Below are 57,671 nucleotides of genomic sequence, written 5' to 3'. Positions count from 1 at the left end.
CTCCATTTCTTTAACTAGCATTTCTACACTAAAATCGGTATTCATCATATGCTTTTCAACAATTTCAATAGCCTGTTGTAAAAAACGTTCATCAGACGATGTCACAGTTACCTCTTTTGGTTGTAGAGTAATTTCACGATTAAATCGGAGTCTTAATTTTTCTCTATGCTGTAAGATATTATTCAATTTAAGATGTAGTAATTCGACATCAAAAGGTTTTCTAATATAATCATCTGCCCCGTGTTTAAGTCCTTCTAATTCACTTTCTTGAGATAATTTAGCCGTTAAGATTAAAACAGGTATATGGCTTGTTGTCTTCGTTGTTTTTATTTTTTCACATAGTTGTAATCCATCCATTATAGGCATTAATAAGTCGGTAACTATAACGTTTGGTGTTATTTTAGAAGCTATTTCAAATCCTTCTTGTCCATTTTCTGCTTCGTAAATAGTATAATCATCTTTTAAAACATGTTTAATAAAAGTTCTTATATCTTTATTATCATCTACGACTAATAGAACAGGAGATTGAGATCTACTTTTAGAAATACTATTATCTGTAGTTTCATCATCTATATCTATGGCAAAAGATTCATTTTCGGAAGAGCGCCTTATAAAATCGGTATCTGTACTATCTTTACAGCTTATTTCGGGAATATTAATATATGCTTCTTTATTTGTGGGCAATTTAACAATAAAGTTTGTTCCTTGTCCAGGTTTACTTGAAACATGTATGGTTCCTTGATGTAGTTCTATAAGACTTTTTGTAAAAGATAACCCGATGCCAACACCTTTTGGATTATTTTTATCTGAACCCTTTTTTGTGTAGAATCTTTCAAAAATAGTTTCTGTTTTACTGCTGGAAATTCCGATTCCTGAATCTTCTACTTCAATGATTACATGATTTTCATCGGTAGGATTTTTGGTATTAGAAATATTAATGGTAATAGAACCGTTTTTAGGAGTAAATTTAAAGGCATTTGATAGTAGGTTGTTTATGATCTTTTCTAATGCATCATGGTCAAACCAAACAACCAAAGACGGAACGGTAGCATTAATTGTAAATTTAACATGCTGTTTATGAGATAAGAATTGAAAGGGCTCTGCAATTTCTTTAATAAAGGCAATGATGTCACTATGACGCATTACTAGGTGCATTTTTCCTTGATTTATCTTTCTAAAATCTAATAATTGATTGACCAATCGAAGCAAATAGTTCGTGTTTTTTTTCATTAAACCATATTGTTCTTGAGCAATTTCCGGTTTAACGTCATTTCCCTTTTTTTGCAAGTATTCTAAAGGTCCCTTTATTAGCGTTAAAGGGGTTCTCAATTCATGGGAAATATTTGTAAAAAACTCTAATTTTAAACGTTGCAATTCTTCTTCTTTTTGCTTTTCTAAAGAAGCCAGTTCTAACAAATGTTTCTTTTTAGTCTTGGTTACGGTATTTCTCCAAAAACCAAATAATATAGATAGTGTTAAAATACCATATAAGACATATGCTATGGTAGTTTTCCAAAAAGGAGGGACAATGTTTATACTAATTTGTTTGGCCGTATCTTCCCAGATACCATCATTATTAGAAGCTTTTACTTTTAAGGTATATGAACCATATTCTAGGTTGGTATAAGTGGCAAAACGTTTGCTGGAATTGGTATAAACCCATTCATTGTCAAACCCTTCTAATTTATATGCAAATTTATTTTTGTTAGGAGCAGAGTAATGCAATGCCGCAAATTCAAAAGAAAAGCTATTTTCATGGTGCTTTAGTTTCAAGTTGTCGGTTTCATTTATCGACTTGCTTAAGATAACACGACCATTTATTTCTTCACCTCGCTTGATAGACTTGTTCGAAATGAAAAAATTTGTGATAACAGATTTAGCTTTATGCGGGTTATCCTTAATGTTTTCGGGATAAAAAGAATTAAAACCATTAACACCTCCAAAAAGCATCTCCCCATTTTGTCTTTTTAAACAGGCTAATTCCTGAAATTCGTTGCTTTGAAGACCATCGTTTACATCGTAGTTTTTAAATGATTCACTTTTTGGGTTAAACCTAGAAAGCCCTTTATTTGTTGATAACCACAAGTTGTTCTCAGCATCCTCTAGAATTCCTTTGATCACATTATTGGGCAAACCATCAATTTCGGTATAAGGTTTGAATTTGATTTCTGAGGGATTTTCCGAAAATTCTATTTTATTTAAACCGCCGCCAAACGTACCAACCCAAAATTCTCCTTTTTTGCTTTCATATAGAGCTAAAATATAATTATGGGTAATACTATTTTTATCTTTTGGATTATTTTTATAAACATCAAATTTTGGATTTTCTTTTAAAATTTCTTCGGGTTTTAATCGGCATAGGCCATTGCCAGTAGCAAACCAAATGTTTTGCTTACTATCTTCATAGATGTTTCTTATTATATTGCTAGAAAGGCTGTTAGGCTTGGATGGATTATAAACGATGGCATCTTTTTTATAACCATCGGTTCCTTTATTTTTTAACCACCTCCGTATGCCGCCACTATAGGTTCCAATCCATACATTTTCGTGACTATCTTCTAGTATCGAAAATACGCTATAGCTAATACCCCTTATAGGTTTTAAATCAATATCTCTAATAGTGTCAATATTAGAAATGTCTATTTCATATAAACTAGGGACATTTTCTGCTCCAATTAAAATCTTTTTTTTATTTACTAATTCTGTAATAGCAAATGGCTTTAATACAGTTTTTAGGTTGATAAATTTTGAATAATTACCATCGTCATTCTCTTTGGTAAGGATATTTATACCTCCACCTTCAGTTCCAATCCATAGATTTTTATTGCTATCCTCAAACATTGATCTGATTTTATCATAACTAAGGCTTTTTGCATCTATTGTTTTTTTTATGTGATTGAATTGTTTTCTTTCTGGATCTATTTTATTAACTCCCCCACCATTTGTTCCTACCCAAATAATACCATTTTTATCAATGAAAAGTGATTTTATTATATTCTTACTTATACTTTTACCGTTTCTTGGGTCGTAGACAAATTTGTTTTTTAATATTGGGATGTTGCTAATGTTTTGATTTTTAAAAAATAAGAGCCCGTTGTTTGTGCCTGCCCATATATTATTTTCATTATCAATTTGAATATCATTAATAAAATCATAATTTATTTTTAAGGGCTTATCATTATTAAAATTTGCTTTAATAATGTATAACCCATTTCCAGTACCTACAACTAGCCTTCCTAAATTATCCTCTTTAATGGCTAATACAGGTATATTAGAATATAAATTAAGGAGTTTATTTACTGGTTTAAAGTAAATATCTCCATTCTCATCTCTAGATAGCTTAAATAAGCCTTTAGAGCCCCCAACCCATATTTGACCTTGGCTGTCTTCGAAAATACAATCCACTCCACTTCTAAAAAGACCATTTGAGATTTTGTCGTCTATGAGATTAAAATGCTTAAAAGATATTGAATCAATAGGTTTTTTTAAGTCAATTAAGTCAAGTCCGTCTGAAGTTCCAATCCAAAGTTTATCTTTTCGGTCTTTATAAAGGAAAGTAATATGATTACTAATCAGGCTATTAATATCATTTTTGTCATGGGTGAAATGAGTGAATTTACCGTTAGATTTATTATAATGATTCAAACCTTGCCCTGTGGTCCCTATCCATAAATTATCATCGTTATCTCCAGCTATAGAGTAAATTAAATTACTGTTAATGCTACTTTTAACTTTAGGATCTGGTTTGTATACAGTAAACTCATAGCCGTTATACTTGTTTAGGCCGTCGTGTGTTCCAAACCACATAAAACCTTTGTTATCCTGATAAATACAATTAACATCGCCTTGAGATAGTCCGTTGTTTATCGAAATTCTATCGAAATAAATATTGTTTTGACTAAACAAATTGGTACAACCTCCTAAGAATAAAAGAATAAGTGGTATTTTAAATAAATAAGATTTACTTAATTTCATGACCAAGATTTCGTTAAAATGTATGAATATATAAGATATTGTGAATTTAATTAATACACATAGTATTACCTAGTAAAAAAACATATATGTTCAATTTCAAATCATTTGTTTTGTTAATTTGATTTTGTCAAGTTGTGTCTAAGTTATATAGCCCTATAGAGTTAGCAAATAATGACACTTCTTTGGTTGTAAGTATATTTATAATTAGATTTCAGGAGTAAGCATGTAATGTAAAAAAGCTCTCGATTTCTCGAAAGCTTTTTTAGTAGCGAGAGGGGGGCACGATCCCCCGACCTCCGGGTTATGAATCCGACGCTCTAACCAACTGAGCTACCTCGCCGTAATTTAAGGCTGCAAATATAAAAACAATATTATTGTAAGCAAACAGATATAAGATAAAATATTATTAAAAATAGTTGTTTTACTTCTTAATTAATGTATATATTGGTAACATAAAATTTTTAAGGCATTTATGGACGATAAAATTAAATTTGATATTGAATTTCCAATACACGCATCCCCTCAACTGTTGTATCAATATATATCAACACCATCGGGGCTATCGGAATGGTTTTCCGATAACGTGAACTCTCGTGGTGAATTGTTCACTTTTATATGGGACGATAGTGAAGAGCAAGCTAAATTGCTAAGTAAAAAAAGTGGCGAACGTGTTAAATTTAGATGGCTAAATGATGAAGACGATCAGACAACATATTTCGAAATAAGAATTCAGGTTGATGAAATTACTAAGGATGTATCATTAATGGTTACCGATTTTGCAGAAGAAGATGAACTGGAAGAAGCTAAAATGCTTTGGGAAAACCAAATATCTGATTTGAAGCAAGTACTTGGGTCTGTTTAATTCTATATTTTAAATTATATTTGCCCCGCTCTTATTAACTAGAGGAGCGGGATTTTTTATGACAAATTTTAATGGAAATATTCTAGAGGAAAGTACAATGCTTTCAATTGAAAATAGGGGGTATAACTATGGGGATGCTTTATTTGAGACTATAAAAACCAGTTTTGGTAAAATATTATTTTGGGAAGATCACTATTTTAGACTCATGGCTTCTATGCGTATTATGCGTATGGAAATTCCAATGAATTTTACCATGGAATATTTGGAAGAACAAATCCTTGCTACATTGAAATATAATGAATTACTAAAATCTTCTGCAAGAGTCAAACTCATGGTCTATAGAAATGAAGGCGGGTTGTATACACCTAATTCTAATGATGTGAGTTTTGTAGTTTCTGTAAAACCTATTCAGGATGATTTTTATTTACTCCAAGATAGTTTTTATGAAGTCGATTTATTTAAGGACTATTATGTTTCACCAAGCTTGCTCTCTACATTAAAAACGAACAATAAAGTATTAAATGTGGTCGGGAGTATTTATGCTAAAGAAAACAACTTACATAATTGTTTGGTTTTAAATACGAATAAGCATGTTATAGAAGCCCTTAATGGTAATATTTTTGTTGTAAAAGATGCTATTATAAAAACAGCTCCAATAAGTGATGGTTGTCTAAAGGGAGTTATGCGTAAGCAGCTTATAGACATTATTAAGAGCATGCCCGATTATGAGGTTTTTGAGGATTCTATATCTCCATTTGAACTTCAGAAAGCTGATGAAATTTTTATAACAAACGTTATTGTTGGAATTCAACCTATAACAAAATATAGGAAAAAAGTATATGCTAATGAAGTTTCTAAAAGCTTATTGCAGAAGTTAAACGTGAAAATTAGATTGAATTAATTATAATTTGGATTTTCTGGAGCATTGGACCAAATGCTATATTCACCTCCAAACTCCAACATTTTTTCTTTCCAAAAGGATTTGTAATCTTTTTCTATAATATTGTTTTTGTAAATATTCTCGGTAACAACCCAAGAATTGGCTTTGAGTTCTTCTTCTAATTGATTGGCTTCCCAACCCGAATACCCAAGAAAAAAGCGGATGTCATTTTCATTTATTTCACCATTTGTAATAAGTTCGGCAACTTTACTAAAATCGCCACCCCAAAAAATTCCCAAAGAAATTTCAATACTCTGGGGGATTAATTTTGGTATTTTATGGATAAAATATAAATTATCTTGTTCTACGGGCCCTCCGTTATATACTTTATAGGTAGCTTCAACTTCGGGAACCAGTTCATTAATAGTATAATCTAGAGGTTTGTTAAGTATAAAACCTATTGAGCCATCTTTTGAATGATCTGCTATTAATACTATCGAGCGATTAAAAGAAACATCACCTATTATCGCAGGTTCAGCGATTAACAAATCACCTTTCTTTGGTTTAATTGTTATCATGCTTTTGAGGTATTAGCAATTAAATCTAATGTTTATTTATTAAAAAAGCAACTGTTTTATTGATATAAAAAAAGATGCCTTCAAATTTTGAAGGCATCTTAATAATATAAAAAGAAGTAAATTATTAGTTTACTGCATTTGATAAATCTGATCCAGCTTTAAACTTAACAACGTTTTTAGCCTTGATTTTTATAGTTTGTCCAGTTTGAGGATTTCTTCCTTCTCTAGCAGCTCTTTTAGAAACTGACCAAGAACCGAATCCTACTAAAGAAACTCTATTACCTTTTTGTAAAGCTCCTTCAATTTCAATGATCGCACACTCTAAAGCTTTCTTTGCAGCTGCTTTAGTAATTCCTGCGTGTTCTGCCATTGCGTCGATTAAATCTGTTTTGTTCATAATATAAAATTTAATTATTAATAAATTGGTTAAACATTATTGTTAAATCCTACTACAAATTTATACGGATTATGAAACCATGCAAGTAATAGCAAGGGAAAAACACGGTATTGTTAATAACTTGATACTTTTGTTAATAAAGGAAGTGTATTTTGTCGGTAATTTGTAATATCAATGATAATAAGGGTTTAGAGCGCTTTAGCATTTTCTTTAAAAGCATAACCGTTTAATAACGATTTTATATCCATGGTTCGTTTACCAGGAAGTTTAATTTCGTTTATAATAATGTAACCATTTGTAACTGCAACTTTTAACACTTTCTTATTAGAAATTATGGTACCAATATGTTCTGCATGAGGTGTTATTTCTTTTTCGGCTTGATATATTTTTACATCTAAACGATCTTCACCATTGATAAAAGTACACCAGGCTGCTGGATATGGACTTAAGCCGCGAATCTTATTGTATATATTATCTATAGACTCATTCCAGTCAATTTTGCAATTATCCTTATTTAATTTATAGGCTGTTCTAATATTTGCTGTAGTTTTTTGTGGTGTCGTTTTAACCTCTCCTTTTTTTATTTCGTTTACAGTTTTTAAAACCAAGGTACTTCCTATGTGCATTAATTTATCGTGTAAGCTTCCCACATTTTCGTCAGGCTCTATGTCTATGTCTTCTTGAAGAATCATATCGCCAGTATCAATTTTTTCGTCAATAAAGAAGGTAGAGACTCCCGTTTTGGTCTCACCATTAATAATAGCCCAATTAATAGGAGCTGCACCACGATAATTTGGTAGCAATGACGCATGCAAATTAAAAGTGCCATATTTGGGCATTTGCCAAACTACTTTTGGTAGCATTCTAAATGCCACTACTATTTGCAGGTTTGCGTTAAGAGCCTTTAATTCGTTTAAAAAATCATCATGCTTTAAATTGGTTGGCTGTAAAACTTTTAAGTTAGCTTCTTTAGCATAAATTTTTACGGCACTTTCGTTTAGTTTACGTCCACGGCCAGCGGGTTTATCTGGTGCGGTAATAACACCTACAATGTTATATCGATCTTCTACTAATGCTTTTAAAGTGGCAACAGCAAAATCTGGTGTGCCCATAAATACGATTCTTAAATCTTTCATGTATGACTTAGTTTATATGTGTTTGTTGGTGTAATGCATATAATATTATGTTCTAATAGTAATTTTAAAACTATTTTTAAATCTGTTTCTTTACAATTTAAAGTTGATATCATATCTCTGGATGATAAATCGCCGTTCTCTAATAGTTCTATAACACGTATTTTTGTGTTATTTATGTCTTGAGATGAGGTGTCTTTTTTAGAATTTATACAAACCGAGCAAATACCGCATGGTTTTATGTCTTTTTCTCCAAAATAGGCTAGGAGCTGCATACTTTTACAGACAGAGTCATTTTCAGTATAATCAAGTATTGCATGAACCTGATTTTGTTTTAATGTATTTTGTTGTTGTATAATTGATGCTATTCTGTTAATAGTTTTTTCATCTTCCCGAGGTTCTATAAAAGTAATTTGAGCGTCTGTTTTTGCTAAGTTTAGGGTAATGATTTCATCACTTTCTAATTGTTGGAGTGTCTGTATTAATTTATTTTCAGTTACTGAGGCTTTTTGAGAAATTTTCATCAAATCAATTTTAGTCACATGGTCGAAAATACCACCATACATTCTTAATATTGATTTTACGATAATATTAAAATCCTGATGTGTTTCTAAATATCTAAAAAGAGCGGCACTTGATATAACAAATTGAACAGTTACTTTGTTTTTAAATTGCTTAGATAAAGTGACAATACTGTTTCTATCTAACAATAACAAGGCGTTATAACATAAAATGGGACTGAAATTGTAAACTTTGCAAAAGGTATTAAACTCAAAATCAAGAGTTAAGTATTCACCTTCACCATAGGATATTTGAAAATAGTTGCACAATTTTTTGTAAACCTGTTTCACAAAATTTATGGTTGGCAATACGTTTAAAAATTGATTTTTTACTAAAACAGAATCACTATTGTTTTTTAAGATAACGGCAAAAGCTTTTTCGCCATTGCGACCTGCACGACCAGCCTCTTGAAAATAACTTTCAATACTTTCGGGTAAGTTAAAATGGATCACCGTTTTAACATCTGGTTTGTCAATACCCATACCAAAAGCATTAGTTGCTATCATAACCTGTTTTTGGTTTTGTGACCAAGCTGTCATGTTGGTATCTTTTTCAACATTTGAAAGTCCGCCATGATAATAAGTTGAAGTGATATTTTTAGACTTTAAAAAGGCACAGATTTCTACGGTTAATTTCCTATTTCTAACATAAATAATTGATGAAGCAGTATACTTTTTTAGAATAGTTTGAAGTCGGTAATATTTATCATCTTCGTGAAATACCATGTATGCTAAATTAGGCCTGGCAAAAGATTGTTTAAATATTTTGGGCTGAATAAAATCGAGTTCCTTTACAATATCGTCTACAACTTCTGGTTTAGCTGAAGCTGTTAAAGCAACAACATTGGCACTGGGTTGTATTTGCCGTAATATAGATATGTTTTTATAAGCAGGTCTAAAATCACTTCCCCATTGAGAGATACAGTGAGCCTCATCGACAGCTATTAAATTAACATGCATTTGTCTAATACGATCTTGAACCAATTCTTGTTGCAAACGTTCTGGCGACAAATAAAGAAACTTATAATTTCCATAGATGCAGTTATCTAAAAGCGTGTCTAATTGTTTGTAGCTAATACCACTTGTAATGGCCATTGCTTTAATACCTTTGTTGTTTAAAGTTAGTACCTGGTCTTTCATAAGTGAAATTAAAGGGGAAACAACAATGCAAATACCATCTTTGGCTAATGCGGGAATTTGGAAGCATAACGATTTTCCACCACCAGTAGGCAGCAATACAAAAGTATCTTCCCCATTAATGACGGCATTAATAATGGCCTCTTGGTTTAGTCTGAAAGCTGTAAATTTCCAATAACGCTCTAATATGTTTATGGGGTGCTCCATAATTACATATTCAATGTGTTTAAAATAAAATCAGTTCGTTTTTCTATTGTATCAAAAGGGACATCGATTAGATTGTAATTAAAATCTTGATAGGTCTTTAATAAGTGTTTGTGAATACTTAAAGCTTGTTCGAAATTTTCATAGCGTTCATTGTCACTTTTATAAATGGCCTCCCATGGTTTTAAAATGAAAACAATATCATAGGTTGAATCTTTGCATGTATTTATAAAATTTTGAGGGTAAGCGTCTCCAATATAATCCATGTAGGCTAGTACATCTGGAAGTCCTCTGTCAAAAAAAACAATTTCTGAAGAAAGCTTTTGGGCATCTAAGAATTGTTGTCGCCTGCCTTTTAAGAGTAATTCGCTAAATAATAACGGGTTGGTTAAAAATAATTGATCAATACCATCCTTTTTTGCTTCTAAAGTAACCTGACGTGAAATTTCTTCAAGACAGGTATAGCCCCTGTTAATCAATTCATTTATTAAAGTAGATTTCCCTGTTCCTGGTCCCCCCGTAATAACTATCCTTTTAGTCTTCAAATCGGCATTATTTTTCCGTAAAAATCGGAATTAAACTGCGATAAAAAAAATAGAAGTAAAAACAGTTGAAATCAAAACTTTTAACTATTAGCGTTACGAATATAATAACAGTATTCTGTGGCATGAAGAAGTACTTAAGTAAGCTGTTAAAAATAATGATATAAACAGATGAAACTGTATATTTGCACGATATAAAAAGAGCTATGAATACACCTTTAAATTCTGAAGAATTTTACGAAAAGCTAAAAGGGCAATTGTATGAAACTACAAGCTGGCCGGCGGAATATTTATATAAATTCATTATAAAATCTGATGTTAAAAAAATAGCTAAGCTTGAAGCTATTTTTAACAACCTTGGAGCTGTTATTAATAAAATTGAATCTAAAAATGGCAAATATACCAGCGTTTCTGTTAATTTACTGATGAGGAGTCCAAATGCTGTTATTGAAAAGTATAAAGAAGTTGCAGAAAAAGTTGAAGGGGTGATAAGTCTTTAGTTTTTTTTTGTATTTTGCGCATGCATACCAACTTACATGCAAAAACAATTAATTCTACACATTTAATTTTGAATATAGATAATTTAGAATACAATACAGAGCGTGAGCATTTAATTATTCCAGAATATGGACGCCATATGCAGAAAATGATTAACTACGCTAAAACTATAGAGGAAAAAGAAGAGCGAAACAAAATAGCAAAAGCTATTATTTCCGTAATGGGAAACATGCAGCCGCATTTAAGAGATGTTCCAGATTTTCAACATAAACTTTGGGATCAACTTTTTATCATGTCTAATTTTGAATTAGATGTCGATTCCCCTTTTGAAAAGCCTACTAAAGAACTTTTTGAAGAACGCCCAGAGCCTTTAAAATACCCACAAAACTTTCCTAAATATCGTTTTTATGGAAATAATATTAAAACGATGATCGATGTTGCAAATACTTGGGAAGCTGGAGAACTTAAAGAAGCTTTGGTATATACCATAGCAAATCATATGAAAAAGTGTTTTTTGAATTGGAATAAGGACACCGTTGAAGATGCTGTGATTTTTAATCATTTATACGAGCTTTCTGGAGGGAAAATTAATTTAAAAGACTCTAAAGAAGATTTATCTGATGCTTCTAGTTTAATGCGTTCTAAGAACAAATTTTCAAGTAATAAAAAAGGCCATCACAAAAAGAACTCCAACAGACAAAGAAAACGCCACTAGTTACAAGGTATGGGAACATTTAAAATTGAAGGTGGGCATCAACTAAAAGGTAGCATACAACCCCAAGGAGCAAAAAATGAAGCGTTACAAATTTTGTGTGCAGTTTTATTAACGCCAGAATTGGTAACGATTAATAATATTCCAGACATCGTAGATGTTAATAAACTAATCAGTTTATTAAGAAAACTAGGTGTTAAAATTGAAAAGCTAAAGCACGGAACGTATACTTTTCAAGCTGATAATCTCAATTTGGATTATTTAGAATCTGATGAATTTAAAATTGATGGGCGTGGTTTACGTGGATCGATCATGATTGTTGGACCTTTATTAGCCCGTTTTGGAAAAGGATACATCCCTAAACCTGGAGGTGATAAAATAGGGCGAAGACGATTAGATACGCACTTTGAAGGGCTTATAAACCTTGGTGCAAAATTCAGATATAGTAAAGAAGAGCAGTTTTATGGTGTTGAAGCCGATAAACTTATTGGTACTTACATGCTTCTTGAAGAAGCTTCGGTTACAGGAACGGCAAACATTGTTATGGCTGCTGTTTTGGCAGAAGGCAAGACAACAATATACAACGCTGCTTGCGAGCCTTACTTGCAGCAGTTATGTAAAATGCTTAATAGAATGGGAGCCAGAATAAGTGGTGTTGGCTCTAATATGTTAATTATTGATGGTGTAGAAACTTTAGGAGGAACAGACCATACCATGTTGCCGGATATGATTGAAATTGGTAGTTGGATAGGGCTTGCAGCTATGACAAAAAGCGAGCTCACCATTACGAATGTATCTTGGAACGATTTAGGGGTGATACCGAACGTTTTCAGAAAATTAGGCATTACCGTTGAGCGTCAAGGTGATAATATTTTTATTCCCGCTCATACTAATGGTTATGAAATACAGAGCTTTATTGATGGCTCCATTTTAACCATTTCGGATGCACCATGGCCTGGATTTACTCCCGATTTGTTAAGTATCATTTTAGTCGTAGCAACGCAAGCTAGGGGAAGTGTTTTAGTACATCAAAAAATGTTTGAAAGCCGTTTGTTCTTTGTTGATAAATTAATTGATATGGGAGCAAAGATTATATTGTGCGACCCACATCGGGCTACGGTTATTGGGCATGATTATAAGTCGACATTAAAAGCGACTACCATGACATCACCAGATATTCGTGCTGGAGTTTCGTTGCTTATAGCGGCACTTTCTGCTAAAGGAACGTCAACAATTCAAAATATCGAGCAAATTGATCGTGGCTATGAGCGTATAGATGAACGTTTGCGTGCTATAGGAGCTAAAATTGAAAGAATAGATTAGTTTTTAACTCGCAATTTTTAAATTTAGACTTTAAGGGGTAAAATATTCAACTAATCTTTTGTGTAAAACGAAATTCGTCGTATTTATTTTTTATGTGTTTTAAGAAGTACCTTCCTTTGGAATCGGTATTTCTAAATTCATGCCATACAGTTTTAGGGAATTTATGATACTGCCTGACTTGTTGCGTTTTTTTAAATTCTATTTCTAAAATATTATTTTCAAAATCATAACCGATACTATTTAGTATTGAAGATTCAATAGGTTCTCGTTCTAACATGGATTAAAGATTTAATTACATATTTAAAAGTAAGATTTTTATTTCAGAAATTTAATACGTAATTGTACTTATTTTTTTAATATTAAAATAAGAATTTAAACAAATTGTTTTTAAGTCTATTATTTAGAGTACGAGAGAATAGCTTGTGATCTTTTTTATAAGCATTATTAACTACCGCATTCTGCCTATTATATAAAGGTAATCGCCTAAGTTATTTTGGTAGTCTTTAGCGATTTTATCAAATTTTCCATTATCAATATCTTTTCTTAAATCGATTAAACCTTGTTCCACTTCTTTTCGGTTTGCCAGTGACGAAAATGAAGAAATTCCATGTCTGACTTGATCATCAAAATAAAGCTCAGGGTTTTGTTTTCCACAGTACAAAAAATGATCTTGTAAATCGGGTTTGATAAAGTATTTGTCAGTTTTGTAAATTTCAATTCCAGCATTTTCCATGGCAGCTTCAACATTTTTGAAGGCAGGCATTTGTTTTATCGAGTCTGTCAACATTTTTGGGAAATAGTGGTTGAGCCAATAGCCTTTCATCTGCTCTGGTGTGGATGTGAAAATCACAATTTTGCCATTTGGTTTTAGAACATTTTTGAGTTCCAAAAAGCTTCTTTCCAAATCACCCCAATGATGAATAGTCAGTGAGGCTATTATACCATCTACAGAGTTTTGAGATAACCCTGTATTTTCTGCCGAACCAATTTTCCAGTCGATATCTTTATTCCTTGCCTTTGCTTTTTCCAGCATTTTTCTGGAAGGATCGATTCCAATAAATCGAAATCCTTTTTTTTGAAGTTCATTTGTATAGTTACCAGTTCCGCAGCCTATGTCTAAATAAATGCCCTCTTTTTTTGGACTTAGGTGATATAATAGTTGCTCTGCTAAAAACTTGTCAGCTTTTCGAGTAAGGTTATAATCATTACCTATTTTGTCATATTTTATTTCCATGCGTTATGTTATAATAAACACTTAGTTCATTCAAACTTATTAAATGCTTGTTTTTTATCCAATTAAAAAGCTTCAATTTAAAATTGAAGCTTTAGTTTTGTTTATCATATTTGATGAAGTTTATTTCTTGGAAGGTTTGTACCAAAATCTATTAAAACTTAACCTACCTGGTTTTTCCTTTGGTGCTTTATAATAAAGGCTGATTTCTGCGCCTCCTTCAAACTGAAAGTATTCATAGCGAATAGGGTGCAAGCCCTTTTCTAAGTATACGACTGTAGACCTTTCTGCATGCGCAGCATGTCTTCCATCATTATTGATCATTAATTTATCATGTATGTAGAATTTAAGTCCATCATCAGAAGACAATGCGAAGTAGTGATATCCACTAGCCTTAGCTTCAAAATAACCTGTATATACACTAGCAAATGATTGTTTCTTAGGGAAGGATTTCAATTCAAAACCTTTGGCTACCGCACCAGTTTTTATGATATTTAAAGTATCAAAATTTGGAAGTTTTTTAAAATCATCCTCATAATAAGCATAATGCAATCCAGGTACGTATTTTTTACTTCTTTTTATACCTTTCAATTTTGCTCCCTCAACAAATTTACCACTTATAGCTGGTAATGTATTTGCTCTTTTTGAAGGTACCTTTACTTTAAAAATAGTTGCTTTCGATATGCTAACAGAGTCTTTTAGTAATTTTGAATTTAAATCAGGTTCACTTCCATCTGTAGTATATCTTAAATTATCATAAGATTGCATCGTGAAAATAGCTAATGGAATTCCAGGAATAACTTCACCTTGTTCTGGTACAAATTTGATTTTACTATTTCTAAAATCTTGAGCGATAAATTTTATGCCATCATAGTTTAATTTATAGATAACACTGTTATGGGTTTCGTCTTTATAAGCTACAATTTTCCAATCTAAGCTATCTGGGGCATGTTCTTTTAAAACGGTTTCCATAGCTTCTATTCCCATGCCTTTGTATGCACTCCCTTTTCTTCCTCCGATAAACAAGACCTTTCCGTTAGTATTAGAAAGTTTTTCTTTTGCCATTTTTACTAATAATTGGTCATCATACCAAAATGATGGGTCACTTGCTAAATAGGAGTCAAAATATTCTGGTGATCTAAGGAAAGCGTGCATAACACATAGACCTCCAAAAGAATGTCCTGCAAATGTATTACGACCAGATGTTTTATATTTAGATTCTACAAAAGGTTTTACTTCTTTTCCAATAAAATCTATAAAGTTTTCAGCATTACCAGAAGTTGGTAAATTATCTATTTTTGTAGGTGTCATGTCAGAATTCCTGTCTGGGCTAATAATACCTACTAGAATTGTTCTTGGAGCCATTGCGTTATTTTGCATAAAGTCTAATAAAGACTTTCTTAGTTCCATATTCCAGTTTGGATCCAACATATATTGAACATCATATTCTGTCCATTCATTATAGCCTTCAGGCAATGCTATTTGTATTTCACGATCGCCCTTCATGTATTTAGATGTTATAGTGAAGGATGTCCCAGGCATATTCTGAGCATTTAAAAATGTACTAAAAGTGAAAATAAATAGAATAAATAGTGTGGTGATTTGAGGCGTAATTTTGATTGATGATTTTTTCATGATGAAGTATTGTTTTTAGTTATTATTTTTTATCCGCTATTTTCATGCCATTGTTTAATTTGCTGATAATTAGTTATTTATTGTAGATTGTGTTTTTTAATGTGTATAAAATTGATACACTAAGTGTTCGATAATAGGATAGGAATTAACTTTATTACAATATATATAATGAGACTATATCACTTCAATTTTGTTACATGGATAATTAAATATTTAACCTATATAAATAATAAAACCCTAAAATATTTAAATATTTTAGGGTTTTATTATTTATGAGCTAAGCTTGTACTCAAGCGACTATCAAAATATCGCTTAAGGTCTTCCTTTTAACCTTTTCTCTATTTTTTGCTTAATCACAGTTAAACGCTTCATTAAGTCCATAATTTCAGGATCTTTTTCTTTTTTGTAAATCTGGTTTAAGCTTAATATTAAATTTTTAACTTCTCTTGATGCTTCTATTCGTTCGCTTGTTGTCTTAAAAGATTGTTTGCGTTGTTCGAATTCTAAAGCGTTACTTATAATATCCATGAATTTTAATGTAATTTATATCTGTCTGACAATTCTTCTTTTTCAGAATTTGACAATATAGTAAAATATATGAGATATTTGATTTTTATAGAGAATAATTAAGTAAAATTTAATATTTAATGGTTTTTATCTATATTTTTTTCAATATGACAAAGTTTTAAGCTGTCAAAGGCGCCCCTTTTAATCGCTTTTCAACTTTTCTCTTTATAGCTGTTAAACGCTTCATAATATCCATTATTTTTTCGTCTTTTTTTACCTTGTATATTTGATTTAAGTCTAAAATTAATGCTTTTGCCTCTCTCGAAATTTTTACTCTATCACTAGTCGATAATGATTTCATCTTTCTTTGCTCAAACTCTAGTGCTTTATCTATTAAATCCATAATATCAATTATTTAAATAGTTTGTAATTCTTTTATCTTAAAGATATTAAACTGTTTATTCGTAGTAGGGGCTTTATAAATATTAGGTTCGAACCTCAATTTAAAAGATTCAGATTAAACTCTTAACAAGACGTTCGTTTTATTTATATACGTTTTAGTTTAATATCGTAGATAATTTGCTATATCAAAGATATAAAATGTTTAACCTGTTTTCTGATAAATTGAACAGAAATACTGATAGTACTATCAGTATTATCTATGCTTTTGGTTTTTGGTGATTAAAAGCAGATAAATAACGTAAAGGGGTAACCCTTAAGTAAGCAATATGATATCAGTTTTTGAAATCGAAATCACTAAGGAATTATTCTAACAACAGGCATCATCTTTTACTAATTTACAGCTAGAAACAGCGGTTATGGCTCCTAATATTGGAGCTATAATGTATAGCCATAAATATTGAAAGGTTCCAGTGAAAAGGGCTGGAGCTATAGACCGAATAGGATTCATTGAAGCTTTGGTCATTGGTCCAGCAAACATGGCTTCTAAAAGAATAACACCACCAACAGCAATGGCTGCCATAGTACCTATTTCTTTACTACCAGTAGACACATTTATAATAACAACCATTAGGAAAAAGGTTAACAAAAATTCCATAATGGCGGCTTTAAATGGAGCGAAGCCTTCTGCGGGGGTTGTTTCTCCTAAAGACTGACTTTCTGGGAATAAGAACCATAAAATAAAACAGGCAAGTATGGCACCTATGGCTTGCGAAAAAATATATTTTGGAACTTCTTTCCACGAAAATTTTTTTGCAAAAGCAAAACCAATAGTAACGGCAGGATTAAAATGTGCTCCAGAAATTTCACCAAAAGCATAAATCATTGCCATAACAATGAGTCCCCAGGTAATAGCTACACCAACATGTGATATACTGCCGTTTGTGATTTCATTTATCGTCATGGCTCCACAACCACAAAATACCATGGCAAACGTACCTATAATTTCAGCATAATATTTTTTCATCAAAATTATTTTTTATTTTAAGTATCACTGTATCATTGTTTTACTTTTTAAAAAAAGAAAACCCTGTCTGATTAAAGCTTATAACTATTTAATAAGGCGCAAATATACAACCTCTTATTTTAAGTTTTTGTTAACAATAAAAGGATTTTGGATGCTTAAATTTATAGTGTCATTAAACTAATAATAAAACTTGATCAAAAATGAAAAAACTATTATTTATTGCCCTAGCGTTTGTGTTTTCTTTGAATATGAATGCGCAGGTAAAAACCCCACAACCTAGTCCGTTTTCTAAACAAGAACAAAAGGTTGGTCTTACCGATGTTTCTATAGAGTACTCCAGACCAAACATGAGAGGGCGTACTATTTTTGGAGACTTGGTTCCTTATGGAAAATTTTGGCGTACTGGAGCTAATAAAAATACAACCATTACTTTTAGTGATGATGTAATTATAGATGGGCAAACCTTAAAAGCTGGAGCTTATGCTATTTTTGTGAAACCCAATACAGAATCATGGGATGTTGTGTTTTATGCTGATACAAATAATTGGGGTACACCTCGTGAATGGGATGAGACCAAAGTTGCGGCTAAAACAAACACAAAAATTTATAAACTGCCTATGAAGATTGAAACGTTTACAATGTCATTCGATGATTTGAGTAATAGTAATGCTACTTTAGGTATGATGTGGGAGGACGTTTATGTTGGTGTTAAATTTGAAGTTCCTACAGATGTTGCAGTTGTTGCTAGTATAAAGAAAGCAATGAATGGACCAAGTGCTGGGGATTATTTCTCTGCGGCCGTTTACTATTTACAAGAAGGTAAAGATATTAATGAAGCAAAAACATGGATTGATAAAGCTGTTGATATGACTAAAGACAAGCCTCGTTTTTGGTTTTTGAGGCAACAGTCTTTAATTCATGCTAAAGCAGGAGATAAAAAAGGTGCTATTTCTGCTGCCAAAAAATCTTTAGCTGGTGCTGAAAAAGCAGGAAATGCCGATTATGTAAAAATGAATAAAGATTCCCTTAAAGAATGGGGAGCGCTATAATTTTAGAAATCATAGAGATAATATCATAAAAAAAGTGCAACTCGAAGGAGTTGCACTTTTTTTATATTACCTTATAGAGGTGATATATTTTTAATATTCTAATTTAATACTCGACCTTACATCATCAAGAAGCTTTATAAGCTGTTTGCTAAACTCGAAAGTCATGATATCGCTTTCTGTTTTTCCTGCTCGTATGAGTTCGTTAAAATGAAGAATTTCGTAATTGTAACCAATCGTTTTGTAATTAAAATCAATGGTTTCTTCTTTGTTATTAGAAATTATAGTAACCGTTGTTGGCATAAAAAAGCCACCATTAATTTTTATAGTTCCCTTTTCACAGTAGAAAATAGCTTCTGTTGGTGTTTGCTCTAAAAGAGTACTTTTTAAATGAGCAGTTATGCTGTTACCATAATCGAAAGTCATATTGCAGGACGAATCTGCTCCGTTTTTAAAAAAAGTAGCATCAGCTTTCATGCCTTTTGGAATACCTAATGTCGATAACGCTGCAAAAATAGGATAGATGCCAATATCTAATAAACTTCCGCCTCCTAAAGATTTTTTAAAGAGCCTGGAAGACTCGTCAAACTCACGATAAAAACCAAAATCAGCTTCAAGTTTTATAACATTACCATAGGTTTTATTATTTAATTCCTGCAATACATATTTATAATGTGGAAGAAAATAAGTCCAAAGCGCTTCCATAAGAAGTACATTTTTCTCTTTGGCCTTCGCAATCATGGTATTAACTTCTGCCTCATTCATAGCAAAGGGCTTTTCGCATAATACCGCAATGTTGTGCTCTAAACACAATAAGGTGTTTTCTTTGTGTAAAGCATGTGGTGTTGCTATATAAACGGCATCGATATTCGAATCTTTTACCAAGGCTTCATAGCTGTTATAGGTTTTAGTGGCACTATATTTTGAGGCAAAGGCATCTGCTTTTTCTTGTGATCTTGAGGCGACCGCATATAATTGGGCATCTTTAATAGTTAGTAAGTCCTGCGCAAATTTGTTGGCAATATTTCCTAAACCAATGATACCCCAGTTAATGGTTTTATGTTGTGAGTGATTTGTCATTTTTTGTAGTAAAAGATTGAATTATAAAAGCAATAAGTATAACGAGAACACATCCAAATAAGTTTAGCCATAAATAGGGCATCCATTCAAACCACCAGCCCACTATAACTATAGTTTGAGTAACTAAAGCAGCAAAGAAAACAGCGTTAGCTTTAACAAATTTAAAGAAAAAAGCCAATAAGAATATACCGAGTACATTACCATAAAAAATAGACCCAATAATATTTACTAATTGGATTAAATTCTCTGCAAGATTAGCGAAACAAGCAATTATAATAGCGACAATTCCCCAAATAAGCGTGAAGACCTTTGTTGCTCTAACCATATGTTTTTCATCTTTTTTCTCTTTAAGGTTTCTGCCATACAAGTCAATAGAAGTTATAGTTGCCAATGCATTAATTTCTGAAGCTGTCGATGACATAGCCGCAGATAAAATAACGGCCAATAGCAAACCAATTAACCCTTTAGGGAGGTATTTGAGAATAAAAGAAATAAACATGTAATCCCTATCATTCGTCTGGGTGTCTTTGGCAGATGCTTCATACAAAGTGCTTAATTCTTCTTTTTTCACGATATAAGCATCACTTTCTTTATTGTCGATCGCTAGTAATTCGTTATTTAAATGATCATACTTGTTGGCATATGCTGTATCTATGGCTCTTTTAATGAGATATTTTGATTCTAACCGGTACGTTTTTTCAATACTATCCAAATGTGACAAATTGGTTTTCAAAGACACGTCATTATTTTTTGAAAATAAAAGACTCAGCTCTTTTTTTCTTTTAAAAAGATCGCTTTGCTTCTGTTGGAGTTCTTGATATTGTTGTGAGTATTCTGAATTTAAAACTGTTTTTGTTGAAGCGTCTATAAAGTTTAGAGGTGCTGGGTTGAATTGATAAAACACAAAAACCATAATTCCAACCAGTAAAATGAAGAATTGCATTGGGACTTTTAACAAGCCATTAAAGATGAGTCCCATCTGCATTTCTTTCATAGATTTACCTGATAAATAACGCTGCACTTGACTCTGATCTGTTCCAAAATATGATAGCATTAAAAATGTACCGCCAATTAAACCAGACCAAACAGTATACCTGTTTTCTAAGTCAAATGAAAAATCTAGCACTTCCATTCTGCCGGTAGCCCCAGCTATGTCTACGGCTTCTGTGAATGAGACTTCTTCAGGGATTAAATTTAAGATAATGAATAGGGCAGCGAGCATGCCAGCAAAAATTACAAACATTTGTTGTTTCTGTGTCACGGTAACAGCTTTGGTTCCCCCAGTAACCGTATAGATAATAACCAAGATACCTATAGCGATATTTAGATACGTTATATTCCAACCCAAAACAATTGATAGTATGATAGCTGGGGCAAAAATGGTTATTCCAGCAGCAAGACCACGTTGTATTAAAAATAAAACGGCAGCTAAACTTCTGGTTTTTAAATCGAACCTGTTTTCCAAAAACTCATAAGCTGTATAAACTTTTAAACGATGATATAGGGGAATAAAAACCATGCAAATAATCACCATGGCCAGGGGTAGTCCAAAATAAAACTGAACAAAGCCCATACCATCCGAAAAGGCTTGTCCTGTTGTAGATAGAAATGTTATAGCACTGGCTTGAGTAGCCATAACCGAAAGCCCTATAGTCCACCATTTAGAGGTGTTACCACCACGTACATAGTCTTGTACACTCGTACTGCCTTTGGTTTTCCATGTGCCGTAACCTACAATTGCTAGCAACGTGGAAGTTAAAATAACCCAATCAATCCAATTTAAAGTCTGCATGATTTAAAACGATTGTGTTATTATGTAAAAAAATATAAAGTAGATAGCATTAGCAATTAATACAATAGAATAAAGCTTAAGCCAGGGCTGTTTAGGGAGTTTTTTGTCTATCATAGTTAATCGTTTAGTTTAGCATCGTGTTTTAAATCTTCTTTGCCTATGGAAAGCATGTTGGCAAATAGGCGATAGGCTCCAGAAACACCTTCGGGGAATTCTCTAAAAAAGCTTAAACCTGTGTATATATAATGTCCTTTTCCGTGTTTGGCAACTAATAAACTCCCATCTTTTGGTGTTTCATTTTTATCATTCATAGACAAAATAGGAGTGAATTCATTAGACCATTCATTAGGAAAATATAACCCACGTTCTTGTGTCCAACCATTAAAATCCTCTGGTGTAATTTTATTAGGATAATTTAATAGTTCATGCTTGGGGTTTAAAAACCGAACTTTAGCATTTTCATCAGTAACACGATCCCTGGATAACTTTAAATGATAAGGAGCGAGTTTATCAGTTTTTAATCTATAACTAGTATTATATTGTACAATCATATTGCCCCCTTTTGCTACAAAGTCAAATAACATTTGCTGTTTGAATTGTAAGGCATCAATGGTGTTATAAGCTCGTATCCCAACAACAATAGCATCAAAACGATCAAGCTTTTCTGCAGTGATATCCTCAGGGTCAATAATGAGTACATTATAACCAATTTGGTTTAAACTTTCAGGAACGACATCGCCAGCACCAGCTATATAGCCAATATTTTCACCTTTCTTTTTTATATCTAAGCGTACAACTTTGCTTTCACTAGGGAGTGAAACGGTTTGAAAAGGAATATGCTCATAATTTATTTCAATAAGTTCTCTAGTATAATCCTTATCATTAATATGAACTATAGGGCTAACATACCCTTCACTTTGATTTTTTGGAGGAATAATTGTAAAGACAAATGTTTGTTCTTCTCCTTTGTGTTCGATACTTACTTTTTGCTTCGCTGGATATACATTCCAATCGTTAGGATGGCATAACTCTACGTGCCCCTCTAAATTATCACGTCCAGCTTTTACAATAACAGCAACATCATGCTGTTTATCATTGTCAAAAATAATAACCTTTTCTGTTAGTTTAGCTGATGCTTCAGGAATGATTTCAAATGGACGATACAATTCTCCTTTATCAGGTTTTGAAAAACGTTGAACTATGGGCTTGGTAAATGTTATAGGAACATTATTGATGAGTAAATTAAAATCAATATTGAATATTCTTGGTGTTTCTGGCAAGCCAATATATTTTTCATCTGCCTTATACATGCCTAAAGAGCCTTTTTCGTTAAGCCAGTAAGGAGTTGTAGGTTGTACATCATTGTTGATTTTTACAGTTTCTTTAAAAGAAAACTTTATATTGTTTTTAAGAAGTATGTTTTTCGAAACGTTTAGGTTATTAGCATCATTAAAGCTCACTAAAGTGATGGCTGCGTTACTTCTGTTTAGTGTTTCAATGTTTAAGTTTATAGATGCCCCTTGTGTTGCCCAGTTTGTATCTGCCGAAGCTTCTAGGTATAAACCAGCACACATTTCGATAATGGCTTTTAGCTCTTTGGTTTTTTGAACTTTCCAATGGGTGTCTTCAATGTTTTGAAGCAATTTATAAGCTTCTAATAGTTGTGGAATATGCCTCGACGGATTAACAAAATTAAACTCATTTTCAACTTTGTATAAAATGTTTCCAATAGCCTTTCCGCCTTTAATACGACTCCATGAGGTATCGATACCAGTAAAAATATTTTTATTGTCTACTAATGGTTTTCCTTTTAAAAACTCAATATATTCTTGGGTTGAGCCACGCTGTGATAAACGTCCAAAGCCTTGGCATAAGTGTTGGCTACTAGCAAATGCTGCCACTTCATTATTAGATAGTCCTTTTAAAGGATAGTATACACCAATGTCGAAATTTATCATGTTGCTTTTATCTACTTTTTCAAATTTTTCCTGGCTGCCATAAAACCACCAGTGTGTGTTGAAAAACAAACGTTGTGGTTGCCACAAACTGGTTTGTCTTAATTGATTTGGATATGCGGTTGGGGAGTTTGCCAAGTCGAAAGCCTCAAAACTCAACATAGCAGAACTGGTATGGTGACCGTGGGTTCTTCCTGGTGTTTTATGATTGAAACGGTTAATAATAATGTCTGGTTTAAATTTTCTAATGGCTAAAACGACATCGCTTAAAACGGCTTCTTTGTCCCATATATCAAGAGTTTCGTCTGGGTGTTTTGAATAGCCAAAATCGTTAGCTCTGGTAAAAAGCTGTTCTCCACCATCAATACGCCTTGCTGCTAATAATTCCTGGGTTCGTATAACACCTAATAACTCTCTAATTTCTGGCCCGATAAGATTTTGCCCGCCATCACCACGTGTCAGGGATAAATATGCAGTTCTTGCTTTTACATGATTGGCCATATAAGAGATTAAACGCGTATTTTCATCATCAGGATGGGCTGCGATATATAAGACAGATCCTAAAAAATTAAGTTTTTGAATGGACTCGTATATTTTTGAGGATGAAGGTGTTTTGGGTTTTTGGGCTATTGAAATTGAAAAAGTAAATACTGTTATAAGTAAACAAAGTATAAATTTACGCATAATTGAGTTGTTAGATGAAATTCAAATATAGCAAAGTTGCTAGCTCATCAAGTTGCTTTTAATGTTTCTTTAACGTTACCCTTTAATGATTGGCAAGATGGTTTGACGATATGTTGGGTTATAACCACTTCTTCTTTTTGAAGTATATAAGCATTCCAACAAAAAGAACGATCATAACACCCCATAAAATAAAGTAAGAATATTTATATTGTAGCTCTGGAATGTAATCGAAATTCATACCGTAGATGCCAGCAATAAAGGTAAGAGGAATAAAAATAGAAGCCATGATAGTCAAAACTTTCATTACTTCATTCATTTTATTGCTAATGGTTGTCATATACATATCCATTAAGCTCCAAATCATTTCCCTGTAAATATCGATATTTTCAGATACTTGGATTAAGTGATCGTAAATATCCCTAAAATAGGTGATGGTTTTTTGCTGAATGAGTTCGTTGTCATTTTTTTCAATTCTACTAATAACTTCGCGAAGTGGAAAAATAGCACGGCGTACCCTTAAAATTTCCCGTTTTAAGTCTTGAATATTTTTGCTAGTATCTTCACTAGCGTTGCCTGAAAATATTTCAGTTTCAAAATCTTCAATTTTATCTCCTAAAACTTCAATAATATTGAAATAATAATCGACTACAGCATCTATTAAAGCATACAATAAATAATCAGATTCCATATAGCGTACACGTCCTTTCGCCATCCTTATGCGATCTCTTACAGACTCAAATACATCACCTTCTGATTCTTGGAATGTTAGTACATAGCTCTTGCCTAAGATGAAGCTAACCTGCTCCGATACAATGGTTTCACCTTTGTCATAATAAAGCATTTTTAATACTATAAAAAGGTAATCTTCGTATTCGTCTATTTTTGGTCGTTGAGAAATATTAACAACATCTTCAAGTACTAAATGGTGGAGGTTATAGTGTTTGCCAAGTGTTTCAATATCTTTTATATGGTTAAGGCCGTTTAAATTTATCCATGTTTTGGAATTGGTATGTTTAAACCCAAAAGCCTCTTCTATATTTGATAATTCATTTTCGGTATATTGATTTTCATCATAATCGAAAGCTTCAATGAAAAGTTTTTGAGACTGTTTCTCACCTGTATATATTAACGTACCAGGAGCTTGTCCAGCTTTTTTCTTATAACTATTATTTCTAGTTTTAGCCATATAAATTAATGATCTATTAAATATATGGAAAATTCTAGCTTTTACTTATCAAATGCATCTTTTTCTATGAGGGTTACTGCTTTTTGTAAGAGCATATTGTTTGGATAGGTTATTAAATCTCCATTGTCTTTTCTTAAATGAATTTGATAGGACCTTATATCTTCTATAACAGCTTCAATTTCAAATTCTTTGTCATGAATTCTAATTTTATCACCTATTTTATAAGGGAAGGAGAAAAATAGTATAATGCCAGATGTGACATTGCTTAATATAGACCAACTAGCGAATAAAGCTAGTCCGATAATGGCAAATACAGATGAAAAAATAACTACTAAATCGTCTATATTGACTCCAAAAATAAAGGCAATAATAAGTAATGCAATAAGAAAAATACTTACCGAAAAATATCGAGCCACTATTTTTGCCCGACTTACCAGGATTTTTTTCGATTTTCCAATGGCCCGAACTATTAATCCTATAATAAGTTTAAGGATAAAGAATATAAAAAGTACAATAACAGAATTTATAATTTTATCCTGATGTAAAGAAAAATAGTCTGACATTCTAACAATTTTAAAGATATGTCAAAGATAAAACAACTATTTCAATTGAAGTGTATCCCTTAAAATTTCGTCTTTATTGCTGTTTTTGCCCCAATATGCAGACTTAATAGTTTTTAGTTTCGTTGCTTTTGTTTTTAAAACCTTGGCACCGGTTCCAAACCCACTTTTAAATGTTTCTTCCCAACCTAAAATATCATAAGGGAAGTTGGGATTGAATGCTATAGACAATGTTCTGTTTAGTTCTGGATAGGTGATTGAATATATGCCTTCTTTCATAATTGCCGTAGCTTTATAAGCTTTTATGGGAACATGTCTTAATCGGCTATATTCAAAAGAAGGAATGATTTTTAGTTCACCTGTTGGAAGCGATTTAGGAGCGATGCGCAATTGTGCCCATAGTTCATTTTCTAAAACGGTTTTATCTAATCTAAAACTGTTATCGGCTTCTCCTTCAAAATATGAATGCGACATGACCTCAAATTGTTTTTTGTTATTGAGTTGCGCGTATACATGACCACACCATTCTTGCATAGAATTGGATATTTTTATTGCATGTCTATCGTTTGAAACAGGATAAAAAGTACTATGCATTATAGAATAAGGGTATATCCCTGTGTTAAAATTTTTAGTGGCATTTAACTTTAAAACAGAAATGTTGTTTTTATTTTGCCTATCTGCTTTTACTTGTATGTCTGGCAAAAAGTCTTCTGTAACATAAATTAAAACAGCTTTACCGTTTCTTATTTCGCCATAACGGGCCTGCTCTAATTTGTATGAAGATATTTCGGCTTCGCCAGCATACCAGTAATTTTTAAATTCTTGTGATAGTTCTTTGGGCTTTAAATCATTATTTACAACAAGTTTTTTTGTTGTGTTAAGGGCTAAATCTTTTGATGCTTTTTCTTTTTTACAAGAAGTTAATAAGCATATAATAGCAATTATAGTATAGAATATTAATTCTGCCTTTATAATTTTTTTAAGTGATTGTATCATGACTTTGGTATTAAGTATGATAAAGTTACAAACTTATACTATGTCAACAATATCATTTAACGTTTTGTAAACAAGGTGTGTAGGGAGCCCCATAACATTAAAATAAGAACCTTCTAGTTTGGTTACCCCTATCTGTCCAATCCATTCCTGGATACCATAGGCTCCTGCTTTGTCAAAAGGCTTGTAGGTATTTATATAGTATGTAATCTCGTCATCGGTTAAATCCTTAAATCTTACTTTAGTAATGGCATGCAGCGTTTTTTCATAAGTTTTTGTTGTAAAGCAAACAGATGTAATGACCTCGTGTGTCGTGTTGCTCAAAGATTTTAAAATAGAAAAAGCTTCATCTTTATCTTTAGGCTTTCCCAAGGCTTTATTGTCATGCCAAACGATGGTATCACTGGTAATAAGGATATCTTTGTTGTTTAATTTATCCTTAAAAGGTAGGGCTTTTAACTGGGCAAGATAATTGCTAATTTCAAAGTGTGTTAAACGTGGCGGATACTCTTCTTTAACAGGCTTTAAAATGATTTCGAAATCTAATCCTAGGTTTTTAAAAAACGCTTGTCTTCTAGGGGAACCAGAAGCTAAAATAATACGATGGTGTTTTAGTTTTTCGTTAAGCATAGTTTTAGTGTTCAGTGCTTGCTAGCAGTATTTGATTTTGGTTTAACTTTTTGTCTTCCAATAAAAATATTCAACTTCTAGCTTCGTGTTTCCAACTTCTATTTCGTTTTAAATTGTTACTTCTTCAAAATAAAAATATAAAGAAGTAAGGAAAGCATGCCAAAAAGCATCACTAATTTAAGCATGTTACTAATATGGTGATGGTCTTTTTTTGTTGAGGCACTAAAAGTTTTGATACTTGTGTAGAGAAGAGGGCCAATTATGAATAGCAAAAAATAGATAACAGCAGCCAGGTTTTTATACAGTGAATTAATGGTATAATAAGCAATCGCAAAAAGAGGGACAAGCGATAAAACAAACAATACTTTGTTAGCACGTTCTCTGCCAATTGCAATAGGCAATGTATTCATACCTGCTTTATAGTCGCCATCAATATCTTCAATATCTTTAGTTATTTCCCTTAGCAAATTAATAATGAATGCAAATATGGCATAGTTAAAAATAACCTTAAAGAAGGCTAATTGTAATGGTTGGTTTTTAGGGGTAATGGCAGGAAGTAACTCAAAAACTCCAACAATAATAAGACTTAATGCTACCAATACAGAAATAACCATATTACCTATTAAAAGTGTTCGTTTTAAATAAGTAGCGTACACATAAAGTAATACCGAAATAATGACAAAAATGGAAAAAAAGGGACTTCTGCCAACCAGATGCGATACATAAAAACCTAAGCCAACCCCAATAACATTAAAAATAATGAATAAATTATAAGCTGTTTTTTCTGATATGGATTTTCCAACGATTAATTTATTTGGTTTGTTTATAAAATCGGTTTCAACATCATAAATGTCATTAATAATATTTCCTGCTGCAGCAATAGACACAGTTGCAAGGATTAGTAATGCTATCCCTACAGATGTTAAACTTGTTTGAGCTCCAAATGGCTCTAAAAAGGCATATTTAATAAGTAATTGCACAAGGGCAATCATGAGTAGGTTTTTCCAGCGGATAAGGTTTAGAAAATTCAATGTTTATTTAAAAATTAAAAATGAATAATTAAAAATATGGCCACGAATACACAAATATATATTTTTCTAACGTCTAACGTCTAACGTCTAACGTCTAATCATACTTAGCCCCAAAATTACCATTCCATTTTTCCTGTACCTTAAGGACCTGTTCTATGACATCGCGAACGGCACCTTTGCCACCTTTTTTATGAGAAATATATTTTGATATATTCTTTATCTCTGGAACAGCATCTTGAGGGCAACAAGGTAAGCCAATACGTTTCATCACAGGGTAATCAGGGATATCATCTCCCATATAAAGCACATTTTCAGATTTAATACTGTTATTGTTAAGATAGTCTTCTAATTGTTGAATTTTGTTATGTGCGCCTAAATAAATATTGGTAATTCCCAACCCTTGCAAACGAATACGAACCCCTTCATTAGAACCTCCAGAAATAATACAAACATTATAGCCATTATCTACGGCAGTTTTTAAAGCATAACCGTCTTTGATATTCATTTTTCTTAGCATTTCACCAGAAGAGGTTATGGTTATGGTGCCATCTGTTAAAACACCATCTACATCAAATATGAAGGTTGTGATATGTTCTAAGTATTCTTTATAGCTTTTTTCTTCCATGTGTGTGTTGTATAGAGTTGGTTATTAGTTGGTAAATATCTTTGTGGTGTTGATTTTCTAAAAGCTTTAAATGTTTAAGCATAGTTTTTTTGTCATCACGTTTAGCAGGACCTGTTTGTGCCTTAAAAGGAGATAAGTTTTGTACTTTTTTTGCAGTTTCAAGAATAAGCGGTTTTAAAAGGTCGAATTCGGCACCTTGACTTTCAGTTATTTCGTGTCCAATTCTATAAAGTTGATTGGTGAAATTATTAACAAAAACAGCTGCTAAATGTAATACTTTACGCTGATCGCTATTTACTCTTTTTGTAGGAGCACCAAGAGCTATAGCTAGATTTTTTATGATAGGATAACTTTTTTTGTCAATAGTTTCAATACAAATAGGCACATGCTTAAAATCTATTTCAGTATCCTTACTAAAGGTTTGTAGCGGATAGAAAACACCACGTTTATGCTTTTTATCTATATCATATACATTAACACTACCAGAGGTATGCAGTACTAATTTATTTTCAAAAGGTAGTTGGGACGAAAGCTCAGAAATGGCATCATCACTAACAGCTAAAATATAGGCATCTGCATCTTTAATCTTTGCTAGGTCGTCAATAATTTCTATATCATTTTTATACGAGGAGATGGCATCTATGCGTCTACTATACCACTGATTTATTTTAACGTTTTCAGCTTTATTAAAAGCCTTAAATAAATGTGTTGCAACATTGCCCGAACCAAGAATTACTAATGAAATCATATTGCTAAAATACTAACGAATTACGAATTACGAATTACTAATGATGATTTTTTGACCTAACGTGGTTTGGTAACATTTTCGATCGCACATTATAAGCGTTTTTGTGAAACTTAAATATCAGATAGTTACTGTTGTTTTCAATTTCAGTTATTGTTTTTTCTTCCCCTATTTTTCGTGCTTTTGCAAGAAATAATTAGTTTAACTTTGTATGCTATGAACAAAAAAGATATAAAATCTAGAGATGATGTATTTCTATTAGTCGCATCATTTTATAATAAAATAAGAAAAGATCCCGTTTTAGGGCCTTTTTTTAATGAGACCATAAAGGACTGGGATGCGCATTTAGAACGTTTAACAGCCTTTTGGGAATCAAGCCTTTTCATGACGCGTAAACTAGAGCAAAAGTATTTAGGAAATCCTTTAGAGGCACATATAAAAGTTGACGCAGAACATAATAATAGTATCACCGAAACTCACTTTGGTTTGTGGTTAAATTTATGGTTTCAAACTATCGATGAACTTTTTGAAGGCAACTATGCTGAAAATGCAAAAAGACGCGCCAGAAAAATGAGCACATTTTTATATTTAAAAATATTTGAAGCGAGAGAGCCTCAGTAGGCAGTATCTGTTTGGCTGTTTAAAAGTGTGTAGATTTAATACTAAAATTAAATAAAACCTTAAAATAACAACCTCATTTTTCAATATGACTCACATGTCCTTTTTTTCAATACTTTAACACGGCATAATAAACATAAATCCTTAAATTTGCGCAACCTTAAAAACGGGTTCAAATGATGCAAAATAAACTCGCCAATATTCTCTTTTCAACACGTCTTACTGCTATTTTATTTATTGCTTTTGCTGCAGCTATGGCAACAGGCACATTTTTAGATGCTGGACAAGAAACTTCACCAACGCCATATACCAGAAATTTAATTTATAATGCATGGTGGTTTGAAGCTATTATGGTATTTTTTGTAATAAACTTTACAGGTAATATTTTTAGATTCCGATTGTATAAAAAAGAAAAATGGGCCACTTTCATTTTACACATATCTTTTATCTTTATTTTGCTAGGAGCTTTTGTTACAAGATATGTGAGTTTTGAAGGGATGATGGCTATTCGGGAAGGTGCTACAGAAAATACATTCCTATCTAGAGATACCTATGTCATAGGACAAATTGTAGGTGATTATAAGGTTAACGGACAACTTCAACAACGATATTTAGAAAGTAAGGTCGATTTCTCTGGTCGATTGGATAACGATTTTAAAGTTGAAACCGATTATAATAAACAACCAGTTACTATTGAATTAGAAAAGTTTATAGTTGGGGCAGAAGAAGATATTGTACCAGATGAAAGCGGAGAAGCATATTTAAAAATAGTTGAAGCTGGTGGAGGCGGGCCGCATAATCATTTTTTGAAAGAAGGAGAAGTGCAGAGCATCCATAACATTTTATTTGCATTAAATAAGCCCACAGATGGAGCTATAAATATAACCTTTAAGAATGATTCGCTTACCATACAGTCTCCTTTTGAAGGCGAATATATGACCATGGCTACAAGAGCACAAGGGAGATTAGTGAAAGATAGTTTACAACCTTTAATCTTGCGTTCTCGTTATATTATTGGTAATATGCAAATGGTATTTCCCAAACCTGTGGTAAAAGGTGTTTTTGATGTTGTTCAGAAATCAAAACTCTTAAAAAATGATGCCGATGGCGCTGTGCTGAAAGTTACGGCCAATGGAGAAACAAAGCACGTTGGACTGTTAGGAGGAAGGGGCATTAACGGAAACTATAAACAAATTGAAATTGGCGGCTTAGAATTTGCATTAAAATATGGATCTAAAGTATTGGAACTGCCTTTTGATATAAAATTAAATGATTTTGAGGCAGAGCGTTATCCTGGTACAGATAAAGGATATTCGGCATTTTCTAGTCAGGTTACGGTTTTGGATAAGGAGGAAGGTGATTTTGATTATAAGATTTTCATGAATAATATTTTAGACCATCGTGGGTATCGTTTTTTTCAGTCAAGTTTCGACCCTGATGAAAAGGGAACTGTTTTATCTGTAAATTATGACTATTGGGGGACTTTGCTTACCTACATAGGCTATTTTATGCTCTATTTTGGATTGATGGCTATTCTATTTGTCAAGGGATCACGTTTCGGAGATTTAAAAAGACAATTAAATAAAGTGAAGACAAAGAAAGCAGAATCGCTTACTGTTTTGTTATTATGTTTTGGTTTGAATATGTTTTCTCAAGAACATTCTGCTAATGATGGACACAATCATTCTAAACCTACTAAAGCTCAAATCGACTCTATTTTAGCAAAAAATATAACGCCTAAAGACCATGCAGATGAATTTGGACATCTGGTCATTCAAGATCTTAGTGGTCGTATGATGCCTGTAAATACTTATGCCTCAGAGATGCTTCGTAAGCTGAGTAAACATGATGCTTATGAAGATTTTGATGCCAACCAAGTATTCTTATCTATACAAGAAAGTCCGACACTCTGGTATAATGTACCTATTATTTATTTAAAACCGAAGAAAGCAGACTCCATTCGAAAAATAATTAATGTTTCTAAAGAAGAGAAATATGCCACACTAGCAGATTTTTTTACCGAGCGTGGTGCCTATAAATTAGCCCCATATTTAGAAGAAGCTTATGGAGCACAAATCCCTAATGCGTTTCAAAAGGAATTTAAAGAAGCAGACCAGCGTGTTTCGTTACTATATAATAGTGTAGAAGGTATGTCTTTGAAAATATTCCCAGTTCCTGAAGATGAAAATAATACCTGGATTTCTACTTATGATTACAGGCATAGTCCCAATAAAATAAAAGATTCCCTTTATGGTAATTTTATAAAAAATGGGTTTAGTGTCTATTTATATACACTGAATCAAGCAAAGCAAACAGATGATTTCTCTGAAGCATCAAAACTTTTAAGGGCGTTTAAAAAAACACAAAACAAGTACGGTGCTGAGGTTATGCTTAGTGATGATAAGGTGCATACTGAGATTTTGTATAACAAATACGATATTTTTAAGAAGCTGTTTAGTTGGTATATGTATGCAGGTAGTTTGCTTTTTATTCTACTGATTATTCAAATTTTTAAAGATAAGAACAAAGCAATTAATGTATCTGTAACTGTTTTTAAGTTTATCATTTTAGGTTTATTTATATTGCATACGGCTGGATTAATTGTACGCTGGTACGTATCTGGACACGCCCCCTGGAGTGATGCCTACGAATCGATGATATATGTGGCTTGGGCCACTATGTTTTTTGGTTTGGCTTTTGGTCGTAAGAGTGATTTAACTATAGCCTCTACTGCATTTGTAACATCCATGATTTTAATGATTGCGCATTGGAACTGGATGGATCCTGCTATTGCAAATCTGCAACCTGTATTAAATAGTTACTGGCTTATGATTCATGTAGCTGTTATCGTGGCGAGTTATGGTCCATTTACTTTGGGAATGATTTTAGGTGCCGTATCGTTATTATTAATGATTTTTACTACCAAAGAAAATAAAAAGAAAATGTTGCTCAATATTAAGGAGCTTACTATTATAAATGAAATGGCTTTAACCGTAGGGTTGGTCATGCTTACTATTGGGAACTTTCTAGGCGGTATGTGGGCCAATGAAAGTTGGGGGCGTTACTGGGGTTGGGACCCCAAAGAAACATGGGCGCTTATAAGTATTATGGTTTATGCCTTTGTTATTCATATGCGATTGGTACCTGGACTTCGTGGACGTTGGTTTTATAATTTAATGTCTATTGTGGCATTTGCAAGTATTTTGATGACCTATTTTGGTGTTAATTTCTACTTAGCTGGTTTGCATAGCTATGCCAGCGGTGATCAAATTGTGAGTGTTAAATTTATTGCTATTGCTTGTGCCATCGTCGCTGTTTTAGCAGCTTTTGCGTATAGAGGGTATGCCAAATATTATAAGAAGTAGTTCTGGTTATGCCTAAGACGGGTCGCGATAAGAATACAAAAAATAAGGCAAAACACGCTAAGTTAATGGCTCAGAAAAAAAATAAGAAGAAATCTGAGGAAGCCCTAAGAAAGCAACGCTTGAAAGCGATCATTAAAAAAGCAAATTCTCAAGATAATGACGATTAATAAGAAGGAATCAATGACCTTATTTTGTCAAACCTAATCTCTTTAAAATCCTTTATTGTCATATCGGCCTTACTATAGTCTTGGTTTTTTGAATGAAAACTATCAAAGCCTACACAAAAAATATTCGCAGCTTTAGCAGCTTCGATACCATTGGTAGAATCTTCAATAACCATACATTCATCATTATTGAAACCAGAAGCTTCAACAGCCTTAATAAAAATTTCGGGATGAGGTTTAGAGGCTTTTAAATCGCCACCACTTAATTTAGCAACAAAATATTGATCTAAATCAAAACGTTCAAAAATCTGATTGATGCTTGTCATAGCGGCAGACGATCCTAAAACCAAGGTTAATCCATTACGATGGTAGTCTTTTATTAAATCTAAAACGCCATCAATTAATGTTAAATCAGAATTACTCTCAAAAAAACGTTTGTAGTGTTTCCTTTTTAAAGCCACTAAAGTTTCTGGGGCTTGGGTTAAGTTAAAATGATCACACAAACGTTTACAAATATTAATAGTAGACTGCCCTGTGAATGATTGATATAATGCATCTGAAACCTTAATGCCAACTTCATCAAACATATCATGATAGGCTTTGTTATGCATGGGCTCACTGTCAATAATAACCCCATCCATATCAAAAATAACTGCTTTTAGCATTGCTTAATTTTTTGGTGCGAAGATATTGGAATGGAAATTAACTACCTAAAAAATCATTTTGTAAATTAAAATTAAATACACATCTTTGTCTTATGATTGTTTAATTCCACTTCCGTACAAGCATCGGGATTCCCCGATTTAAAACTATCAAATGCGTTTCATGTGTTTGGTAATTATTCATATTTAATACAATCAAAATGCAATCAAATAAAATTTCTTTAAAACAATTTATTCAATATTTTAAAATAGCTGTAACAGGCAAAGAGCAAAACTTTACCTCGGGCAGTATTCGTCGTGCTGTATTTATGCTATCCATTCCCATGATTTTAGAAATGCTTATGGAATCTATTTTTGCGCTTGTGGATATCTTATATGTATCTAAGGTAAGCGTAAATGCAGTCGCTACCATTGGTTTAACGGAGTCTGTTATTACTTTGGTATATGCAGTAGCCATTGGTTTAAGCATGGCAGCTACGGCTATAGTGGCAAGGCGTGTAGGTGAAAAAGACTTGAAAGGTGCTTCTAATGCAGCAGTTCAGGTTATTTTTTTAGGTGTTTTGGTTGCTGCTATTATTAGTGTGATAGGTATACTATATCCTAAAGAAATTTTAGGACTTATGGGCGGTGAGCCAGATCTTATTGAAGAAGGTTATGGGTACACTCAAATACTTTTAGGCGGGAATCTAACAATCATGTTATTGTTTTTAATCAATGCCATTTTTCGTGGAGCTGGCGATGCTTCTGTAGCTATGTGGACCTTAATTTTGTCTAACGGACTCAATATTATTCTAGATCCCATGTTTATTTTTGGGTTTGGTCCCATTCCTGCTTTTGGCGTAGAGGGAGCTGCTATTGCAACAACCATAGGTCGTGGCACTGCGGTGGTGTTTCAACTAGCTGTTCTGTTTTTTGGTTATAGTAAAATTAAAGTAGGTATTCAAGACTTGGTAATTCGTATTGGTGTTATGCTTAATTTAATTAAAGTATCACTTGGCGGTATTGGTCAGTTTTTAATAGGTACCTCTTCCTGGGTGTTTTTAATGCGTATTATGAGTGAGTTTGGTAGTGAGGTATTGGCAGGTTATACAATTGCGATTCGTGTTATGATGTTTACTTTAATGCCTGCATGGGGTATGAGTAATGCAGCGGCGACCTTGGTAGGGCAAAATTTAGGAGCAAAAGAACCAGAGCGTGCCGAATTATCAGTTTGGAAAACAGGAAAGTATAGTGCTATTTTTATGGGCTTGGTATCCATTGTTTATTTAGTATTTGCACCTCAAATAATCGTGTTGTTTAATGCGACACCAGACGTTGTTAAATACGGAAGTTTATGTTTGCGAGTTATTGCGGCAGGTTATATTTTTTATGGATATGCTATGGTTGTTGTTAATGCGTTTAATGGGGCAGGAGATACCAAGACACCAACATATATAAATTTTGTGTGTTTTTGGCTGTTGCAGTTACCTTTTGCCTATGTTATGGCGATTACTTTAGATTTTGGACCAGTAGGCGTATTTTGGGCTATTACCTTGGCAGAAATACTAATTGCTATTGTGTCTATTATCTGGTTTAAAAAAGGGCATTGGAAAGCTGTGAAGGTTTAGTTGACATATCCGTTTTTTTAGTTTTAATGAGTAATGATCAAGGAAACAGATACATATTATCTAAACATAAAAGAGCCCAATAAAAGTACTTTGCTTGCGTTAAGGAATATTATTTTTGATCAAAATAAAGAAGTTATTGAGTTTTTAAAATTTAAAACACCTTGTTTTGAATACAGAAGTAAGGTGTTTTGCTATTTATGGATAGATAAAGAAACTAATAAACCTTGCCTTCTTATGCAGGAAGGAAAATATCTAAATCATCCAGATTTAGAAAAAACAAAACATAAGCACATTGAAATTTTCAGGATAAATCCAAATGAAGATTTGCCAATAAAAAAGATTGTTTCAATTTTAAATGCAGGATTAGAATTTTTAGAAAAAGAATAAAAAAATATGGAACAAAGATTAACTATAGTTGGATTAGGCGTAAATGATTTGGAGGTGTCGAATGATTTTTATGAAAATAAATTTGGTTGGAAGAAGATGGCATCGAGCAACGAGGATATTTCCTTTTTTCAATTAAATGGGCTTTTATTATCGCTTTACCCAAGAGAGAAATTGGCTGAAGATGCTGGGGTGAGCCATGAAGGAAATGGGTTTAAAGGATTTTCGTTGGCTTTTAATACAAGAACGAAGGAAGAGGTCGATGCATTGATTCAATCATTAGAAACAAAAGGTGTGACGATTGTAAAGCGACCAGAAAGCGTTTTTTGGGGTGGTTATAGTAGTTATATTTCAGATCCAGATGGTAATCTATGGGAGATAGCTTTTAATCCCTATTTGGTATTGGATGAAAAAGGGAACACAGTTGAAGAAGCATAGTTATTTAAAATAAAAACAATCAAAACAAATCTAAATTTTCACGTAAATAACAAACATAAATCTGGATATGATTTAAATAAATTATGTCATACATATCCAGATTTAAAATGGTTTGTATTTGAAAATAAATACAAAACCCAAACAATCGATTTTGCCAATCCAAAAGCGGTAAAAGCATTAAACAAGGCGTTGTTATTTACTCATTACAACGTTAAATTCTGGGAATTTCCAGATACTAATTTATGCCCTCCAATTCCTGGTCGTGTTGATTACATATATCATTTAGCAGATTTGCTAAAGCAGTCAGGAATTAACAAAAACATAGGTGTTTTAGATATAGGAACTGGTGCCAGCTGTATTTATCCTATTCTTGGTCATGCCGAATATGGTTGGGATTTTGTAGGTACTGATATAGATAAAAGATCATTACGGTATGCACAAAAAATTATTTCAAAAAATGGATTAGAAAAAGCGATTGTTTTAAGACACCAAATAAATAGTTCAAATATTCTTAAAGGCGTTTTAAAAGAATCGGATAAGTTCTCGGCGGCTATTTGCAACCCGCCTTTTTATAAATCGGAAATAGAAGCTGTGGAGGCCACTAAGAAGAAACTAAAAGATCTTAATAAAAATGGTGCAAAAGAGCTTGTTAGAAACTTTTCAGGAACACATAATGAACTTTGGTATAAGGGTGGCGAAAAAGCTTTTATCCATAATTATTTATATGAAAGTTCTTTGTTTAAAAATCAATGCTCTTGGTTTACAACTTTAGTCTCAAAAAAAGAGTTGATAAAGGGGGTTCAGGTCTCTTTAAAAAAAATAGGTGCCACAGAAATTAAAGTTATTAATATGGGACAAGGCCACAAAATTTCTAGAATTGTGGCTTGGACATTTTTAAATAAAAAATAATTATAAAGTAAGTAAGTGTCATGAATACTGTCATGGAGAGGAGGCACTACATACAATCTTTTAAATGGCATTGTATAGGTTGCACGTTGCACGCCCCTCTCGTAGATACAGCTATTAACCTTTCCTATGGTCTGTTTTTATAAATAATCCTACTTGTAATCTGTGTAAGTTTATATCTTTTTTAAACAGATACCTGTTTAAATACCCCAATTGTAGGTTACAAGATTTGGAAAGATTGATACCAAGGGCAGTATAAAACCTATTTGCTGACGAGAAGTCGTCTTCAATAGTGGAAAGCACTTCATTATTTATACGAATAAAAAGTGTTTTGTTTAATTTAACTTTTGTTCCCAATCGGTATCTTAATCTATGTTTTATAGAATTTCTTGCTCTGGAATTAAAAAAACGATGTTCGACTCTAAACCTATGATCTATTGGAAAATTGCTTAGCTTATGTTTAAAAGCAATTTGCTCGGATATTCTATTTTCAAATACATGACTTCCTTCCACGTGTTGTATGCTTCTATCAATATCTAAAAAGCTATAGCCAAGTTCTACTTTCAATTTATTGTTTATATGATAGTTTATTCCCACTTTAGCAAGGAATAGGTTGAGGTTTGTTGCAGGTTCGAAAGCCCAGATTTGTCCACCAGCCACAATACTTAATTTGTTTGATATTCTGTGGTTTCCAAAATAGGTATACCAGGCACCTAATTTGTCTTCAGGTGAAGTTTGAGAGTAACCTAATGATATTGTTAATATGAAAATGAATGTTGTTATATAATACTTCATGTTTTTTAATTTTGAGAAATAAGATGTCTGGCATTACGTATTGTAAGGCCTTCTATCTATTTTTAAAAGAGCGATATAATAAAAGAGAGCATCTAAAAAGCTTAAGAACTGTCATTTTGAGCACGGCCGAAAACCTTCAAAACGCTAAGGTGTAAATATTTAATGTTAAAGCGGTTTTTCATTTTCATTCAGAATGACATTTTTAGATACTCTCATTTGTGGTTGAATAAGTATTTGTTAGAAGTGTTCGTGTAAGTGATGATGTTCATCAATTAGTGGACCACCTTCAATGATTTGATCTGATGCCTGACCTGCAAATTTCTCGAAATTTAAGTGGAATGAATGTGCTAATTGAATAGCTTTACCAATATAGGCGCCCTTTTGCAGCCAGGTGTTCATGGGGTCTAAAATTTCTGATGGAACTCCTGGACAGTATTTAGGCATGAATAAACCGAAAATAAAGTTTTGCTCGTAATCCACATTATCTAAATCACCATTTAGTATTGCCGTAATCATGGACCTGGTATATTTTAATTTTATACGAGATCCTACACCATAAGGCCCTGAACTCCAACCTGTGTTAATTAACCATACATTCACACTAGCTTCTTGCATTTTTTTACTGAGCATTTCTCCATAAACGGTTGGATGTAGTGGCATAAAAGGTTCTCCAAAACAAGCAGAGAAGGATGGAACAGGTTCGGTAATACCAGCTTCTGTTCCCGCAACTTTAGCGGTATAACCAGAGATAAAGTGGTAAGCAGCTTGTCCAGGGGTTAGTTTTGATACTGGAGGCAATACACCAAAAGCATCACATGTTAAAAAGAATATGTTTTTAGGATGGTCTGCATATAGTGTTTCTTGAATATTATCAATATGATAAATAGGGTAGCTTACACGGGTGTTTTGAGTAATGCTACTATCCTCATAATCTACTTCACCATTATCTTTAAATATCACATTTTCTAACAAAGCACCGGGTTTAACAGCTCTAAAAATGTCTGGCTCCTTTTCTTCTGTTAAGCCAATAACTTTTGCATAGCAGCCACCTTCAAAGTTAAAAATGATATTATCTTCTGTCCAGCCGTGTTCATCATCACCAATTAATTTTCTATTAGGATCTGCAGATAAGGTTGTTTTTCCTGTTCCGGAAAGACCAAAGAAAATTGCTGTGTCTCCATATTTCCCGACATTTGCAGAGCAGTGCATTGGTAATACGTTTTTCTCTACTGGTAAAATCATATTTAATGCTGAGAAAATGCCTTTTTTTATTTCACCTGTATAAGCAGAGCCACCAACCAAAGCTATTTTTTGAGTAAAGTTGATAATTGAAAAGTTACCTTGACGAATGCCATAAGCCTTGGGGTCTGGACAGACATACCCTGGAGCACAAAGCACTAGCCAATCTTCTTCAAAGTTTTCTAATTCTTTTTCGCTTGGCCGTAAAAACATATTGTAGACAAATAGGTTAGACCAAGGTAATTCTGTTACCGTTCTAATTTTTGTCCGATATTCTGGTTCTGCACACACAAAACCATCTCTGGCATAAATTTCTTTTCCAGATAGATAGTTTGTTATTTCGTTTTTAAGCTCATCAAAATTTTTAGGAGATACAGGCTTATTTGTTTTTCCCCACCAAACTTTGTTGGCTGTATAATCATCTTTTACCAAAAAACGATCTTGAGGAGAACGCCCGGTAAATTTACCTGTATTAATGGCAAGTGTACCATTTACAGTTTCTTTTCCCATACCTTTCTCAACAGTGATTTGTTGAAGTTTTTCAGGCGATAAGTTCCAATTAACCTTTACGTTTTTTAAGCCATACCGTTCTAAACCTGTATGTGTCTTAAATTTTGATGCTTGTTTCATTTTGTTAAATTTTAAGGATCCATATAAATAATTTTAAAATGGCCATATTATTGGCACGAGTATTAATGAAATGATAAAAAATATAAATAGTAATGGGGCTCCTACCTTTAGGTAGTCCATGAATTTGTATCCACCAGCTGTCATTACCATAGCATTGGTCGTGGTACCTATTGGCGTTAAAAAGGCTGTTGATGCACTTATGGCCACCACGATCATAAATGGTTCTGGCGAGAGATTTAACGAGTTGGCAGCAAGTATAGCAATAGGAGCCATTAAAACAGCTGTTGCAGAGTTATTGATAACCTGGCTAAACGTTGTTGTTAGTAGGAATACGCCACCTAATAATAATATAGGGTGAATAGATCCCAAATAATCTACCAAACCATTGGCAATAACCTGTGCAGTTCCTGTTTTTTGAAGGGCTACTCCCATAGGAATCATAGCAGCAATCATAACAACACTTGTCCAACTAATCCCTTTGTACGCTTTAGAGATAGGTACACAGCCCGTTAACAAAACGATACCAGCTGAGATTAAGGCAGCAATAGACCCAGGAACTATTTTAAAGACCATGAAAACGATCATGAGTATTAAAGCTCCTAAAGCAATAAAGGATTTTGGACTCAGGCTTTCAACATTTTTAGCCATCCCTTCAGGACTACCAATAATGACTAAGTTTTCGTGTTGTTTTTTTAAATCATCAATATGTTCCCAAGTACCTCTTATTAAAAAGGCATCACCAGCTTTTACTGTAATAGCCTTTTCTTGTAAAGGTTTGTTGTTTCTTGAGGCTGCTAAAAGCTGAATACCATATCGTTTAAAGTAATCTCCCAGTTTATATTTTCTCCCAACTAAAATAGAATTAGGGTTCACGATAACTTCAGTCATACCCACCTCTTGGTTTATTAAATTACGTTTTAGCTCATCGGTAATAGGCTCAAGGGGTAATAGGCCTAGCCTAAACGAAATCATTAGTTTGTTGATAGCCTCTGTATCTCCTTTTACAGTTATAATATCATGATAGTACAATTCTGTTTTAGGGGCTGGAAACTCTTCAAATGCATGGATCCCCTTTAAGACATTTGGGTGTCTTCTTTTTATACGAAGGATAGATACATTATAACTTTTTTCAAACTGCCAATCTTCAATTTTTGTATTAATTAGTGGTGATAACGATCTTATACGTAATCTATAATAGCCATTATCAATTTTATAAGCTTCTATCCAATTGTGTAGGGTAGATTCAATATTTACAGGCTTATTATTTGTTTTATTTTTTGGTAATAACCTATACCCTATATATCTAAAATAAATTAATGCTATTATTAATAAAGGCACACCTATTAATCCGAATTCAAAAAACGAGAACCCTTCAAAACCAGCATCTATTAAAGCATTACTAGCTATAATATTAGGAGGGGTTCCAGTTAATGTTAGTAGGCCACCAGTATTAGAACCAAAAGCAACGGGCATTAGCATTTTTGAAGGCAAAGTACCAATGCTCCAAGCAGATGAAATGGTAAGAGGCATCAGGGTTGCTACGGTTCCTGTATTACTTACAAATCCAGACAGTACACCTGCACCTAATGTGACTATAACTAATAGTTTTGGAACACTTTTTCCCGCCCATTCTACAAATTTCTTACCAGCCAAAGCAGTCCACCCAGTTTGGGCAATACCCTCGCCTATAATGAAAAGGGCAGCAATCATAATAACGGTTGGGTTGCTAAATCCACTTAGCGTTTCGGTAGCCGTTAAAATTCCTGTTAAGAATAAACTTATCATAGACATAAGAGCTACGATATCTGGTGTAAACTTTCCCCAAACAAAGAAACCAATGGTTATAACTAAAATGAGGAGCATTAAATAGATCATATTATATAATTGTTTATTAGTTTTAGTGTTTTATAATTGCATAGTAAAATTACGGCTGATTACCACTAATAATTATGACGAATGTCATGCTTTTTAGTAAGGTGTTATTTTTTGGGAATTATGAGATTTTAGAGGTATTAACTATAGAAAATAAATACGAAAACGTGAGAGTGATAACGAGTTCTTAATGATTTCTTATATATTTAATAAATTTAATCTTTGTAGCTCTTAAAATGTACTATAAAAAAATATAATCAATGATTTAATAATGGAAGGTTATAGTGGTTGAGTTTGTATTTTACTAATAAATAAACATAAAAGGTAACAGATGAAATTAGATATTCTTGCTATTGGAGCTCACCCCGATGATGTGGAATTGGGATGTGGTGGTACCATAGCAAAAGAAATAGCCAACGGAAAACAAGTAGGTGTTATAGATTTAACAAGAGGCGAGCTGGGTACTCGAGGTACTGCAGAAACTAGAGATGTGGAAGCTAAAGAGGCTGCAGATGTATTAGGGGTTGCTGTTCGGGTTAATATGGGGTTTGCAGACGGTTTTTTTGTAAATGATAAAAAGCATCAATTAGAGATCATTAAAATGATTCGTAAATATCAGCCAGATATTGTACTTTGTAATGCTATTGATGATAGGCACATAGATCATGGAAAAGGAAGCAAATTGGTTAGCGATGCCTGTTTTTTAAGTGGATTGATTAAAATTGAAACCCATGGTGACGATCACAGTTTACAAACACCATGGCGGCCTAAGCAAGTGTATCATTATGTACAATGGAAAAATTTAGAACCAGATTTGACTGTTGATATTTCTGGTTTTATAGATAAAAAGATGGCATCTGTACTAGCTTATAAAACACAATTCTATAATAGTCATAGTAAAGAGCCGGAAACACCTATATCTAGCAAAAACTTTACAGATAGTATTATTTATAGGGCTCGAGATCTGGGAAGATTAGTTGGTGTTGAGTATGCGGAAGGTTTTACGGTCGAACGTCATATTGCGGTTGATAGTTTGTTCGATATTAAATAGTTAAAATTTTTGACAGTTTTATTTTTAATTTCAACATAAAATAATTGAAAAAAGTCTTTGTAGAAAAGGTTTAAATCAATTACATTTGCACACGCATTACAAAATGCTAGTTACATGGTGGTTGTAGCTCAGTTGGTTAGAGCATTGGTTTGTGGTACCAAGGGTCGTGGGTTCGAATCCCATCATCCACCCAAAAGTAAAAGCCTTTCAAGAAATTGAAAGGCTTTTTTTGTTTTATACATCTTTGTATTTAAACTACTTAAGAAAAAGCTTAATCCACTTTCACCCGTTCATCCCTATTAGCCAATTCCCAAGCCGTGTGGAAAATAAGCCGTGCCCGCGTTTCCAACAAATCGTATTGAATTTTATCTGGAGTATCCGAAGGTCTATGATAGTCGGCGTGGGTACCATTAAAATAGAATATAACGGGGATATTGTTTTTAGCAAAATTGTAATGATCTGAGCGATAATAAAAACGATTCGGATCATCATCATCATTATAGGTATAGTCAAAGTCCATATTAATGTATCTCTTGTTCACTGCTTCAGAAACATTATGCAGTTCCTTACTTAGTTTATCCGACCCAATTAGGTATAAATAATTTCTATTGTCTTTATGTTTTGGGTCTACACGGCCAATCATATCTATATTTAGGTTGGCTACAGTATTTGTTAAAGGAAAAATAGGATCTTCATCGGTATAATATCGAGAACCAAACAACCCTATTTCTTCACCTGTAACATGTAAAAATAAGATAGATCGCTTTGGTGTATAGCCTTTATCTGATGCTTTTTTTAAGGCTTCAGCAATCTCTAAAATAGCAACAGTTCCCGATCCATCATCATCTGCACCATTATTAATGTCTCCATTCCCAGAAATGCCAATATGATCTAAGTGTGCCGAAATTATAATAACTTCATCTGGCTTTTCAGAACCTTTTATATAAGCTAAAACATTTTCGGAGTCTTTTATATCACCAGAAAAGTAAGAAGTGGGGATTTCCTGGAAATAGTCGCCTTCTGCAATAGGAGAAGGAATCCCTGTGGCTATATAATGGTTTTTAATAAACTCAACGGCTTTCTTTTGTCCAGGTTCACCCGTTTTTCTGCCTTGGTACTCATCTGAAGCGTAAATGTAAAGAGCTTCTTTTAATTCGGCAGCAGTAATAGTTTTTGCGTACTCAATGGCTGCATTAGCATTTTTTAAAGTCTTTTTATTTTGAGAAGAGGTGCATGAAACTACCAATAAGGTAGTATATAGAAGAATTACTATTTTTTTCATTTTGTAAAAATATATTTTGTACGATAATACAAAAATGAATTAACAGAATAACAATTTTTCAATCTAATTTAACAGTTCATTGTGCTCGTCTATAACAATACGATGTTCTTGATTGGCAATTTGCCATGCCGTAGTAAATATTAGTTTTGTACGTCTTTGTAGTAGATCGTAATCTATTTTATCTGGGGTATCTGTAGGTTCATGGTAATCCTTATGTTCTCCATTAAAATAAAAAATCACTGGGACGCCTTTTATTGCAAAGTTATAGTGGTCTGAACGCGAGTAATATTGGTGGCCTTCACCTTCTGCATTATATCTGTAATCAATATTTATGTTAAAATAAGTTTTGTTTATTTTTTCAGATAAGTAATGAAGTTCTTTACTATGCCTATCCGAGCCTATTAAATAGATATAGTCCTTATTGTTTTGGTGTAATTCGTCAACCCTTCCTATCATATCAATATTTAGGTTGGTAACGGTTTTTTCTAAAGGAAATATAGGGTGTTGTGTATAGAACTCAGAACCTTGTTTACCTATTTCTTCTGCGGTAAAATGTAAAAATAGTATAGAACGTTTTGGACCATGTCCTTCTTTTTTTGCTAAATTAAAAGCTTGTGCCATTTCCATAATGGCTACAGTACCAGAACCATCGTCGTCTGCTCCATGATTTATTTGACCATCATCAGTAATACCTAGATGGTCTAGGTGTGCTGATATAATAACGATTTCGTCTGGTTTTTCACTACCTTCTATATATGCTAAAACATTTTCGGAGCTATTAATGCCTTCCGAAAAGAAACCTTTAGGGATAATCTGGTAATAATTATTTTCTCCTAGAGGAGATTTTATATTTTCTTTTATGTAATACGATTTTAAAAACTCAGCAGCTAATTTTTGTCCCTTTTCACCAACTTTTCTCCCTTCAAATTCATCCGATGAAAATTTATATAAATGTGTTTTTAATTCTTTTGAAGTGATGCTATTGGCATAGTTGATAACGTGGACACTATCTACTAATTGAATGCTATTTTTAAGGTTTTGTATTTTTACAGTATACTTTGGCGTTGAACAAGTACCTACTAGTACAAATGCAGACAATATAAAAAAGGTTTTCATGTGTTAATTAGTCAGATTTTACATGCAACTAGCTGGTCAAACCATTTTCAAGGGCGGGAAACTTTTGGTTATAAGCTTTAAAGTACAAATATATGCAAAATGAGGAGAAATTACTTACCCGTTAAGTTTTAATCTATGTTATAAAATTCTGGACTTTAGTTTTTTGTAAGGTTTTTAATAAAAATTCTAAAGCTTTATGCTTATTGTTTTTTTAAAAACTTATTTTTAAGTGTTTGATAATGAACTCTATATGGTTTTTTGAGAGTTTATACAATTACTTTTTTTGATAGATAATATGCAATCAACCCAAATATTAACCCCACAATACCAGGGATAATTTCTAAATTATAAATTAGAAGTCCTAATAGTATTATTGCCAATACTAAGGCCATAATTGTTAGAAAAACAAGGTTTTTTTTCATTTATATTCTTTAAATCGATTAGTGATTTAATTTTTTACCCATTAACAACCACATAATTTTTCAGTATGCTAATAACATTATTACTTAAGATTGCAGGGTGATACATATTTACTAACATTTATTATGCCGAAAATGACATATTTAAAATTATTTTTCAACTTTTATTTCAGGTATAAGTAATGGACTACAAATGACATTTATCATGTTTTTTTTTAAGTATGCCCCTTATATTTACTTGCAATCCTATTCTGTACCTTAATGAAAACGATATTGTTACCTACCGACTTTTCTAAAAATTCCATGAATTCTATTCATTTTGCATTAACATTGCTTAAAGATGTTGAATGCGATTTTTATTTACTTAATGTCCAGAAAGCATCATCATTTATTTCTGATGATATGATGGTTGTTGGATCGTCAACAACTATTTACAACACAATAATTGATGCGGCAAAAAAGTCGTTGTCAAATATTGTTTCTAAAGTGAAGGAACACTATAAAAATGATAAGCATCATTTTCATTTCATGGTTGATTATGATAATTTTATAGATTCTATCGATCAGGTTGCCGAAAAAAATCAAGTTGATTTAATAGTAATGGGGACTAAAGGGGCTTCTGGATTGCAAAAGGTAATCTTTGGCAGCAACACGGTTCGAGTTATACAACGTTGTAAAGTGCCAGTGCTTGCTATTCCTGATAATTGTGTCTTTTCCAACTTGAATAAAATAGCATTTATTACTAACAATGCTACTGAATTTAATGAGGAACGCCTAAAACCTCTTGTGGATTTAGTAGCATTAAATGACTCTGTATTGCATGTTTTGCATATTGCAGACGAAAATCATTTAGTGCAGAAACAAAATGAAAACATAGATTTTTTTAGCTCGCAATTTGTGAATTCCATACATGATTATATCGATATAAAAACAAAGGATATGTACGATGTTGTACATAAGTATATTGTTAGGAATCATGTAGAAATGCTGTGTATGGTTGGAGAAAAACATTCTTTTTTAGAGCGCTTATTTAACCGACACTTAGTCGAAACTTTTGCGTTTAGCATTGATATCCCTTTTCTGGTAATGAAAAATAATTAATTAAACTTATGTAAAATGAAAGTATTGGCCTTTTTCATAGTATTTTTTATGGTTATGGGCTGTAAAAAAACAAAAGATGAAAATAACAAAACCCTATCCGAATCTTATAACAAGGTACTACAAGAGCATCCGGGAAAAAAGCTTATGGAAACACATTGTTATTTATGCCATGACGCTACTAAAACTGAAGAAGAGAGGCTGGCACCCCCAATGATAGCTATTAAAAAACGCTATATATTTGAAGATACATCAAAAGAAGTGTTTATAAACGATATACAAAAGTGGATTAAAAACCCAAATGAGAAAGATGCAAAAATGTTTGGAGCGGTTAGGCGATTTGGAGTCATGCAAAAATTACCTTATAGTGAAGAAGATATAGAACAGATTGCAGACTATATGTTTGACAATGAAATTGAACAACCCGAGTGGTTTGAGGAGCATTACAAGCAAATGAAGAAAGGCATGAAAAGATGACTTTTTGATAGTTAATTTTCATCTACTATTACAAAAGAACTTAGTACCCCTGTTTAGGTATTAAGTTCTTTTTTTGTCCGTATTGATGGTGCATTTTCTAAACTAAAACAGCCAATTATTTTATCCAAATTCGTTCATTTTGAATTTTTACACTTAACTTTATAAAATAGTTAATCCAACCAAACTCTCAATTTTAAAATGAAATACAAGATTTGTATATTATTTTTAACGACTTTCTATTACTCAATTTCTTTTTGCCAAACTGCTACATTAGATAGTTTACAGCTTGAGTTGAAAAAGGCTGTAACAGATTCTTCCAAAGCTCAAGTAATAAAAAATATTTCCTGGGAATATCTTAATAATAGGTCTAACAATACTATGGCCGAATTGTATATAGATAGTCTTTATAATATAAGTGTAAAGTCTGGATTAAAAAGTTGGGAGGTATTAGCTAAATATCAATATGGTGTTCTTGAACGTCAAAGAGGCAATTACGATAAGGCACTTGACTATTTTGAAGAGTATATTGAATTTTCTGAGGGAAATAAGGACAAGAAGGAGATTGCCAATGGCTTATATCAAAAAGCGATCATCCTTGATGATAAAGGTTCGTTTGAAGAAAGCCTTAAGATCTACTATGATATTTTAAAAATTTACGAAGAAATCAAAGATGTTTTTGGAGAAGCAACGACACTTAATGCTATTGGAGAGGTTTTAAAGAAATCGGGAAAAATAGATCTTGCATTAGAGCATTATAATAAGGCATTGGTGATTTTTGAGAAATTGGAGGATAAAACTGAAATGGCCAATTGTTATTATAATATTGGAGATACATATATACTTCTTAAAGATTATGATAAGGCACTAATTTATTTTAATAATGCCTTAAAATTAGATACTGAGTTGAATAGTAAATGGGGCATGGCCTATGATTATGAATCACTTGGCAAAGTTTCGAGTTTACAGCAGCATTATAAAATAGCTTTAAACTATCATCAAAAAGCACTTGATTTAAGGAGTCAACTCAATCAAAAGCGGGAATTGTCAATGAGTTATTTTGAAATAGCAAAAAATTATTTCAAGCTCAAAAACTATAATCTTGCCGAGGAGTTTGCGATTAAATCATTGGCTATCTCAGAAGCAATTGGAGATAAAGAAAAGTCAAAAGATAATTATACCATACTTTCCGAATTGTATAGAGAGAAAGGTGATTATAAAAAAGCTTTTGAGTTTAATTCGAAACTTATTACTGTAAAAGATAGTTTATATAATAAAAACAAATCTAGACAGATAGAGGAGCTTCAAGCTAAGTTTGATGCCGAAAAAAAACAAAATGTTATTAGTGCTTTAGAAAAAGATTCGGAGATTAAAGATTTAAAGCTAAAACGCCAAACTACCTTTAGAAATATTGTTATAGGCTTAATGGTTGGGCTTATCTTAATGTCTTTTATATTTTTCAAGAGATTTAAATATAAGCAACGTTTAAAACAAGAAGAATTAGAAAAGAGGCAGTTAATAGCAGAAGCAGAGGGAGAGAAAGAACGTGTTAAAGAACTTCAAAAAATAGATAAACTTAAAGATGAATTTCTTGCTAATACATCACACGAATTACGAACGCCATTAAATGGGATTATAGGTTTGTCCGAATCCCTTAAAGATGGTGTTGCGGGACAATTATCGCCTAAAGCTATAGATAACTTAGATATGATTGTAAATAGCGGGAAACGCTTATCCAATTTGGTCAACGATATCCTCGACTTTTCTAAATTAAAAAATAAAGACTTAGCACTTTCTCTTCAACCAATTGATTTGCATTCAGCAGTAGATTTGGTATTAAAAGTTTCAGAATTTTTAGTAAAAGGTAAAGATTTACGCCTAATTAATTCAATACCTAAAGATATTCCACTGGTTGAGGCCGACGAAAATAGATTAGAACAGATTCTATATAACCTTATAGGGAATGCGATTAAGTTTACAGAATCTGGTAAAGTTGAGATAGGAGCACAGGAGCATGATGGAATGCTATCAATTTCAATTTCAGATACCGGTCTTGGCATCCCAGAAGAAAAGTTTGAAGCTATTTTTAAATCATTTGAACAGGCAGATGGTTCTACGGTTAGATCATATGGAGGTACTGGGTTAGGACTTTCTGTAACCAAACAATTGGTTGAATTACATGGTGGTACCATAACCGTAAAATCAGAAGTTAAAAAAGGGTCAAAATTTACATTTACTCTACCAATAAGTAAACAAGATAGAAAAGAGTTTAATAAAGCCATAAAGGGAGAATTGTCTCAAAGCGTTCAAAAAATTGATGATTCTAGTGGTGTTATTCAAGAGACGGTACCTAAAATAAATAATGCCCATATTCGTATTCTTGTGGTTGATGATATGGTTGTTAATAGAAGGGTTTTGGAAAATCATTTAACTATGGCTGGATATGATGTTGTAGAAGCCAGTAATGGAAAAGAAGCCTTAAAGCTTATTGATGAGTTCATTTTTGATTTGGTTCTTTTAGATATTATGATGCCAAATATGTCTGGCTATGAAGTTTGTGAAAAAATCAGGGAGCAATATTTAACAAGCGAATTACCAGTGGTATTATTAACCGCTAAAAATAGGGTAAACGATTTAGTCACAGGGTTTAATGTCGGGGCAAACGATTATTTAACCAAACCGTTTTCTAAAAATGAATTGTTAAGTAGAATAAAAACACATTTAAATCTTAATGGTATTCACAAAGCTACAAGTCGATTTGTACCATCCGAATTCTTAAAATCTGTAGGAAGAGAAGCTATAACAGATGTGGTTTTAGGAGATCATACTCAGAAAAAAGTAACTGTTTTATTTACAGATATTAGAGATTATACAAATCTATCTGAATCAATGACGCCAGAACAAAATTTTAAGTTTGTAAATGCTTATGTGGGGAGAATGGGGCCCATTATTCAAAGTAAAAAAGGGTTTGTGAATCAATATCTAGGTGATGGTATTATGGCTTTGTTTCCGCAGCAAGCAAACCAGGCATTAGAAGCAGCTATAGGTATGCAGAAAACGATACAAGCTTATAATGTTAAACGTGTAGAAGAAGGGTACAAAACAATATCTGTGGGTATGGGACTGCATACAGGTGATTTGGTCATGGGAATTATTGGAGATATTCATAGAAATGATACGGCCATTATTGCAGATACTGTCAATACAGCTTCAAGAATGGAAGGAGTAACTAAATATTACGGCGCCAATATCATTGTTAGTGAGGATAGTTTGAATACGATTAAGAATAAACAAGATTATAATTTTAGATATTTAGGAAAAGTAAAAGTAAAAGGTAAGGATAATACGATCGCTATCTATGAATGCTTTGATGGCGATACTATGAAGAGTATTAATTTAAAAACTAAGACATTAAAGTATTTTGAAAAAGGGCTAAGCCATTTTTATAATAAAGAATTCCCTAAAGCATCTGCGGCTTTTGATACGGTGTTGACTAAAAACCCTGAAGACCTTGTTGCTAAATATTTTGTGACAAAATCTGCCGAGTATACTATTTCTGGAACCCCTAAGCACTGGGATATGGTAAATAAGATGAAGGCAAAATAGTCTTTTGCTTGTTAGATGGAGCTATATTACCTGTTTTTTTAATATGCTCATTTTTTATAAGTTAGTTGTCGTTTTATATTATTGTCTTGTAGCAATTTGGTTCTGTTAGCATAATAATTGGAAGACATGTTCAAATACTTGTTAAATCGTTTGTTTACTGCCTTTTGTATATTGTTTATCAATAAGTTGTATTGTTTGTTGTCTTTCGGAAACAGCTTTGAAAACCGTGCTTCTAGTTTTAGGTAATCTTGAATTGGAATAGATGGCACTTCAGAATCAAGTTGTAAGGGATTCAGTCGTTTTGTTTCACGCCGTGGGTCATTTCTGTACAACAGCCATTGACCAGATTGCACAGCTGCTTGGTGGTACTTGCTTGGATGCTTCATGTCTATACCATGAGAGCTACTATGTGAATAAGCAATAATTATAGAAGGACCATCAAAACTTTCAGCCTCATTGAAAGCTTTTAAGGTTTGTTCCTGGTTTGCTCCAATAGCTACCGATGCTACATAAACGTGGTCGTAATTCATCGCGAAAAGACCTAAATCTTTTTTCTGTTTTTGTTTTCCGTTAAAAGTAAATTTAGCTTCGGCTCCAAAAGGAGTAGCCTTTGACGCTTGTCCACCAGTATTGTCATAAACTTCATTGTCTAAAACTAATATGTTTACGTTTTTTCCTGAGGCTATTACATGATCTAATCCACCATAACCTATATCGTATGCCCAACCATCGCCGCCTACAATCCAAATGCTTTTTTTAACCAAACTATCTGTTATATTTAAAAGTTGTTTTGCTTCAGCAGACGGAATAGTTTTAAGTTGCTCTTTAAGCAATTCAATACGGGATCGTTGTTGATTGATTTCTGTTTCAGTCACTTGTTTTGCATTTAAAATATTACGAACCAAATTTGCGTCTAACTGACCTGCAAGTTTTAGAAGTAATGTTTTTGCTTGCTTTTCTTGCTGATCTATAGATAAACGATACCCTAAACCAAATTCGGCATTATCTTCAAATAATGAGTTAGACCATGCAGGACCTAGCCCCTTCCTATTCTTGCTCCAGGGAGTTGTTGGCAAGGCACCGCCAAAAATAGAACTAGCTCCAGTAGCATTGGCAACTAAAAGCCGATCCCCAAATAATTGCGATATAAGTTTTAAATAGGGTGCTTCACCACAACCTTCAACTCCAATTGAGTATTTAAATAAGGGTTCTTGTAGTTGTTGTTGACTTACTTTAGTAGCATCAATTTTTTCTCTGTTAAACTCTGGAATGATTTCAAAATGATTCCATTTTTCTTTTTCAGATTTAAAAACTAGCGATTTATTAACCATGGACAAAGCTTTTTCAGGACAAGCGTCTACACAATTATTACATCCATTGCATTGCTCAGGATTTATTTGAATCGTATAATTTAGTAGATCTACTTTCCAATCGGATTCGGTAGCTTTTACCGATTTGAAATTCGAAGGTGAATTCTCTAAATATGTATCATTATATGCCTTTACCCTAAGAGCTCCTTGTGGACAAGCCATACTGCAGGCACCACATTGTGTGCATAAATCTTCATGCCACTCTGGTAAAAACTCACTTTGTTGAATTGGGTTGAATTTTGATGTATTGCTAGGATACGTTCCATCTAAAGGAAGTAAGCTTACAGGAGCATTCTGACCTTTATTGGCAAGTAATTTTCCTAATAAAGAATTGTTGAAATGAACATCATAGTTAGAAATAGTTTTTTCGTTTTGAGTGATTACTGATGTATCGACCTGATATATAAAATCGTTTAGATCTGCAATGGTATCAGAATATATCAAATCCTTTTTCAGTGCTAAAAAACAAGCATGTAGTTCTGATAATGAGTCATTTTTTAAGCTATTTAATTGTGATAATTCGGCATTGTCCACAATAAGTAAATTAATATTTTGCTCTATAATTTGTTGTTGTGTTTTAACCGATAATGACTGCCAGAATGCTTTTGACTTTAGCGATGTATTTACCAAAAGAGTAGCTGTTGGTTTTAATTGCTGTATGATGTTATCGTTTTGTGTAAGGTTTACATGTTGACAACCTATAAAATCGGCTTGTTCTATTAAGTAAGGTGCTTTTATAATAGTGTTACTTATACGTAAATGTGATATATCGTATGAGTTGGATTTTTTATAGTCACATTGTGTATAACCTTGTACATAAGTGTCTTTTTTTTTCCCAATAATGCTTAAGGTATTGGAGAAGCTTTGTAGTTCTTTTTTGTTTTTTTCCTGATAAAAAATGGCTTCGTACGAAGCATTTTTAATTTGAATGGTGCTGGAAAAATCTAAACTCAAGTTTTTTACATCATCATTGATGCCTACTGTGAAGTTGTTTTTTGGTTGTTCTTTTTTTAAGTTATTGAAAATAGCTTGAACCATAGCAGGAGTAAACTCTTTTGAAGCTAACCCATAACGCCCTCCAACTATTTTGGGAAATACTGTTATTTTGTTATTTTGAAATGCTTCAGAAATTGACTGCACGACATCTAAATATAAAGGTTCGCCAGTGGCCCCTGGTTCTTTGGTTCTGTCTAAAACCGCGATTGATTTTACTGATTTTGGTAAGGCTTCAATTAAATGCTTGGTACTGAATGGTCTAAAAAGCCTAACCTTTATAAGTCCGAGTTTTTCGCCTTTTTTGTTTAAATGTACTATGGTTTCTTCAGTGGTTTCGGTTGAAGAAGCCATAGAAATAATAATATGTTCTGCATTTAAATCACCTGTATAATCAAATAATTTATAGGATCTACCTGTTAATAAAGCAAAGGTATCCATTTGTTTTTGAACGATGTCTGGACATGCATCGTAGAAAGGATTGATGGCTTCTCGGCTCTGAAAAAATACATTTGAATTTTGAGCTGTGCCTCTAATAACGGGGTTGTTTGGGTTTAAAGCACGATCTCTGTGCTTTTCTATATCTTTTAAATCCATCATAAATTGGATGGTTTCATTTTGAATTGTTTCTATTTTGTTTATTTCATGCGAGGTTCTAAACCCGTCAAAAAAATGAACAAAGGGGATACGGGATTTTAAAGTGGCAGCTTGAGCAATTAATGCAAAGTCTTGAGCTTCTTGTACAGAGGCACTACCTAACATTGCATATCCAGATTGGCGTACTGCCATAATATCACTATGGTCTCCAAAAACAGATAAGGCATGTGTTGCAATACTTCTAGTAGCAACATGAATAACATTAGGCGTTAATTCGCCTGCAATTTTATACATATTTGGTAGCATGAGAAGTAAACCTTGGGACGCTGTAAAGGTTGTAGATAGCGAACCTGTTTGTAAAACACCATGCATAGCTCCCGCAACACCAGCTTCACTTTGCATTTGAAAAATAGATGGTATGTTCTTAAAACCGTTTTGTTTTGCTTCTGAGGACCATTGTTCTACTAACTCGCTCATTTCTGAAGCAGGTGTAATAGGGTAAATAGGGAAAACCTCATTGGTTTTATAGGCTATATAGGCTACTGCTTGATTGGCGTTTAATATGCTTTGCTTTGTAGTTTTCATTGGTAGTGTTAAGAATATGAAGAATGAAAAAAATGGCCGCTACTGTTTTTGAGCAGCCATTTTTTTGTGGATACTACTGCTTTACAATTTCTATTGAAACAGGAGTTGGATTGCTAATCATATCAAATACAGGAGAAAATTTAGCTAAATTCTCTAGTTGTTCGGCAGAAGCGTCAGACTTTACATTTAATTTGAATTTAATCCCATCAAATCCCATACGCACTTCTGGGTCTAATCCTAAAAATCCATGTAAATCACATCCGCCTTCTAAAGTAGATGATGCGCTTTCGATGTCGATACCATTTGCAGCAGCATGATAAGTCATGGCGGCAGTTAAACAAGAACCTAAAGCATGTAATACGACTTCTGGTGGTGTAGGTGCTAAATCGTTTCCTAATAAAACATTTGGGTGGTCACATTCCATAGTGAAGGTTTCTTCTCGAGATGTGTCTTCTTGTCCTACGCCATAGAATCCTTTAATATTGGATACACAATGTCCGCCATTAATCCATTCATTTTTAGATCTGAATTCGAATTTTGCTAGTTCAGGATTTTGTTGAACTGCTCCAATTGTTTCCACTAATTGATCTACGTTTACTCCGTTTTTTACATTCGCTGTTGTAATCATTTTTTCTAATTTTTAAAATTGTTAAACATTATCGTTTGGTTGGTATAAAGCTAACGACGTGCCAAATATTTTAACACACTTAAAATTAGATAGTTGTGTGTGTTTTGGTTTTTCTGAATCGTAATGATATTTCGTTTATTTACGAAATATCGTTGATCTTTTTATGAGATTTCGTGAATTTATATGGGCCGTTCTATGCCCAAGGCCTTAATTCTGGAAGTTAAAGTCGTAGGAGGGAGCTGCAATAAAGAAGCGGCACCATTTATTCCAGATATTTTCCACTTGGTTTGTTTGAGCGCTTTTAAAATATTCTCTCTTTCTAAGGCAACAAGTTCCTTTGATGTTAAGATTTTTTCTTTGATGCTTGCTTGCGGTATGTCTGTTGAAATTGTATTGTTTGGAATTATAGCTCCCCAATTTATGATACCATTTTGTGAAACGATCACCGCGCGTTCTATTAAATTTTGTAATTCCCGAACATTGCCTGGCCACTTATAAGAAGTAAGTAATGCTTTTTCGGTTTCAGATAATTCAACAATGGGTTTATTTAATTTTTTAGAAAACTGAGTAATCATTTCACTAGCAATCAAACAAACATCATTTCCTCTGTTTCTAAGTGCAGGAACTTCAATTGGGAAGACATTCAGTCTATAGTATAAGTCTTCTCTAAACTTACCTGCTTTAGAAAATTCAAAAAGGTTTCTATGGGTGGCTGCAATAATTCTAACATCAACTTTAATAGTTTTAGAGCTTCCAACGGGATCAAATTCACCTTCTTGAATAATACGTAATAATTTAGGTTGTAATTCTAATGGCATTTCACCTATTTCATCTAAAAAGATAGTGCCTTTGTCAGCTAATAAAAAACGCCCTTTTCTGCTAATGGTAGCACCTGTAAAAGCGCCTTTTTCATGCCCGAATAACTCACTTTCAATAAGGTTTGCTGGGATCGCACCGCAATTAATACGAATTAAAGGTTTATCATTCCTATTACTTTCTTTATGGATGGCTCTGGCAACTAATTCCTTGCCTGTTCCTGTTTCACCGTTTATTAAAACCGTAGCATCAGTTTTGGCTACTTGGTGAATAAGGTTAAGTGCATCTTTCATGCTTTTATCTTCAGCTATGATACCATAACTACTGGTAAGTTCTTGAATTTCTTCAGCTAAATATTGGGTTTGCTTTGTCAATAAATTTATTTTGTCTTCAGCAACCAGACGTTCTTCAATATTTCTAAGAATAAGCGTGTAAAAGGTTTTTGTATCGGTACCATATTTACTTATAGTGCCCTCGTTTAAGGTTTCGGTATTGTGCGACCCGATTACTTTTACAATATTTGGCAGGTAATTGTTTATTGATTTTTTGTCGTCTTCTGCTTTAACAATCGATTCTATTAAATGGGCACTGTCTTCATCAAAGAAGAATAGGACATTGCGTTGTAGGGTATCGTCATTTTCTAATAGGATATTAGCGGAAGGGTTGGTGAGTACAATTCTGAAGTCGTCACTAAACATGATAATAGCATCCATAGCACCATCAATAAGCCCCTTCATTTTACTGTTTGCTATCTCAATTTCTTGTTTGGATGATGCTAAACGCTCCTGAATTGTATCTAATTCGCGGTGCCGTTTTATCATAACCGATAAGATACCTTGTGCAAAACCACTGTCTTTTTTGATTAAATCTAAAAAATGCTCCCTTTCAATTTTTAAAACCTTAGTGCTTTCTATAGCTGTAACAGAAGCCGAACGTGTTTCATTATCTATTAAGGCATATTCGCCAAAACAGTCTCCAATACTTAACGTACCGTAAATATGGCCTTTGTCATGGACTTTTACCGAACCT

At 32.9% G+C, this 57,671-nt stretch carries 47 protein-coding genes and 2 tRNA genes (2 of these 49 running past the window's edge); 17 read left to right on the top strand and 32 right to left on the bottom strand.

Going from position 1 to position 57,671, the window contains the following annotated elements; genetic code table 11:
- On the bottom strand, positions 1–3,975 hold the 5' portion of the coding sequence (locus tag HHX25_RS01650; RefSeq protein WP_169669403.1) for a hybrid sensor histidine kinase/response regulator transcription factor. Its footprint begins 240 nt before the window's first position; only the first 3,975 of its 4,215 coding nucleotides appear in the window; the start codon lies at positions 3,973–3,975; its stop codon lies beyond the left edge, outside the window.
- Positions 3,976–4,241: 266 nt separating this feature from the next.
- A tRNA-Met gene (locus tag HHX25_RS01645) sits at positions 4,242–4,315 on the bottom strand.
- Between the two features lie 132 nt (positions 4,316–4,447).
- On the opposite strand from HHX25_RS01645, the gene HHX25_RS01640 reads away from it, so the two are divergent.
- The gene (locus tag HHX25_RS01640; RefSeq protein ID WP_169669401.1) at positions 4,448–4,837 is read left to right on the top strand and encodes an START-like domain-containing protein; all 390 of its coding nucleotides are present in this window, start codon (positions 4,448–4,450) and stop codon (positions 4,835–4,837) included.
- Between the two features lie 58 nt (positions 4,838–4,895).
- Positions 4,896–5,738 (top strand): aminotransferase class IV, encoded by an 843-nt coding sequence (locus tag HHX25_RS01635; protein WP_169669399.1) that lies wholly within the window; start codon positions 4,896–4,898, stop codon positions 5,736–5,738.
- On the opposite strand, the gene HHX25_RS01630 is transcribed toward HHX25_RS01635, so the two are convergent.
- From HHX25_RS01630 to HHX25_RS01610, 5 genes are all read right to left on the bottom strand, one after another.
- Complete coding sequence (locus HHX25_RS01630) at positions 5,735–6,295, bottom strand: YqgE/AlgH family protein (RefSeq protein WP_169669397.1); 561 nt, start codon at positions 6,293–6,295, stop codon at positions 5,735–5,737. The genes HHX25_RS01635 and HHX25_RS01630 overlap by 4 nt on opposite strands.
- A 124-nt stretch (positions 6,296–6,419) precedes the next feature.
- Entirely contained in the window at positions 6,420–6,692 is a 273-nt protein-coding gene (locus HHX25_RS01625) for an HU family DNA-binding protein (protein WP_102754658.1), read from the bottom strand.
- Between the two features lie 188 nt (positions 6,693–6,880).
- Positions 6,881–7,828 (bottom strand): methionyl-tRNA formyltransferase, encoded by a 948-nt coding sequence (fmt, locus tag HHX25_RS01620; protein ID WP_169669395.1) that lies wholly within the window; start codon positions 7,826–7,828, stop codon positions 6,881–6,883.
- Positions 7,825–9,729: a RecQ family ATP-dependent DNA helicase gene (locus HHX25_RS01615; RefSeq protein WP_169669393.1), complete on the bottom strand. Its 1,905-nt coding sequence runs from the start codon at positions 9,727–9,729 to the stop codon at positions 7,825–7,827. Before HHX25_RS01615 ends, fmt begins: the two co-directional genes overlap by 4 nt.
- A 2-nt stretch (positions 9,730–9,731) precedes the next feature.
- The gene (locus HHX25_RS01610) at positions 9,732–10,271 is read right to left on the bottom strand and encodes an AAA family ATPase (RefSeq protein ID WP_169669391.1); all 540 of its coding nucleotides are present in this window, start codon (positions 10,269–10,271) and stop codon (positions 9,732–9,734) included.
- A 203-nt stretch (positions 10,272–10,474) separates the two neighbouring features.
- On the opposite strand from HHX25_RS01610, the gene HHX25_RS01605 reads away from it, so the two are divergent.
- From HHX25_RS01605 to murA, 3 genes are read left to right on the top strand one after another with little or no spacing between them, the layout of a single operon-like run.
- Positions 10,475–10,768: a DUF493 family protein gene (locus HHX25_RS01605; protein WP_169669389.1), complete on the top strand. Its 294-nt coding sequence runs from the start codon at positions 10,475–10,477 to the stop codon at positions 10,766–10,768.
- Between the two features lie 20 nt (positions 10,769–10,788).
- Positions 10,789–11,481, top strand: a complete 693-nt coding sequence (locus HHX25_RS01600; RefSeq protein ID WP_169669387.1) for a DUF4290 domain-containing protein — start codon at positions 10,789–10,791, stop codon at positions 11,479–11,481.
- Between the two features lie 9 nt (positions 11,482–11,490).
- A complete protein-coding gene (murA, locus tag HHX25_RS01595; RefSeq protein ID WP_169669384.1) occupies positions 11,491–12,801 on the top strand; it encodes a UDP-N-acetylglucosamine 1-carboxyvinyltransferase in 1,311 nt (436 codons plus the stop codon).
- A gap of 46 nt (positions 12,802–12,847) precedes the next feature.
- On the opposite strand, the gene HHX25_RS01590 is transcribed toward murA, so the two are convergent.
- From HHX25_RS01590 to HHX25_RS01565, 6 genes are all read right to left on the bottom strand, one after another.
- Positions 12,848–13,078 (bottom strand): KTSC domain-containing protein, encoded by a 231-nt coding sequence (locus tag HHX25_RS01590; RefSeq protein ID WP_169669382.1) that lies wholly within the window; start codon positions 13,076–13,078, stop codon positions 12,848–12,850.
- A gap of 171 nt (positions 13,079–13,249) precedes the next feature.
- Entirely contained in the window at positions 13,250–14,035 is a 786-nt protein-coding gene (locus HHX25_RS01585; protein WP_169669381.1) for a class I SAM-dependent methyltransferase, read from the bottom strand.
- A 120-nt stretch (positions 14,036–14,155) separates the two neighbouring features.
- Positions 14,156–15,667: a PA14 domain-containing protein gene (locus HHX25_RS01580; RefSeq protein WP_169669379.1), complete on the bottom strand. Its 1,512-nt coding sequence runs from the start codon at positions 15,665–15,667 to the stop codon at positions 14,156–14,158.
- 312 nt (positions 15,668–15,979) lie between these two features.
- The gene (locus HHX25_RS01575) at positions 15,980–16,195 is read right to left on the bottom strand and encodes a hypothetical protein (RefSeq protein WP_169669377.1); all 216 of its coding nucleotides are present in this window, start codon (positions 16,193–16,195) and stop codon (positions 15,980–15,982) included.
- A gap of 157 nt (positions 16,196–16,352) precedes the next feature.
- Positions 16,353–16,577, bottom strand: coding sequence for a hypothetical protein (locus HHX25_RS01570; protein WP_169669375.1), 225 nt, complete (start codon positions 16,575–16,577; stop codon positions 16,353–16,355).
- Positions 16,578–16,943: 366 nt separating this feature from the next.
- Positions 16,944–17,600, bottom strand: a complete 657-nt coding sequence (locus tag HHX25_RS01565) for an MIP/aquaporin family protein (RefSeq protein WP_205957971.1) — start codon at positions 17,598–17,600, stop codon at positions 16,944–16,946.
- Positions 17,601–17,800: 200 nt separating this feature from the next.
- On the opposite strand from HHX25_RS01565, the gene HHX25_RS01560 reads away from it, so the two are divergent.
- Positions 17,801–18,649, top strand: a complete 849-nt coding sequence (locus HHX25_RS01560; protein ID WP_169669372.1) for a DUF2911 domain-containing protein — start codon at positions 17,801–17,803, stop codon at positions 18,647–18,649.
- Positions 18,650–18,739: 90 nt separating this feature from the next.
- Here the strand turns inward: HHX25_RS01560 and HHX25_RS01555 are convergent, their stop codons facing one another.
- The 10 genes from HHX25_RS01555 to HHX25_RS01510 all read right to left on the bottom strand — a co-directional run bounded on the left by HHX25_RS01555 (position 18,740) and on the right by HHX25_RS01510 (position 29,930).
- Complete coding sequence (locus tag HHX25_RS01555; RefSeq protein ID WP_169669370.1) at positions 18,740–19,726, bottom strand: Gfo/Idh/MocA family protein; 987 nt, start codon at positions 19,724–19,726, stop codon at positions 18,740–18,742.
- A complete protein-coding gene (locus HHX25_RS01550; protein ID WP_169669368.1) occupies positions 19,704–21,518 on the bottom strand; it encodes a sodium:solute symporter in 1,815 nt (604 codons plus the stop codon). Before HHX25_RS01550 ends, HHX25_RS01555 begins: the two co-directional genes overlap by 23 nt.
- A 116-nt stretch (positions 21,519–21,634) precedes the next feature.
- Positions 21,635–24,157, bottom strand: a complete 2,523-nt coding sequence (locus HHX25_RS01545) for a PIG-L family deacetylase (protein ID WP_169669366.1) — start codon at positions 24,155–24,157, stop codon at positions 21,635–21,637.
- A 118-nt stretch (positions 24,158–24,275) separates the two neighbouring features.
- A complete protein-coding gene (gene corA / locus HHX25_RS01540; protein ID WP_169669364.1) occupies positions 24,276–25,343 on the bottom strand; it encodes a magnesium/cobalt transporter CorA in 1,068 nt (355 codons plus the stop codon).
- A 41-nt stretch (positions 25,344–25,384) separates the two neighbouring features.
- On the bottom strand, positions 25,385–25,906 hold the full coding sequence (locus HHX25_RS01535) for a mechanosensitive ion channel domain-containing protein (RefSeq protein WP_169669362.1): 522 nt from the start codon (positions 25,904–25,906) through the stop codon (positions 25,385–25,387).
- Positions 25,907–25,942: 36 nt separating this feature from the next.
- Positions 25,943–26,899 carry a septum formation inhibitor Maf gene (locus tag HHX25_RS01530; protein WP_205957970.1) on the bottom strand — a complete coding sequence of 319 codons (957 nt, stop codon included), beginning with the start codon at positions 26,897–26,899 and terminating at the stop codon, positions 25,943–25,945.
- 33 nt (positions 26,900–26,932) lie between these two features.
- The gene (locus tag HHX25_RS01525) at positions 26,933–27,526 is read right to left on the bottom strand and encodes a Maf-like protein (RefSeq protein WP_169669360.1); all 594 of its coding nucleotides are present in this window, start codon (positions 27,524–27,526) and stop codon (positions 26,933–26,935) included.
- Between the two features lie 116 nt (positions 27,527–27,642).
- Entirely contained in the window at positions 27,643–28,557 is a 915-nt protein-coding gene (locus tag HHX25_RS01520) for a geranylgeranylglycerol-phosphate geranylgeranyltransferase (protein ID WP_169669358.1), read from the bottom strand.
- A 94-nt stretch (positions 28,558–28,651) separates the two neighbouring features.
- Positions 28,652–29,182, bottom strand: a complete 531-nt coding sequence (locus HHX25_RS01515; RefSeq protein ID WP_169669356.1) for a KdsC family phosphatase — start codon at positions 29,180–29,182, stop codon at positions 28,652–28,654.
- Positions 29,163–29,930, bottom strand: a complete 768-nt coding sequence (locus HHX25_RS01510; protein WP_169669354.1) for a Rossmann-like and DUF2520 domain-containing protein — start codon at positions 29,928–29,930, stop codon at positions 29,163–29,165. Before HHX25_RS01510 ends, HHX25_RS01515 begins: the two co-directional genes overlap by 20 nt.
- Positions 29,931–30,143: 213 nt before the next feature.
- On the opposite strand from HHX25_RS01510, the gene HHX25_RS01505 reads away from it, so the two are divergent.
- Both HHX25_RS01505 and ccsA read left to right on the top strand, forming a co-directional pair.
- Positions 30,144–30,548, top strand: a complete 405-nt coding sequence (locus HHX25_RS01505; protein ID WP_169669352.1) for a group III truncated hemoglobin — start codon at positions 30,144–30,146, stop codon at positions 30,546–30,548.
- A gap of 176 nt (positions 30,549–30,724) precedes the next feature.
- Complete coding sequence (gene ccsA / locus HHX25_RS01500; RefSeq protein ID WP_169669885.1) at positions 30,725–33,910, top strand: cytochrome c biogenesis protein CcsA; 3,186 nt, start codon at positions 30,725–30,727, stop codon at positions 33,908–33,910.
- Positions 33,911–34,073: 163 nt separating this feature from the next.
- Here ccsA and HHX25_RS01495 read toward each other — a convergent pair whose 3' ends face one another.
- A complete protein-coding gene (locus tag HHX25_RS01495) occupies positions 34,074–34,739 on the bottom strand; it encodes an HAD family hydrolase (RefSeq protein ID WP_169669350.1) in 666 nt (221 codons plus the stop codon).
- Between the two features lie 197 nt (positions 34,740–34,936).
- On the opposite strand from HHX25_RS01495, the gene HHX25_RS01490 reads away from it, so the two are divergent.
- Genes HHX25_RS01490 through rlmF form a run of 4 tightly spaced genes read left to right on the top strand, consistent with a single transcriptional unit; the run spans position 34,937 to position 38,074 of the window.
- A complete protein-coding gene (locus tag HHX25_RS01490) occupies positions 34,937–36,343 on the top strand; it encodes an MATE family efflux transporter (RefSeq protein WP_169669348.1) in 1,407 nt (468 codons plus the stop codon).
- A 33-nt stretch (positions 36,344–36,376) separates the two neighbouring features.
- Complete coding sequence (locus tag HHX25_RS01485) at positions 36,377–36,730, top strand: DUF1801 domain-containing protein (protein WP_205957969.1); 354 nt, start codon at positions 36,377–36,379, stop codon at positions 36,728–36,730.
- Between the two features lie 6 nt (positions 36,731–36,736).
- Entirely contained in the window at positions 36,737–37,165 is a 429-nt protein-coding gene (locus HHX25_RS01480; protein WP_169669346.1) for a VOC family protein, read from the top strand.
- 9 nt (positions 37,166–37,174) lie between these two features.
- A complete protein-coding gene (gene rlmF, locus HHX25_RS01475; RefSeq protein ID WP_317169054.1) occupies positions 37,175–38,074 on the top strand; it encodes a 23S rRNA (adenine(1618)-N(6))-methyltransferase RlmF in 900 nt (299 codons plus the stop codon).
- Between the two features lie 114 nt (positions 38,075–38,188).
- Here the strand turns inward: rlmF and HHX25_RS01470 are convergent, their stop codons facing one another.
- The 3 genes from HHX25_RS01470 to HHX25_RS01460 form a co-directional block, all read right to left on the bottom strand.
- Positions 38,189–38,866, bottom strand: a complete 678-nt coding sequence (locus HHX25_RS01470) for a DUF2490 domain-containing protein (protein ID WP_169669344.1) — start codon at positions 38,864–38,866, stop codon at positions 38,189–38,191.
- Positions 38,867–39,103: 237 nt separating this feature from the next.
- A complete protein-coding gene (pckA, locus tag HHX25_RS01465) occupies positions 39,104–40,735 on the bottom strand; it encodes a phosphoenolpyruvate carboxykinase (ATP) (RefSeq protein WP_169669343.1) in 1,632 nt (543 codons plus the stop codon).
- A 33-nt stretch (positions 40,736–40,768) separates the two neighbouring features.
- Positions 40,769–42,610: an SLC13 family permease gene (locus HHX25_RS01460; protein WP_240964199.1), complete on the bottom strand. Its 1,842-nt coding sequence runs from the start codon at positions 42,608–42,610 to the stop codon at positions 40,769–40,771.
- Positions 42,611–42,938: 328 nt separating this feature from the next.
- Between HHX25_RS01460 and bshB1 the strand changes: the two genes are divergently transcribed.
- Both bshB1 and HHX25_RS01450 read left to right on the top strand, forming a co-directional pair.
- Positions 42,939–43,658 (top strand): bacillithiol biosynthesis deacetylase BshB1, encoded by a 720-nt coding sequence (gene bshB1, locus HHX25_RS01455; RefSeq protein WP_169669341.1) that lies wholly within the window; start codon positions 42,939–42,941, stop codon positions 43,656–43,658.
- Positions 43,659–43,775: 117 nt separating this feature from the next.
- Positions 43,776–43,849 (top strand) — tRNA-His (locus HHX25_RS01450).
- A gap of 80 nt (positions 43,850–43,929) precedes the next feature.
- On the opposite strand, the gene HHX25_RS01445 is transcribed toward HHX25_RS01450, so the two are convergent.
- Together HHX25_RS01445 and HHX25_RS01440 are read right to left on the bottom strand one after the other, a co-directional pair.
- Positions 43,930–44,940, bottom strand: coding sequence for a M28 family metallopeptidase (locus tag HHX25_RS01445; protein ID WP_169669339.1), 1,011 nt, complete (start codon positions 44,938–44,940; stop codon positions 43,930–43,932).
- A gap of 63 nt (positions 44,941–45,003) precedes the next feature.
- Complete coding sequence (locus tag HHX25_RS01440; RefSeq protein ID WP_169669337.1) at positions 45,004–46,056, bottom strand: M28 family peptidase; 1,053 nt, start codon at positions 46,054–46,056, stop codon at positions 45,004–45,006.
- A 680-nt stretch (positions 46,057–46,736) separates the two neighbouring features.
- On the opposite strand from HHX25_RS01440, the gene HHX25_RS01435 reads away from it, so the two are divergent.
- The 3 genes from HHX25_RS01435 to HHX25_RS01425 all read left to right on the top strand — a co-directional run bounded on the left by HHX25_RS01435 (position 46,737) and on the right by HHX25_RS01425 (position 51,653).
- Positions 46,737–47,576 carry a universal stress protein gene (locus HHX25_RS01435; protein ID WP_169669335.1) on the top strand — a complete coding sequence of 280 codons (840 nt, stop codon included), beginning with the start codon at positions 46,737–46,739 and terminating at the stop codon, positions 47,574–47,576.
- Between the two features lie 15 nt (positions 47,577–47,591).
- Positions 47,592–48,050, top strand: a complete 459-nt coding sequence (locus tag HHX25_RS01430; protein WP_240964197.1) for a c-type cytochrome — start codon at positions 47,592–47,594, stop codon at positions 48,048–48,050.
- A 198-nt stretch (positions 48,051–48,248) separates the two neighbouring features.
- Positions 48,249–51,653 carry a tetratricopeptide repeat protein gene (locus HHX25_RS01425; RefSeq protein WP_169669333.1) on the top strand — a complete coding sequence of 1,135 codons (3,405 nt, stop codon included), beginning with the start codon at positions 48,249–48,251 and terminating at the stop codon, positions 51,651–51,653.
- A 47-nt stretch (positions 51,654–51,700) separates the two neighbouring features.
- Here the strand turns inward: HHX25_RS01425 and HHX25_RS01420 are convergent, their stop codons facing one another.
- From HHX25_RS01420 to HHX25_RS01410, 3 genes are all read right to left on the bottom strand, one after another.
- Positions 51,701–55,198, bottom strand: a complete 3,498-nt coding sequence (locus tag HHX25_RS01420) for a 4Fe-4S binding protein (protein ID WP_169669331.1) — start codon at positions 55,196–55,198, stop codon at positions 51,701–51,703.
- Between the two features lie 73 nt (positions 55,199–55,271).
- Positions 55,272–55,826: an OsmC family protein gene (locus HHX25_RS01415; protein WP_169669329.1), complete on the bottom strand. Its 555-nt coding sequence runs from the start codon at positions 55,824–55,826 to the stop codon at positions 55,272–55,274.
- 179 nt (positions 55,827–56,005) lie between these two features.
- On the bottom strand, positions 56,006–57,671 hold the 3' portion of the coding sequence (locus tag HHX25_RS01410) for a sigma 54-interacting transcriptional regulator (protein ID WP_169669327.1). It continues 167 nt past the right edge of the window; the window shows 1,666 of its 1,833 coding nt (coding positions 168–1,833); the start codon falls outside the window, past its right edge; the stop codon is at positions 56,006–56,008.

Origin of the sequence: Flavivirga algicola, from assembly GCF_012910715.1 — a bacterium.
In the GTDB taxonomy this organism is placed as follows: domain Bacteria; phylum Bacteroidota; class Bacteroidia; order Flavobacteriales; family Flavobacteriaceae; genus Flavivirga; species Flavivirga algicola.
The sequence above is the reverse complement of the archived record's forward strand: the minus strand, read 5'-3'. Positions and strand labels throughout refer to the sequence as shown.

What these genes read in the sequence shown, in the direction of transcription:
- HHX25_RS01640 (WP_169669401.1), top strand. Translation starts at nt 4,448, where the DNA reads ATGGACGATAAAATTAAATTTGATATTGAATTTCCAATACACGCATCC.
- HHX25_RS01635 (WP_169669399.1), top strand. Translation starts at nt 4,896, where the DNA reads ATGACAAATTTTAATGGAAATATTCTAGAGGAAAGTACAATGCTTTCA.
- HHX25_RS01630 (WP_169669397.1), bottom strand. Translation starts at nt 6,295, where the DNA reads ATGATAACAATTAAACCAAAGAAAGGTGATTTGTTAATCGCTGAACCT.
- HHX25_RS01625 (WP_102754658.1), bottom strand. Translation starts at nt 6,692, where the DNA reads ATGAACAAAACAGATTTAATCGACGCAATGGCAGAACACGCAGGAATT.
- fmt (WP_169669395.1), bottom strand. Translation starts at nt 7,828, where the DNA reads ATGAAAGATTTAAGAATCGTATTTATGGGCACACCAGATTTTGCTGTT.
- HHX25_RS01615 (WP_169669393.1), bottom strand. Translation starts at nt 9,729, where the DNA reads ATGGAGCACCCCATAAACATATTAGAGCGTTATTGGAAATTTACAGCT.
- HHX25_RS01605 (WP_169669389.1), top strand. Translation starts at nt 10,475, where the DNA reads ATGAATACACCTTTAAATTCTGAAGAATTTTACGAAAAGCTAAAAGGG.
- HHX25_RS01600 (WP_169669387.1), top strand. Translation starts at nt 10,789, where the DNA reads ATGCATACCAACTTACATGCAAAAACAATTAATTCTACACATTTAATT.
- murA (WP_169669384.1), top strand. Translation starts at nt 11,491, where the DNA reads ATGGGAACATTTAAAATTGAAGGTGGGCATCAACTAAAAGGTAGCATA.
- HHX25_RS01590 (WP_169669382.1), bottom strand. Translation starts at nt 13,078, where the DNA reads ATGTTAGAACGAGAACCTATTGAATCTTCAATACTAAATAGTATCGGT.
- HHX25_RS01585 (WP_169669381.1), bottom strand. Translation starts at nt 14,035, where the DNA reads ATGGAAATAAAATATGACAAAATAGGTAATGATTATAACCTTACTCGA.
- HHX25_RS01580 (WP_169669379.1), bottom strand. Translation starts at nt 15,667, where the DNA reads ATGAAAAAATCATCAATCAAAATTACGCCTCAAATCACCACACTATTT.
- HHX25_RS01575 (WP_169669377.1), bottom strand. Translation starts at nt 16,195, where the DNA reads ATGGATATTATAAGTAACGCTTTAGAATTCGAACAACGCAAACAATCT.
- HHX25_RS01570 (WP_169669375.1), bottom strand. Translation starts at nt 16,577, where the DNA reads ATGGATTTAATAGATAAAGCACTAGAGTTTGAGCAAAGAAAGATGAAA.
- HHX25_RS01565 (WP_205957971.1), bottom strand. Translation starts at nt 17,600, where the DNA reads ATGAAAAAATATTATGCTGAAATTATAGGTACGTTTGCCATGGTATTT.
- HHX25_RS01560 (WP_169669372.1), top strand. Translation starts at nt 17,801, where the DNA reads ATGAAAAAACTATTATTTATTGCCCTAGCGTTTGTGTTTTCTTTGAAT.
- HHX25_RS01555 (WP_169669370.1), bottom strand. Translation starts at nt 19,726, where the DNA reads ATGACAAATCACTCACAACATAAAACCATTAACTGGGGTATCATTGGT.
- HHX25_RS01550 (WP_169669368.1), bottom strand. Translation starts at nt 21,518, where the DNA reads ATGCAGACTTTAAATTGGATTGATTGGGTTATTTTAACTTCCACGTTG.
- HHX25_RS01545 (WP_169669366.1), bottom strand. Translation starts at nt 24,157, where the DNA reads ATGCGTAAATTTATACTTTGTTTACTTATAACAGTATTTACTTTTTCA.
- corA (WP_169669364.1), bottom strand. Translation starts at nt 25,343, where the DNA reads ATGGCTAAAACTAGAAATAATAGTTATAAGAAAAAAGCTGGACAAGCT.
- HHX25_RS01535 (WP_169669362.1), bottom strand. Translation starts at nt 25,906, where the DNA reads ATGTCAGACTATTTTTCTTTACATCAGGATAAAATTATAAATTCTGTT.
- HHX25_RS01530 (WP_205957970.1), bottom strand. Translation starts at nt 26,899, where the DNA reads ATGATACAATCACTTAAAAAAATTATAAAGGCAGAATTAATATTCTAT.
- HHX25_RS01525 (WP_169669360.1), bottom strand. Translation starts at nt 27,526, where the DNA reads ATGCTTAACGAAAAACTAAAACACCATCGTATTATTTTAGCTTCTGGT.
- HHX25_RS01515 (WP_169669356.1), bottom strand. Translation starts at nt 29,182, where the DNA reads ATGGAAGAAAAAAGCTATAAAGAATACTTAGAACATATCACAACCTTC.
- HHX25_RS01510 (WP_169669354.1), bottom strand. Translation starts at nt 29,930, where the DNA reads ATGATTTCATTAGTAATTCTTGGTTCGGGCAATGTTGCAACACATTTA.
- HHX25_RS01505 (WP_169669352.1), top strand. Translation starts at nt 30,144, where the DNA reads ATGAACAAAAAAGATATAAAATCTAGAGATGATGTATTTCTATTAGTC.
- ccsA (WP_169669885.1), top strand. Translation starts at nt 30,725, where the DNA reads ATGCAAAATAAACTCGCCAATATTCTCTTTTCAACACGTCTTACTGCT.
- HHX25_RS01495 (WP_169669350.1), bottom strand. Translation starts at nt 34,739, where the DNA reads ATGCTAAAAGCAGTTATTTTTGATATGGATGGGGTTATTATTGACAGT.
- HHX25_RS01490 (WP_169669348.1), top strand. Translation starts at nt 34,937, where the DNA reads ATGCAATCAAATAAAATTTCTTTAAAACAATTTATTCAATATTTTAAA.
- HHX25_RS01485 (WP_205957969.1), top strand. Translation starts at nt 36,377, where the DNA reads ATGATCAAGGAAACAGATACATATTATCTAAACATAAAAGAGCCCAAT.
- HHX25_RS01480 (WP_169669346.1), top strand. Translation starts at nt 36,737, where the DNA reads ATGGAACAAAGATTAACTATAGTTGGATTAGGCGTAAATGATTTGGAG.
- HHX25_RS01470 (WP_169669344.1), bottom strand. Translation starts at nt 38,866, where the DNA reads ATGAAGTATTATATAACAACATTCATTTTCATATTAACAATATCATTA.
- pckA (WP_169669343.1), bottom strand. Translation starts at nt 40,735, where the DNA reads ATGAAACAAGCATCAAAATTTAAGACACATACAGGTTTAGAACGGTAT.
- HHX25_RS01460 (WP_240964199.1), bottom strand. Translation starts at nt 42,610, where the DNA reads ATGATCTATTTAATGCTCCTCATTTTAGTTATAACCATTGGTTTCTTT.
- bshB1 (WP_169669341.1), top strand. Translation starts at nt 42,939, where the DNA reads ATGAAATTAGATATTCTTGCTATTGGAGCTCACCCCGATGATGTGGAA.
- HHX25_RS01445 (WP_169669339.1), bottom strand. Translation starts at nt 44,940, where the DNA reads ATGAAAAAAATAGTAATTCTTCTATATACTACCTTATTGGTAGTTTCA.
- HHX25_RS01440 (WP_169669337.1), bottom strand. Translation starts at nt 46,056, where the DNA reads ATGAAAACCTTTTTTATATTGTCTGCATTTGTACTAGTAGGTACTTGT.
- HHX25_RS01435 (WP_169669335.1), top strand. Translation starts at nt 46,737, where the DNA reads ATGAAAACGATATTGTTACCTACCGACTTTTCTAAAAATTCCATGAAT.
- HHX25_RS01430 (WP_240964197.1), top strand. Translation starts at nt 47,592, where the DNA reads ATGAAAGTATTGGCCTTTTTCATAGTATTTTTTATGGTTATGGGCTGT.
- HHX25_RS01425 (WP_169669333.1), top strand. Translation starts at nt 48,249, where the DNA reads ATGAAATACAAGATTTGTATATTATTTTTAACGACTTTCTATTACTCA.
- HHX25_RS01420 (WP_169669331.1), bottom strand. Translation starts at nt 55,198, where the DNA reads ATGAAAACTACAAAGCAAAGCATATTAAACGCCAATCAAGCAGTAGCC.
- HHX25_RS01415 (WP_169669329.1), bottom strand. Translation starts at nt 55,826, where the DNA reads ATGATTACAACAGCGAATGTAAAAAACGGAGTAAACGTAGATCAATTA.